The 57,152-nt window shown below is 39.8% G+C and carries 63 protein-coding genes, 2 tRNA genes, 1 pseudogene, 1 riboswitch and 2 other annotated features (1 of these 69 only partly in view); of the genes and pseudogenes, 39 read left to right on the top strand and 27 right to left on the bottom strand.

The window, feature by feature from the left end; translation table 11 throughout:
* The coding region annotated (locus tag ABRT01_RS03690) for an RNA-guided endonuclease InsQ/TnpB family protein (protein WP_367746347.1) crosses the window boundary (this coding region is incomplete at its 5' end): on the top strand, positions 1-478 show 478 of its 1,045 nt. 567 nt of the annotated region lie to the left of the window's left edge.
* A gap of 382 nt (positions 479-860) precedes the next feature.
* Here the strand turns inward: ABRT01_RS03690 and ABRT01_RS03685 are convergent.
* Positions 861-1,460: a short chain dehydrogenase gene (locus ABRT01_RS03685; RefSeq protein WP_269411115.1), complete on the bottom strand. Its 600-nt coding sequence runs from the start codon at positions 1,458-1,460 to the stop codon at positions 861-863.
* A 150-nt stretch (positions 1,461-1,610) separates the two neighbouring features.
* Positions 1,611-1,953, bottom strand: a pseudogene (locus tag ABRT01_RS03680) (thioredoxin family protein).
* Between the two features lie 188 nt (positions 1,954-2,141).
* Here ABRT01_RS03680 and helD point away from each other — a divergent pair.
* Both helD and ABRT01_RS03670 read left to right on the top strand, forming a co-directional pair.
* Positions 2,142-4,451, top strand: coding sequence for an RNA polymerase recycling motor HelD (helD, locus tag ABRT01_RS03675; protein ID WP_269411117.1), 2,310 nt, complete (start codon positions 2,142-2,144; stop codon positions 4,449-4,451).
* A gap of 161 nt (positions 4,452-4,612) precedes the next feature.
* Positions 4,613-4,822 (top strand): hypothetical protein, encoded by a 210-nt coding sequence (locus tag ABRT01_RS03670; RefSeq protein WP_269411118.1) that lies wholly within the window; start codon positions 4,613-4,615, stop codon positions 4,820-4,822.
* An 81-nt stretch (positions 4,823-4,903) separates the two neighbouring features.
* On the opposite strand, the gene ABRT01_RS03665 is transcribed toward ABRT01_RS03670, so the two are convergent.
* The 3 genes from ABRT01_RS03665 to ABRT01_RS03655 all read right to left on the bottom strand — a co-directional run bounded on the left by ABRT01_RS03665 (position 4,904) and on the right by ABRT01_RS03655 (position 6,952).
* Positions 4,904-4,996 (bottom strand) — tRNA-Ser (locus ABRT01_RS03665).
* Positions 4,997-5,223: 227 nt separating this feature from the next.
* Complete coding sequence (locus ABRT01_RS03660) at positions 5,224-6,399, bottom strand: tyrosine-type recombinase/integrase (protein ID WP_367746346.1); 1,176 nt, start codon at positions 6,397-6,399, stop codon at positions 5,224-5,226.
* A gap of 1 nt (position 6,400) precedes the next feature.
* A complete protein-coding gene (locus tag ABRT01_RS03655; protein WP_367746345.1) occupies positions 6,401-6,952 on the bottom strand; it encodes a helix-turn-helix domain-containing protein in 552 nt (183 codons plus the stop codon).
* Positions 6,953-7,102: 150 nt separating this feature from the next.
* Here ABRT01_RS03655 and ABRT01_RS03650 point away from each other — a divergent pair, with 150 nt between their 5' ends.
* The 18 genes from ABRT01_RS03650 (at position 7,103) to ABRT01_RS03565 (ending at position 19,256) form a co-directional block, all read left to right on the top strand.
* The gene (locus tag ABRT01_RS03650) at positions 7,103-7,318 is read left to right on the top strand and encodes a helix-turn-helix transcriptional regulator (RefSeq protein WP_367746344.1); all 216 of its coding nucleotides are present in this window, start codon (positions 7,103-7,105) and stop codon (positions 7,316-7,318) included.
* On the top strand, positions 7,315-7,512 hold the full coding sequence (locus tag ABRT01_RS03645) for a hypothetical protein (RefSeq protein ID WP_367746343.1): 198 nt from the start codon (positions 7,315-7,317) through the stop codon (positions 7,510-7,512). The genes ABRT01_RS03650 and ABRT01_RS03645 overlap by 4 nt, the downstream gene beginning before the upstream one ends.
* A gap of 2 nt (positions 7,513-7,514) precedes the next feature.
* Entirely contained in the window at positions 7,515-7,808 is a 294-nt protein-coding gene (locus ABRT01_RS03640) for a hypothetical protein (protein WP_367746342.1), read from the top strand.
* Between the two features lie 90 nt (positions 7,809-7,898).
* Positions 7,899-8,147 (top strand): helix-turn-helix domain-containing protein, encoded by a 249-nt coding sequence (locus ABRT01_RS03635; RefSeq protein WP_367746341.1) that lies wholly within the window; start codon positions 7,899-7,901, stop codon positions 8,145-8,147.
* A 133-nt stretch (positions 8,148-8,280) separates the two neighbouring features.
* Positions 8,281-10,671 (top strand): DUF927 domain-containing protein, encoded by a 2,391-nt coding sequence (locus ABRT01_RS03630; RefSeq protein WP_367746340.1) that lies wholly within the window; start codon positions 8,281-8,283, stop codon positions 10,669-10,671.
* Between the two features lie 338 nt (positions 10,672-11,009).
* On the top strand, positions 11,010-11,210 hold the full coding sequence (locus tag ABRT01_RS03625) for a hypothetical protein (RefSeq protein WP_367746339.1): 201 nt from the start codon (positions 11,010-11,012) through the stop codon (positions 11,208-11,210).
* 14 nt (positions 11,211-11,224) lie between these two features.
* Positions 11,225-11,398 (top strand): hypothetical protein, encoded by a 174-nt coding sequence (locus tag ABRT01_RS03620; protein ID WP_367746338.1) that lies wholly within the window; start codon positions 11,225-11,227, stop codon positions 11,396-11,398.
* A gap of 437 nt (positions 11,399-11,835) precedes the next feature.
* Positions 11,836-11,982 (top strand): hypothetical protein, encoded by a 147-nt coding sequence (locus ABRT01_RS03615; protein WP_367746337.1) that lies wholly within the window; start codon positions 11,836-11,838, stop codon positions 11,980-11,982.
* Between the two features lie 12 nt (positions 11,983-11,994).
* Entirely contained in the window at positions 11,995-12,375 is a 381-nt protein-coding gene (locus ABRT01_RS03610) for a hypothetical protein (protein WP_367746336.1), read from the top strand.
* A 204-nt stretch (positions 12,376-12,579) separates the two neighbouring features.
* Positions 12,580-13,755: a phage portal protein gene (locus tag ABRT01_RS03605; protein ID WP_483308147.1), complete on the top strand. Its 1,176-nt coding sequence runs from the start codon at positions 12,580-12,582 to the stop codon at positions 13,753-13,755.
* A complete protein-coding gene (locus ABRT01_RS03600) occupies positions 13,706-14,278 on the top strand; it encodes an HK97 family phage prohead protease (RefSeq protein ID WP_367746334.1) in 573 nt (190 codons plus the stop codon). The genes ABRT01_RS03605 and ABRT01_RS03600 overlap by 50 nt, the downstream gene beginning before the upstream one ends.
* Positions 14,278-15,513, top strand: coding sequence for a phage major capsid protein (locus ABRT01_RS03595; protein WP_367746333.1), 1,236 nt, complete (start codon positions 14,278-14,280; stop codon positions 15,511-15,513). The genes ABRT01_RS03600 and ABRT01_RS03595 overlap by 1 nt, the downstream gene beginning before the upstream one ends.
* Positions 15,514-15,622: 109 nt before the next feature.
* Positions 15,623-15,898: a head-tail connector protein gene (locus tag ABRT01_RS03590; protein ID WP_367746332.1), complete on the top strand. Its 276-nt coding sequence runs from the start codon at positions 15,623-15,625 to the stop codon at positions 15,896-15,898.
* Complete coding sequence (locus ABRT01_RS03585) at positions 15,898-16,191, top strand: HNH endonuclease (protein ID WP_367746331.1); 294 nt, start codon at positions 15,898-15,900, stop codon at positions 16,189-16,191. Before ABRT01_RS03590 ends, ABRT01_RS03585 begins: the two co-directional genes overlap by 1 nt.
* A 130-nt stretch (positions 16,192-16,321) precedes the next feature.
* Positions 16,322-16,660, top strand: coding sequence for a hypothetical protein (locus ABRT01_RS03580; RefSeq protein WP_367746330.1), 339 nt, complete (start codon positions 16,322-16,324; stop codon positions 16,658-16,660).
* A gap of 287 nt (positions 16,661-16,947) precedes the next feature.
* The gene (locus tag ABRT01_RS03575) at positions 16,948-18,588 is read left to right on the top strand and encodes a terminase large subunit (protein WP_367746329.1); all 1,641 of its coding nucleotides are present in this window, start codon (positions 16,948-16,950) and stop codon (positions 18,586-18,588) included.
* A 94-nt stretch (positions 18,589-18,682) separates the two neighbouring features.
* Positions 18,683-19,021 (top strand): phage head closure protein, encoded by a 339-nt coding sequence (locus ABRT01_RS03570; RefSeq protein WP_367746328.1) that lies wholly within the window; start codon positions 18,683-18,685, stop codon positions 19,019-19,021.
* Positions 19,022-19,034: 13 nt separating this feature from the next.
* Positions 19,035-19,256: a hypothetical protein gene (locus ABRT01_RS03565; protein ID WP_367746327.1), complete on the top strand. Its 222-nt coding sequence runs from the start codon at positions 19,035-19,037 to the stop codon at positions 19,254-19,256.
* 688 nt (positions 19,257-19,944) lie between these two features.
* On the opposite strand, the gene ABRT01_RS03560 is transcribed toward ABRT01_RS03565, so the two are convergent.
* The 3 genes from ABRT01_RS03560 to ABRT01_RS03550 all read right to left on the bottom strand — a co-directional run bounded on the left by ABRT01_RS03560 (position 19,945) and on the right by ABRT01_RS03550 (position 22,139).
* A tRNA-Thr gene (locus ABRT01_RS03560) sits at positions 19,945-20,017 on the bottom strand.
* A gap of 327 nt (positions 20,018-20,344) precedes the next feature.
* On the bottom strand, positions 20,345-21,304 hold the full coding sequence (gene lipA, locus ABRT01_RS03555) for a lipoyl synthase (RefSeq protein WP_269411119.1): 960 nt from the start codon (positions 21,302-21,304) through the stop codon (positions 20,345-20,347).
* Positions 21,297-22,139, bottom strand: coding sequence for a lipoate--protein ligase family protein (locus ABRT01_RS03550; protein ID WP_269411120.1), 843 nt, complete (start codon positions 22,137-22,139; stop codon positions 21,297-21,299). The genes lipA and ABRT01_RS03550 overlap by 8 nt, the downstream gene beginning before the upstream one ends.
* 99 nt (positions 22,140-22,238) lie before the next feature.
* A riboswitch (TPP riboswitch) is annotated at positions 22,239-22,345 on the bottom strand.
* 726 nt (positions 22,346-23,071) lie between these two features.
* Here ABRT01_RS03550 and ABRT01_RS03545 point away from each other — a divergent pair.
* The 3 genes from ABRT01_RS03545 to ABRT01_RS03530 all read left to right on the top strand — a co-directional run bounded on the left by ABRT01_RS03545 (position 23,072) and on the right by ABRT01_RS03530 (position 25,192).
* Positions 23,072-23,368, top strand: a complete 297-nt coding sequence (locus ABRT01_RS03545; protein ID WP_367746326.1) for an RNase A-like domain-containing protein — start codon at positions 23,072-23,074, stop codon at positions 23,366-23,368.
* A gap of 104 nt (positions 23,369-23,472) precedes the next feature.
* Entirely contained in the window at positions 23,473-23,727 is a 255-nt protein-coding gene (locus tag ABRT01_RS03540; protein ID WP_269411121.1) for a contact-dependent growth inhibition system immunity protein, read from the top strand.
* Positions 23,728-24,586: 859 nt separating this feature from the next.
* Positions 24,587-25,192, top strand: a complete 606-nt coding sequence (locus ABRT01_RS03530; protein ID WP_269411122.1) for an NUDIX hydrolase — start codon at positions 24,587-24,589, stop codon at positions 25,190-25,192.
* Positions 25,193-25,558: 366 nt separating this feature from the next.
* Here ABRT01_RS03530 and ABRT01_RS03525 read toward each other — a convergent pair whose 3' ends face one another.
* Positions 25,559-26,434, bottom strand: coding sequence for a LysR family transcriptional regulator (locus tag ABRT01_RS03525; RefSeq protein WP_269411123.1), 876 nt, complete (start codon positions 26,432-26,434; stop codon positions 25,559-25,561).
* 203 nt (positions 26,435-26,637) lie between these two features.
* Between ABRT01_RS03525 and ABRT01_RS03520 the strand changes: the two genes are divergently transcribed.
* Both ABRT01_RS03520 and ABRT01_RS03515 read left to right on the top strand, forming a co-directional pair.
* Complete coding sequence (locus ABRT01_RS03520) at positions 26,638-27,822, top strand: MFS transporter (RefSeq protein WP_269411124.1); 1,185 nt, start codon at positions 26,638-26,640, stop codon at positions 27,820-27,822.
* 60 nt (positions 27,823-27,882) lie between these two features.
* Positions 27,883-28,062 (top strand): hypothetical protein, encoded by a 180-nt coding sequence (locus ABRT01_RS03515; protein WP_269411125.1) that lies wholly within the window; start codon positions 27,883-27,885, stop codon positions 28,060-28,062.
* A 506-nt stretch (positions 28,063-28,568) separates the two neighbouring features.
* Here the strand turns inward: ABRT01_RS03515 and ABRT01_RS03510 are convergent.
* The 4 genes from ABRT01_RS03510 to ABRT01_RS03495 all read right to left on the bottom strand — a co-directional run bounded on the left by ABRT01_RS03510 (position 28,569) and on the right by ABRT01_RS03495 (position 30,956).
* Positions 28,569-29,603, bottom strand: coding sequence for a YdcF family protein (locus tag ABRT01_RS03510; RefSeq protein WP_269411126.1), 1,035 nt, complete (start codon positions 29,601-29,603; stop codon positions 28,569-28,571).
* A 67-nt stretch (positions 29,604-29,670) separates the two neighbouring features.
* Positions 29,671-30,255 (bottom strand): TetR/AcrR family transcriptional regulator, encoded by a 585-nt coding sequence (locus ABRT01_RS03505; protein WP_269411127.1) that lies wholly within the window; start codon positions 30,253-30,255, stop codon positions 29,671-29,673.
* A 31-nt stretch (positions 30,256-30,286) separates the two neighbouring features.
* Positions 30,287-30,601, bottom strand: a complete 315-nt coding sequence (locus tag ABRT01_RS03500; RefSeq protein WP_269411128.1) for a DMT family transporter — start codon at positions 30,599-30,601, stop codon at positions 30,287-30,289.
* Between the two features lies 1 nt (position 30,602).
* Positions 30,603-30,956 (bottom strand): DMT family transporter, encoded by a 354-nt coding sequence (locus ABRT01_RS03495; RefSeq protein ID WP_269411129.1) that lies wholly within the window; start codon positions 30,954-30,956, stop codon positions 30,603-30,605.
* 299 nt (positions 30,957-31,255) lie between these two features.
* On the opposite strand from ABRT01_RS03495, the gene ABRT01_RS03490 reads away from it, so the two are divergent.
* Positions 31,256-32,032, top strand: a complete 777-nt coding sequence (locus ABRT01_RS03490) for an ABC transporter ATP-binding protein (protein ID WP_269411130.1) — start codon at positions 31,256-31,258, stop codon at positions 32,030-32,032.
* A 109-nt stretch (positions 32,033-32,141) separates the two neighbouring features.
* Here ABRT01_RS03490 and ABRT01_RS03485 read toward each other — a convergent pair whose 3' ends face one another.
* Complete coding sequence (locus ABRT01_RS03485; RefSeq protein WP_269411131.1) at positions 32,142-32,705, bottom strand: YusW family protein; 564 nt, start codon at positions 32,703-32,705, stop codon at positions 32,142-32,144.
* A 145-nt stretch (positions 32,706-32,850) separates the two neighbouring features.
* Between ABRT01_RS03485 and ABRT01_RS03480 the strand changes: the two genes are divergently transcribed.
* From ABRT01_RS03480 to ABRT01_RS03470, 3 genes are all read left to right on the top strand, one after another.
* Entirely contained in the window at positions 32,851-33,990 is a 1,140-nt protein-coding gene (locus ABRT01_RS03480; protein ID WP_269411132.1) for a YibE/F family protein, read from the top strand.
* Positions 33,987-34,751, top strand: coding sequence for a YibE/F family protein (locus ABRT01_RS03475; protein WP_269411133.1), 765 nt, complete (start codon positions 33,987-33,989; stop codon positions 34,749-34,751). Before ABRT01_RS03480 ends, ABRT01_RS03475 begins: the two co-directional genes overlap by 4 nt.
* An 83-nt stretch (positions 34,752-34,834) precedes the next feature.
* Positions 34,835-35,032, top strand: a complete 198-nt coding sequence (locus ABRT01_RS03470; RefSeq protein ID WP_367746324.1) for an SHOCT domain-containing protein — start codon at positions 34,835-34,837, stop codon at positions 35,030-35,032.
* Positions 35,033-35,099: 67 nt separating this feature from the next.
* Here the strand turns inward: ABRT01_RS03470 and ABRT01_RS03465 are convergent, their stop codons facing one another.
* The gene (locus ABRT01_RS03465; protein WP_269411135.1) at positions 35,100-36,233 is read right to left on the bottom strand and encodes a hypothetical protein; all 1,134 of its coding nucleotides are present in this window, start codon (positions 36,231-36,233) and stop codon (positions 35,100-35,102) included.
* An 86-nt stretch (positions 36,234-36,319) separates the two neighbouring features.
* Here ABRT01_RS03465 and ABRT01_RS03460 point away from each other — a divergent pair, with 86 nt between their 5' ends.
* On the top strand, positions 36,320-36,871 hold the full coding sequence (locus tag ABRT01_RS03460; RefSeq protein ID WP_269411136.1) for a hypothetical protein: 552 nt from the start codon (positions 36,320-36,322) through the stop codon (positions 36,869-36,871).
* A 104-nt stretch (positions 36,872-36,975) separates the two neighbouring features.
* On the opposite strand, the gene trpA is transcribed toward ABRT01_RS03460, so the two are convergent.
* Genes trpA through trpE form a run of 7 tightly spaced genes read right to left on the bottom strand, consistent with a single transcriptional unit; the run spans position 36,976 to position 43,360 of the window.
* Positions 36,976-37,776, bottom strand: a complete 801-nt coding sequence (trpA, locus tag ABRT01_RS03455) for a tryptophan synthase subunit alpha (protein ID WP_269411137.1) — start codon at positions 37,774-37,776, stop codon at positions 36,976-36,978.
* Positions 37,776-38,975, bottom strand: a complete 1,200-nt coding sequence (gene trpB, locus ABRT01_RS03450) for a tryptophan synthase subunit beta (protein ID WP_269411138.1) — start codon at positions 38,973-38,975, stop codon at positions 37,776-37,778. The genes trpA and trpB overlap by 1 nt, the downstream gene beginning before the upstream one ends.
* Positions 38,950-39,585 (bottom strand): phosphoribosylanthranilate isomerase, encoded by a 636-nt coding sequence (locus ABRT01_RS03445; protein ID WP_269411139.1) that lies wholly within the window; start codon positions 39,583-39,585, stop codon positions 38,950-38,952. The genes trpB and ABRT01_RS03445 overlap by 26 nt, the downstream gene beginning before the upstream one ends.
* A complete protein-coding gene (gene trpC, locus ABRT01_RS03440) occupies positions 39,575-40,372 on the bottom strand; it encodes an indole-3-glycerol phosphate synthase TrpC (protein ID WP_269411140.1) in 798 nt (265 codons plus the stop codon). The genes ABRT01_RS03445 and trpC overlap by 11 nt, the downstream gene beginning before the upstream one ends.
* 1 nt (position 40,373) lies before the next feature.
* Positions 40,374-41,399 (bottom strand): anthranilate phosphoribosyltransferase, encoded by a 1,026-nt coding sequence (gene trpD / locus ABRT01_RS03435; protein WP_269411141.1) that lies wholly within the window; start codon positions 41,397-41,399, stop codon positions 40,374-40,376.
* Entirely contained in the window at positions 41,383-41,979 is a 597-nt protein-coding gene (locus ABRT01_RS03430) for an anthranilate synthase component II (protein ID WP_269411142.1), read from the bottom strand. Before ABRT01_RS03430 ends, trpD begins: the two co-directional genes overlap by 17 nt.
* A complete protein-coding gene (trpE, locus tag ABRT01_RS03425; protein WP_269412437.1) occupies positions 41,963-43,360 on the bottom strand; it encodes an anthranilate synthase component I in 1,398 nt (465 codons plus the stop codon). Before trpE ends, ABRT01_RS03430 begins: the two co-directional genes overlap by 17 nt.
* Before the next feature lie 72 nt (positions 43,361-43,432).
* Positions 43,433-43,767: a binding site (T-box leader), on the bottom strand.
* A 50-nt stretch (positions 43,768-43,817) separates the two neighbouring features.
* Positions 43,818-44,107, bottom strand: a binding site (T-box leader).
* Between the two features lie 404 nt (positions 44,108-44,511).
* On the opposite strand from trpE, the gene ddlA reads away from it, so the two are divergent.
* Positions 44,512-45,618, top strand: coding sequence for a D-alanine--D-alanine ligase (gene ddlA / locus ABRT01_RS03420; RefSeq protein ID WP_269411143.1), 1,107 nt, complete (start codon positions 44,512-44,514; stop codon positions 45,616-45,618).
* 223 nt (positions 45,619-45,841) lie between these two features.
* Here ddlA and ABRT01_RS03415 read toward each other — a convergent pair whose 3' ends face one another.
* Complete coding sequence (locus tag ABRT01_RS03415) at positions 45,842-46,909, bottom strand: serine hydrolase (protein ID WP_269411144.1); 1,068 nt, start codon at positions 46,907-46,909, stop codon at positions 45,842-45,844.
* Between the two features lie 369 nt (positions 46,910-47,278).
* Positions 47,279-47,839 (bottom strand): nitroreductase family protein, encoded by a 561-nt coding sequence (locus ABRT01_RS03410; protein ID WP_269411145.1) that lies wholly within the window; start codon positions 47,837-47,839, stop codon positions 47,279-47,281.
* A 46-nt stretch (positions 47,840-47,885) separates the two neighbouring features.
* On the opposite strand from ABRT01_RS03410, the gene ABRT01_RS03405 reads away from it, so the two are divergent.
* Positions 47,886-48,344: a hypothetical protein gene (locus tag ABRT01_RS03405; protein WP_269411146.1), complete on the top strand. Its 459-nt coding sequence runs from the start codon at positions 47,886-47,888 to the stop codon at positions 48,342-48,344.
* 122 nt (positions 48,345-48,466) lie between these two features.
* Positions 48,467-48,997 carry an HD domain-containing protein gene (locus tag ABRT01_RS03400; protein WP_269411147.1) on the top strand — a complete coding sequence of 177 codons (531 nt, stop codon included), beginning with the start codon at positions 48,467-48,469 and terminating at the stop codon, positions 48,995-48,997.
* 126 nt (positions 48,998-49,123) lie between these two features.
* Here ABRT01_RS03400 and ABRT01_RS03395 read toward each other — a convergent pair whose 3' ends face one another.
* Complete coding sequence (locus ABRT01_RS03395; RefSeq protein WP_269411148.1) at positions 49,124-50,110, bottom strand: M15 family metallopeptidase; 987 nt, start codon at positions 50,108-50,110, stop codon at positions 49,124-49,126.
* A 284-nt stretch (positions 50,111-50,394) separates the two neighbouring features.
* Here ABRT01_RS03395 and ABRT01_RS03390 point away from each other — a divergent pair, with 284 nt between their 5' ends.
* Together ABRT01_RS03390 and ABRT01_RS03385 are read left to right on the top strand one after the other, a co-directional pair.
* Entirely contained in the window at positions 50,395-50,895 is a 501-nt protein-coding gene (locus ABRT01_RS03390) for a transposase zinc-binding domain-containing protein (RefSeq protein WP_269411149.1), read from the top strand.
* A gap of 36 nt (positions 50,896-50,931) precedes the next feature.
* Positions 50,932-52,479: a mechanosensitive ion channel gene (locus ABRT01_RS03385; protein ID WP_367746319.1), complete on the top strand. Its 1,548-nt coding sequence runs from the start codon at positions 50,932-50,934 to the stop codon at positions 52,477-52,479.
* Between the two features lie 225 nt (positions 52,480-52,704).
* Here ABRT01_RS03385 and pepT read toward each other — a convergent pair whose 3' ends face one another.
* Positions 52,705-53,931: a peptidase T gene (gene pepT / locus ABRT01_RS03380; protein WP_269411151.1), complete on the bottom strand. Its 1,227-nt coding sequence runs from the start codon at positions 53,929-53,931 to the stop codon at positions 52,705-52,707.
* 232 nt (positions 53,932-54,163) lie between these two features.
* On the opposite strand from pepT, the gene ABRT01_RS03375 reads away from it, so the two are divergent.
* The 3 genes from ABRT01_RS03375 to ABRT01_RS03365 all read left to right on the top strand — a co-directional run bounded on the left by ABRT01_RS03375 (position 54,164) and on the right by ABRT01_RS03365 (position 56,419).
* Entirely contained in the window at positions 54,164-55,006 is an 843-nt protein-coding gene (locus ABRT01_RS03375; protein WP_269411152.1) for a sulfurtransferase, read from the top strand.
* 2 nt (positions 55,007-55,008) lie between these two features.
* Positions 55,009-55,581: a DNA-3-methyladenine glycosylase I gene (locus tag ABRT01_RS03370; RefSeq protein ID WP_269411153.1), complete on the top strand. Its 573-nt coding sequence runs from the start codon at positions 55,009-55,011 to the stop codon at positions 55,579-55,581.
* Between the two features lie 325 nt (positions 55,582-55,906).
* Complete coding sequence (locus ABRT01_RS03365; protein ID WP_269411154.1) at positions 55,907-56,419, top strand: GNAT family N-acetyltransferase; 513 nt, start codon at positions 55,907-55,909, stop codon at positions 56,417-56,419.
* Between the two features lie 127 nt (positions 56,420-56,546).
* Here ABRT01_RS03365 and ABRT01_RS03360 read toward each other — a convergent pair whose 3' ends face one another.
* Positions 56,547-57,131, bottom strand: a complete 585-nt coding sequence (locus tag ABRT01_RS03360; RefSeq protein WP_269412438.1) for a GNAT family N-acetyltransferase — start codon at positions 57,129-57,131, stop codon at positions 56,547-56,549.
* Positions 57,132-57,152: the final 21 nt, after the last annotated feature.

Here is a 57,152-nt window from a genome sequence, read left to right as displayed (position 1 = left end):
TCGAGAACAAATGAAGACGCTGTTATTTAGCTATGCGCATTATTTTTCCAAGCGTTACGATGCGATCTACATTGGTGATTATACTCCGACTCCCGATGTGGCAAAGTACGGGACGATGAGAAGGGCCATGTTAAATCAAACACCAGTTGGACAGTTTCGCCGTATATTAAACTGGGTGCAAGCGAAAAGTGGCAAGCATTATCAAAAGATTGATGAACGGGATACAACCAAAACCTGTTGTGTCTGTAGTCATCAGGAGAAAAAGGACCCTTCCATTCGCAGCTTTACATGTGTAAACTGCGGTACAACGCTTTCGAGAGATATCAACAGTGCAGTTAATATCGGAAAGAAAGCCAAAAAGCGATTGCCTCGCGCAGGCTACATAGGTGTGGAATCCCCTATGTATACAGTGTGGTGGGATTTTAAACAGGCAAAGATTGCTTGTGGTTTGACCCCATCTGCTGGCCTCGGGAAGTAAATCCGAGGGTTGAAACAAACATTTTTCTTGGTAACAGAGAAGAGGTCTTTGGTTAATTTTAGGCTTAATTTCGGTTAGGTTTAAATAGACAAAGGAGTGCGGACAGTTGCAACGAAGGTTAACGATGATATCAAGAATCTCGAATTGTTTATTATCATTAACGACTTTTCACTTGATGGGGAAGCGGAGGACGATTGATTACGGTAACACATCTTAGCTATCATTTTATGGTTGGAAAAAAAGACAGACAACATATCCGGACTCTTGGAAATCTTCTATAGCTAAAAAAGATAACAGCAAAAATCCTGGCTTAGGTATATACTGGCCAGGATTTTTACTGTACTTAAATTTAGTTGCGTGCTGACAATTTCGAGTTGTAAACTTAATACACCTCGTAATTTTGCCCTGTCTGTGCCCCGAGTACACTCTTTTTATATGCTAGTGCAACACGTTGGGCAGGAACTGGGTCAAACCCTTGGAAGAGACTCTCCAACCGATCCCAGGATTCCTGAACGGCATTAGGGCTGACACTATTAATCCGGATTCCCCGCGGCATTTCGATGGCGGCCGATTTAACGAATGCCTTGACACCACCGTTGGCCATCGCCGCAGAAGCCCCCTGACGAATCGGGTCATCCATCATAATACCGGTTGTTAGTGTAAAGCTCCCATTATCGTTTACATGGTCTAATCCCAGAAGCACCAAATTGATTTGCCCCTTTAGCTTGCTTTCAATTCCCTTTTCATTCAATTCCGGAGTCAGTTCTGAAACAGAGGCAAAATTGGCACCACCAGAGGCATTAATAACCGCATCCACCCGTCCGACTGTTTCATACATGTTGCGGATGCTGGCTTCCGAGGTGATATCAACCTGTACATCGGCACCATTTCTTCCCGCCCGAATGAGGTCATGATCTTTTTCTAACGTTTCTACAACCTTTTTTCCAATGGTGCCACTAGCACCGACGATAAGTATTTTCATTGGTCTACTCCTCCTGTTCATCGTGCTGGTACTTACTAATGATAACATGCTTGAAAAAATAATGTGAAATCACTCAACATAAAGGCATCTGTAAATAAATTTATGTGCAATCACCTGACTTATGATTCTTATCAACAAGCAATGGCTGAATCATTCAGATGATCCAGCCATATGTTGATATATTTTATTTATTTTTTCCTCTAACAAATCCAGCGGAACGATTCGGGCCTCACGGATATATTCTTTTCCATCGATAAAAAATAATAGGATGGGCACGGTAAAAACGGAAAATGCTCCAGCTATTTCCGGTACCTGATCAGCGTTGATATGACCTAACGCCACTTCAGGGTAATTTTTCATTAATACTTGTACTTGTGGGAACAGACCGTGACATACAACTGCAGTCGGGGCGTGATATAAACAGGAAGGAGAGTTGATGGTTTCGGATAAAGTCATTTATTGCGGAAAGCGAGGTTAGTTCTGTAAATTCCATCGTAAAAACCTCCATAAAAAAACGCCGCGTATAAATTGCAAAACATCCTTGCAAGCTAAGCGCTAACGTTGTATCATTAAAATATTACTGATGTTTTAATTTCAATCCACACAGTTTACACACACTAATTTTACTACATTTAAATCAAAATGTCAATATATAAGTCTTAACTCAAATGGGGGAGTTCGATGAGTGAAGAAAACGAAAATCGGGAAGCGGAACAACACCGGGTGAACCAAGTAATTGAGGAAATTCACCAACGACAGAAAAAGTTATATGCGAAGTCATCCGGGTTAAAGGAAAGTGTTATCGATCTGCGGCAAAACTTCTGGGAGGATGTGACCGTAAATCTGGATGAACCTGATGATGTTATCGAAACACAGGCAAGTATCAAACAACAAGCAGAACTATTATCCGAACGCGAACGATTCCATGGAAAAATAGGTGAGGAATTAAAAACGTTAAAACGACTAAAAAACAATCCCTATTTTGGCCGGATTGATTTTCGAGCGGATGGGGAAACCACAAGTGAGCCGATTTATATCGGGATTGCCTCATTGATGGATCAGCTTGACGAGGAATTTCTGGTATATGATTGGCGCGCCCCAATTTCCAGCCTTTATTACGATTACTCCCCTGGAAAAGCTGCATATCAAACCATGAGCGGTACCATTTCAGGCGAGATGACGCTAAAAAGGCAATTTATTATCCGTAACGGCGTCATTAAAGGGATGTTTGATACAGGTGTTACCATTGGCGATAAACTGTTGCAACAAGCGCTTGGTAATAATGCCAGTACGACAATGAAAAGTATCGTGTCCACAATTCAAAAGGAGCAAAATAAAATCATCCGTGACGAACGGCATCGTTATCTTGTGGTTCAGGGCGTGGCTGGCAGCGGCAAAACATCCGCTGCATTACAACGAATTGCATTTTTAATGTATAGACATCGCGAGACATTACATGCTGATAATGTTGTCTTATTTTCACCAAACCCGTTGTTTAGTAGTTATGTAGCCAATGTCCTGCCTGAACTCGGAGAAGCGAATGTGCGACAAACGACTTTTTATGAATATTTGGTAGACAAAATCGGAAGTAAGCTAACCGTTGAGTCACCATTTCAACATATGGAATATAAATTAACGGGAGCACAGGATGAAGATTATCAAACAAAAATGGCATGTATTGATTATAAATCAGGTATCACGTTTAAACAGCATTTGGATGCGTTTATAACAAGTTTAGCGGAAGAAGGATTAATTTTTAAAAATATATCATTTCGTAAACAGGTATTTGTTACCAAAGAACAAATCCAAGACTATTTTTATTCCCTTCATCCGGCTATTGCCATTCCAAATAAATTAGAGCTTGTTGCCAAATGGTTGCTAAGTGAAATACAGAAGCAACAGCGTAAGGAAAAAAACAAGGATTGGGTCATGGAGCAGGTTGAGTTATTGGATAAAGAGGAATATTTGCAGGCCCATTACCATATGCAAAAGCAGGATCAGGATGAGTTATATGCGGATGAAACGGAAGAAGACTTTTTGCGGGAAAGAGTGGTAAAAAAAGCCTTTTCCGGATTGAAAAAACGCGTAAAGCAATTCCAGTTCGTGCATGTTCTGGCAACCTATCGGAAATTTTTTACCGATTGGTCGCCGGCAGTTGCTCCAAGCCATTGGCAGGAAATAAAGGAACAGACTATTGCCGCCCTTTCTAAAGGGTACTTGGCATGGGAGGAGGCAACTGCATATGCATATTTTAAAGGGTGTCTGTTAGGTGACAGTGCCGATCGATCAGTCCGTCATTTATTGATTGATGAAGCGCAGGATTATTCGCCATTTCAGTTTGCCTACATCAAGCACCAATTCCCTTATACAAGGATGACGCTGCTAGGAGACGTGAATCAGGCAATCTACACGCATACTATTCAGGGAAGCCCGCTTGCACCAGCCCAAGCGGATGAAAGTTATGAACGAATTGTCTTGACTAAGAGCTATCGATCCACCAAACAAATTGTGGACTTTACAACCCAGTTTGCTCCCGAGGGTGAAATGATCGAGCCATTTAACAGGGAGGGCAGGAAACCGCTGTTGGTTACTTACCAGGGAAATGCCGCTGATCCGCTGGTTAAAACAATACAGAAATTGAAAGAGAATGGTCATGAAACGATTGCACTTATTTGTAAAACGCAGCAAGGTTGTGACGAACTGTTTGAACAGTTACATGGCAGATGGGCTGTAACGCGGATCAATGAAGAAACCCGCTCGTTTCAAAAGGGCATTTTACTATTGCCGGTGTACTTAGCGAAAGGAATTGAATTTGATGCAGTGATTATTCCGGAAGCATCGGCCAAAACGTATACGACAGAAGCAGATCGGACGTTATTTTACACGGCTTGTACAAGAGCAATGCATGAACTGGTGATGCTAACGGATAGTACGCGCAATCCATTTATATTGGAAGCACAAGAAGATAAATATGAGGTGTTAAACGCGTAGATAAGGGAGTCCCTTCAACATCGTGTTGGAGGGATTTCCGTTCTATATCGGAAAACTATTTTTTTCGATGATTCATGTTTGTACTTATAGTAAAATATAGATAGGATAGAAGGAATTCTTTGATCCCCCTTTGATAGATAAGGGCAAAAGGAGTGATACCCATGAATGGCGGGAACTGGTATGATTGGATAACACCAACTAATCCGTTTGTGGCAGTGCTGTTAAGTATGCTGCTGATTTTAGGAGTTGCAATTATTGCCTGGTTTGAGGATAAGAAAAACTTTAAAACCCCTTTGTTAATATTAATTACAGGATTTATCTTTGCGATTATTGGCGTACTTTTTCTGCATTCGATTGGGTTTTATAAATAGGTTTGGGATTTAATCAAACGAGATCAAGAAGAGAAATTGTAGAAAAGGTGTGAAAAGATTATTTGATTATGTATCAATTAATGGCGGAGAAGGTGGGATTCGAACCCACGCGACGCGAAAACGTCCTAACGCATTTCGAGTGCGTCCCCTTCAGCCGGGCTTGGGTACTTCTCCGGATGGTGCTGGTGAAAGGATTCGAACCTTCGACCCCGTCATTACGAGTGAATGACAGTTGTAATTATATAACAGATTATTTTACTTGTCCATTGATTTAATGGGCTTTTTTTATGAAAACATTATTTTCATTTGATGGATTTGATACATTTTTACATGTTTACACTGAATTTTGCCCCAAAATTTGCCCCAATTTACCCCAATAAAAAACACCATCGCAGTGGTGTCTAAGCGTTACTTTTACCGAATCGTTTTTCTAATTTATCAGCAGAATTTTTATCAGCTTCTTGCAAAGCATGCGAGTATAAATCCATCGTAATTTTTATTCCGCTATGTCCAAGCCGGGCAGATATATTTTTAGGGTGTTCCCCCTGATTAATTAATAACGTGGCCGCAGTGTGCCTTAGAGAGTGGAATGGGATCTTTTTGAAGTCTGTCCGATTTAAAAACCTATTCCACCATCTGGACACACTACCGGGATAGAAAGGTTTGCCAAACGTGAGTATCCCTTTTTCGTTTAATTCACTGGTAGAGAATACAAAGTCACCATATTTGCTATTCCATAATTCAGCCGATTGTAGCCGCTCTTTTTTCCATTTGTGGTGGTATTCCTTTAATTCATTCATGAGATATTGCGGCATTACTACTGTTCTTGTTTCTCCATTTTTAGGTGTTTTCATTTCATAGCCTTTATTCTTTGTGTAGGTGAGCGAGTATTCCACATAGATAGTGTTATTATCAAAGTTGATATTTTCCCACAGCATCCCTAATATCTCACCACGTCTGAATCCGCCCATGATGGCGAGCTTGACCATTAAGGCATAATGGATTAATTCATTATCAAGTAAGGAGAATAATTGATCTACTTCCGTATCAGTATATACGTCACTTTTTTTGTTTTTTACTTTTGGTTTAGTAACATGCGCCACCGGATTAGTCTTTAGTATCCGCAATTCATCACAAGCATAATTAAAGATGGAGCGTAAAATAGCATAGTGTTTGTATATGGTAGCTGAGGATAACCCGAGATCAGATTCCAGCATGCTCAGGTATCGTTTTATGTGTATCGGTTGGAAATCCTCAAGTTGTTTATTCGCAAATACAGGCAGTATGTGAGCGTTTAATATGTAGTTGTACGATTCATATGTCATGGATGAGAAATGCTTGCTTGCATGTAATTTGCGCCAATCATCCACAAATGCACCAAACGTTACTTTTGTGGGCTCAATATATTCCCCTTCATTTATTTCATGCTCAAAAGCAGTTAGCAGCTGTTTAGCTTCCGTTTTATTCTTTGCAGTAACTGTTTTACGTTTTCTTATATACTTACCATCCGCACCTAGCCCTAGGTTTACGCTTAACCGCCATTTACCTTTGCCCCTGTTTTCTACACTTCCGGCCATGTTAGTCACCTTCCTTATTCATATTCGGGAACTGAAAGTCTTTTTTCGTAAGTGCATCAATTGATTTAGAATAATCCCCTTTTTTATTCTCTATTTTATGAAGGAGATATGTCTCAATCATTTTTGCGATTAATTCTCGATCATAATCAGACAAGATGACAGTTTTAAACATTTTTTTATTTAAGTCATCGGTTAAGTGAAAATATAGGTCGTTTATCGGAAAATTATATCTTCCGTAAGCAATGGCGCCATGCTTATCTTCTTGTCTGAAACCGTTTAATGATGGGGAATTTGGTATTAAGTCAAGAAATGATTTTACAGGTACCGGGTTTTCTTTGGTACCATACCCTGCCTTTATCATAAGCTCCTCGTATGGGACTTCTAAAACCTCAGCTATCTTGATAAAAAAATCATAAGAGGGAGATTTCTTTTTCCCGTTTTCCACCATTGAAATATAGGCATCTGAATAGCCTATTTCCCCGGCCAATGCTTTAAGAGTGAAGCCTTTTTGCTTTCTTTCTTGTTTTATAAACTTGCCTAATTCATTGGGCATTTGAACAGCCCCCTTCCGTATTATTATTTAAGCTAAGGTTACCACAAAACTTAACCGTAGTAAATTTTTTCTTTAAACCCCTTGCGCTATATAGCCAACCATGGTATATTAATTATAGTTAATTAACCATTATTAATGGGGGGTGAGAAAATGAATCGCATAAAAGAAATTAGATTACAAAAAAAGATGAAGCAAAAGGATATTGCTTTGTCTACTGGATTAAGTATGCCAGCCATTTCCCTTTATGAAAACGGAAAGAGCACACCATCCATGAATAGCGCGTTTAAAATTTCGCAAGCATTAGGTGTCACTATTGATGAATTGTTTGGAAGTGAAGTTTTCGAAAAACAGGAGGTAACACAATGAAACAAGCAATTCAACAACTAAAAGAAAGCATGAACAACAGCCTAGACCTTTACCGTGGCATATCGCCAAGGGAAGATATTAAGCCAGAAATCAGGGCATATGTGAAGGCTATCAATGAACTGGAAAAATATTATTATGGGGAATCTCGGACAAGCCTGGATGTTGTTTTATCAGATTATGAAGGAGGATTTTAATAATGAACAGTAAAGATTTGGTACACCAATTGGACAGTGAAGTAGGAGCGTTATTGCTCAGATCAACCGTTATGTCGGATATTAGCGAGGAATTAAATCATTTGCAGATTGATATGGATGAAACGAAACCGGAACTTGCAATTTACTATTATTACGAATGGCAACGGAAGGTAAGGATGCTGTCTCAATTAATGCACTATGCTTCACAGGATTTGGAAATGAGTTACGAAAACATACACAGCATAAAGGAAGATTTATTCCACAGATTCGTGAAGGAGGTAAGCCATGAACAGTAAAACAATAGATCGTATTCTATTAGGAATGTTTGTTGCTTCACAGGTTTTTCTGTACTGGACTTTAATTAATTCTTGAAGGGAGATATTGAAATGTTTGATGTAAAACAAGCTATTGCAGATCGTTATAAGAATAATAAGCCAGAACTTGCTCCAATTGAGCGCAGGACGTTAACGGTTAAAGAAACAGCAACATACTTGGGATTGAGCGCCGATATGTTGTATAAATTAGTTCGTGAAAAAAAGATTCCCAACGTCAAGATCGGAAGCCGCATCATGTTCAAAATTGAAAGTATCGAGCAGTGGCTAGCCGACCTTGAAAGGGAATCATGCAATTACTGATAGATGTCGTGGTGCAGGGTTGCAGCCCATATGCACCATGGCTTAACAAAACCTATTAGTAATAGTATAGCACAAATGAAAGTTTTTATACAGGTGTCTTGGGGGCGAAATAGGGAAGATTAGGGGTGATTTTTTGCAGGCAGTAGCTACTGTAAGCTATACAGAAAAAGTTAACAGTTTGATGCCAGGGGCAACGATTATCAAATTAATTGGATACACGAATGGCAATAGAGATTATAATACAGCGAAAAGATCAGCAGGAAAATGGAAAAATGCTACATCATTAAATGATGAACAAATAAATAGATGGACTTCTGCCGGTGGATGGATAGGAGCGACTATACCGGATGGTAGGTATTTATACGATATTGACAACAGTGTTGAAGGTGAACTCGTAAAGGACTTACTGGAAAACGAAAACGTAAATCACCATGCTATAAAAACACCAAACGGGTATCAATATATTTTCAAAGATGGTGAAGGGCTTACCCAATTTCAAGGGTATATAAATCGGTTAGGGATAAAATCAGATTCCCGAAAAGCAGGATCGGGATATATTGTTTTTCCGACCGATAACACCGAAGGACGGTATGTTATTACTCAAAGCATGGCAGAACTGGACAAACCGCCGCACTATCTCAATAAAGTATGGAATGCACAGAAAACACCTTCATTTACTATGGGTTATCCATATGAAGAAACAGGATCAAGAAACGGTGACTTTTACGATTTGGCAAGGCGTTTATTCAAATGTGGTGTCCACTATGACGATGTATCGGACAGTTTAAGGGTTGCTTATGAAAACCTTGTTTATAACAAAGATGACTTTACACTTATTGAAATCAAACGTTCCATTGATTCGGCGTACCAAAAAGCCAATGAAGGCGGGGACAATGATTTTCAATTGAATGTGAATGAAAATCAAATAACAATGCCACAACCATTCTTTGTGAAATACGGTTCACTTTATTATTTGAAACCTGCAAAAAAGGATGGAGACCCAGATGAGGAAATATATATTTCCCGTCATGTGCCAATACTTGAAAAGAAATTTTACAATATTGAACGCCCACAAGTGTTCTTTGAAATAAGTTGGAAACAGGGGAATAAACAAGTCAGTGAAGTCGTTCCTGCTTCTACCGTAGCCGATGCAACAAAACTAATCGAATTGAGCAATAGCGGTCTGTCGGTTCATACAGGGAATAGAGCCAATCTTATTAAATATCTTGACCTTTATCAACTATATAACGATATTGAACAGCATCATGCTGTTGAGCGTTTGGGGAAAGTGAAAGGTAAATTTATTCACCCAGTACTTACAAAAGATATTGAAATCATGGCCGCCGACCATGGAGAAAAGCAATTACGAGAAGCATTTGAGGTAAAGGGTACTGCCGAATCATGGAATAGAGAAATATTTGAGCGAATTAAAGACCAACCAAAAGCCGTGTTCATGGTGCTGTCCAGTTTTGCCAGTGTGATTATCAATGATCTAGGTGTTAAACCTTTTATTGTTGAATCTAGTGGCGGTACTTCACAAGGAAAAACAACTGGGCTGGAAATAGCTTCCACAGTTCACGGAAACAAGAATCTTGTCAATGAATGGAATGCTACCCCAGTAGCTATTGAGCGCAAGGCAGCATATTTGAACAGCTTTCCTCTATTCATGGATGATACCCGGAAGGCTAAAAAATACACACTGTCAAGTATCGTTTACCAGTTTAGTGGCGGACGCTCAAAAGGACGTGGAAGTGTGACAGGAAGCCAAAGAGAATATACATGGCAGAATATTTTATTAAGCACTGGTGAGGTTTCTCTCAATGATTATGCGGAAAATCATGGTGGTGCGGCAGCAAGGGTTATTCCTTTAGGGGATGAACCGTTAAAACGAGATTATGAAATGATAGTGGATTTACAACAGGCCATACTGGATAACTATGGTGCGGTTGGTATTGAGTTTCTAAAAGTTTGGGAAGCCCACAAAGATGATCTTATCCCGGAATTTAACCGAGTAAAGAAATTGTACGTTAAAAAGTCCGGTCAAAATAACGTGTTAAATAGATTAGCAGAATTTTATGCAACTATTCATTTTACAGGTGAGGTAGTCAAGGATTATCTGGGGTTAGATGTTAGATTGAACGATATTGTTAAATTATTTGATGAAATCAAAGAGGAAAATAAAGATGTGGACAAGCCTATGGTGTTTTTGGAGCAGATTCTTACAGATTTGGATAGTAGAAGGGAGAATATTTCTAATAACTTCCGTGCGCAAGACCCACTAAAAGCGATCTATAAAAATAATCAGCTATACCTTTTGCCTGCTTATACATCCGAATTTTTGGGAGTTGAAGAAAGGCAAACTAGAAAAGCATGGTTAAAGCGTGGAATAACTATTGCTACTGAACAAAATGGAATAACAGTCGATTATGTAACAGTTAGGCATGATGGGAAAAGAAGTCGGGCAATTCCATTGAACATGGAGTATGTCACAGAACTAGGGTTCGACTTTGAAGAAGCGAGTTAGTGTCACAAGTGTGCACAAGTTAAAATCACTTTGTCACAAACTTGTGCACACATAGAAACCTTATGTGCCAAGGGATAGGGTGCTACTGTCTACAAATGTCACAAGTGTCACAAGCAAAAAAGAGCGTCTATATATTTGTGGTTACGTATTGATGGTTAGCCCGATAAAAATATATAGCTATGGTGCTTAAAAAAACGTGTGACATTTGTGTACAGTCAGCCAAAAAGGTTGGGGCACAAGGGATTGATAGACATTGAACTTGTGACACTTCTTGTGACACCTTGTGTACAAAAAGGGAAAACTTGTGACACCCCAGCCCAGAGGATGGTGAAAAAATAATGATTTTACAAATATTATCCAGTAATGGCGAAATGTACAAAGATGTGCTTTGCATGGATTATGAATATGACCAATTCATTATTTCATTGGAACTATCCCGGATACCGTTCAAAGTAAAATCAGATAGTACGGTGGAAGGTATGCAGCATGTGGTTATGAGTGTAGAAGATGTTTCAACCGTAAACGATTATTTTTATTAGGAGGATGACAAACAATGAACAATTTCAAAATTGAAGTCAAAAAATATCCGAATCACGTTCAAGCAACAAAAGGCGTTAATGAATTCATCCAAGAATGCAATAACAATGGTGTGAAGATATTAGACATCACTTCTCATTACAATTCTTATGATACCGATGAAAGTTTTGCGGATGACGTAACGGCGTAGACAAAAAAGACAAATTGAAATGTAGTTTTATTGAATTTGTCTTGCTCTCAAACCTTGTTGTGACAGGGGTTTTGAGGGTTATAAGACAAAAAAGACACAAAAGACACATAAAAAACAGTACCTATATATTTATGATTGTTATGTTTGTTCAGCTTGAAAAAATATATATAGCTACCCTCTTTAAAAATTTGTCTTTTTTGTCTTTTGTGTCTAACGGGCTTGTGAAAGCTGTCATATCAACGTTTCCAAGAAAATATACTTGTGTCTTTCTTGTCTTGTATTTGTCTTTTTTGTCTACAAAAAAGGGCTAGTCCCGGCTAACTCGGCGACTTGTTTGATTGAATTGTGGGGTTTTTCTCGGTTTTCTTCAACTGAAGAAAACTGAGAAGTCTTGTCATATCGGCGTTTGTTGCTTAATGTATAAGGATGTCCTCTGCATGGATGAAGAATATAACGAATTTGTTATTTCACTGGAACTGTGCCGGATTCCATTCAAGGTAGAGTCAGACAAAGTGATTGAAGGTATGCAGATAGTAGCAATAAGTGTGGATGACGTTTCAACCGTAAATGATTATTTTTATTAAGGAGCCGATAACATGAGTAACGGATTAAATTTCCTAACATATGAACAGGTAAATCAGTATGTAGACAGCAAAAAGTGGTGGAAAATAGTTGGGTTCGATTCTTTTTCCAATAAGGTGATGATGGAAATAGAAAATAAATATTATATGAATGGCAACAATCAGGACTTTCAACTATGTTTGATTTCTCCACCCGGTGCTTTTATGGGTTTAGCATTTGCCCACAAGCGACACATGAGCCTTAATCAATTAAATAGGCTACTAAGAAGCCTGGGAATGCCCAAAAATGCTGAAATTCCTAGTCCGAACCATGACATATTATTCCCATGTCGAAGGGGTGATGTGGAAACTGCAAAAAAAGCAGCGATGATGTTGGATAAGGAATTAAGTAGTTAAAAAGGGAACAGGCATTCCAAAAGTGCCTGTAATCCCTATCAAACCAACATTTTATATATTGCTACCCCCTACCCCTATATGGTATAATAGAGGTAACTAAAGAGATCGGAAAACTAATATTTAGGCGGTGAACATGTGGGATTAATAGACAAGGTTAAAAGCTATTTACGAAAGCCAATTGAAGAAAAATTAGAGCAGGCGGAAATGCTGTCGTCCGGCAGTCCAGTATTTTCCCCATTTTCGGGGAATGCCTATGAATCAGATGTATATCGTGCAGCTGTGGATGCAATTGCCCGGAATGCCGGAAAATTGAAGTCGAAACACATCATTTATTCCAAGAAAAACAGCGAACGGATGCAGGGAGACCAACATTTAAACCGTATCCTACAAGTAAGGCCAAACGCATACATGACGGCATATGACTTGATTTATAAGCTGGTAACCCATTATTACCTGTACAATAATGCATTTGCTTTTTTGCAAAAGGATGACCGGGGGAATCTGCAAGCAATATATCCGTTATCGCCTACCAACATGGAATATCTAACAGACCCCTCAGGTACGATGTATTGCCGTTTCTTGTTTGGCAATGGACAGCATGTGACGTTCCCTTTATCTGAGGTGTTTGTTGCCCGGCGATTCTATAATTCTAACGATCTATTAGGCGATACGAATACGGCGATCATGCCGACATTAGACCTGGCACATACACAACAGGAAGGTATGGAACACGCGATTAAGTCGAATGCAACCATCCGGGGCATATTGAAAACAAATCAAATAATTGCATCAGATAAACTAAAAGAGGAAAAGGAAGCATTTGTGAATGATTATTTGACAGCTTCTAATCATGGCGGGATTGCGGCGATTGACCAAAAATACGATTATGTTCCACTAGAGTCGACCCCGGTAACGATTGATGATAAACAAATGGATGCCGTCAAGAAAAAGATTTACGAATATCTGGGGATTAGTGAATCAATCGTAAACAGCACCTATACGGAAGATGAATGGGCAGCATTTTATGAAAGTGTGGTCGAACCATTGGCCTTACAATTCAGTCTGGAACTAACGGACAAGCTATTTACCGAACGTGAGCAGGCATTCGGGAACTCTATCATTTTTGAATCGAACCGTTTGCAGTTTGCTTCCAATAAATCCAAAACGGATATGTTAAAGGAACTTATCCCCTTGGGATTACTAACGACTAACCAGGCACTGGAAATATTGAATCTTCCGCCTGTGGAGGATGGAAATAAACGATTGCAGTCACTGAATTTTGTGAATCAGGATAAAGCAGACCAATACCAAAATGTGGGAGGTAAAACCAATGAAAGAAACCCGGCACGTGGAGATCAGGGCACAACAAACGGAAAATAATGAAATGGTGATTACTGGTGTCCCTGTGGTATTCGATACACCAACAACCATCAATGACCCGATGGGAAGCTATACCGAAGTTATTCAGCGTAGCGCATTAAATGGGGTGGATTTAACTGACACCCGGTTACTTTATAATCATGATTTGTCTAAAGTGCCTTTAGCAAAAGCACCAAAGACAATGCAGTTGTCAGTGGATGATGGTGGCCTGCAAATGCGGGCGGTATTACCGGACACTGAGGAAGGCCGCTCTGTTTATACGGCAGTAAAACGGGGCGATTTAAACGGCATGAGTTTTTCTTTCACATGTGATAAGGCAGGCAGCCATTACGATGTGGAGAAACGAACCAGAACGATCTCCAAGATCAATAAACTTTACGAGTGCAGTATCGTTCCATTTCCTGCATATCAGCAAACCTCGGTAGAGGCACGCAACCAGATGCAGGAAGCTGAGCAACAGGAACAGGCTCGGAAACAAGCCAAGATTACATTAAATAAAATTTTAGCTAGGAGTGTTAAGTAATGGAATTTAAGACAGTACAGGATGCTTTCAATCATTACCGTAATGCTAGTTTAGAAGATATTGAAAAACGTGCAGCAGAAATCAAGGGAACCATTGACAACGACCCAGATGCGGATGTGACAGCTATTAATGTGGAAATTGAGGGATTAAACGAAGCCAAGAAAAATATTCAGGACAAACAAAAGAATGGAGATGGTGAGATGGATCAACGTAGTTTTAACCCTATTACTGGGATGTCGTTCAAAAATGAACAAGTACCAACTGATAATATTTTTGAGTCAGCCGAATATCGTTCTGCATTCTTTAAAACGATGTTGGGGCAAGACCTATCTGAAGTAGAGCAACGTACCTTTAACACGGCCATGAACGAACAACGTGCCAGTGGTTTCAATACAACGGGCAACAGTTCGGCGGTATTGCCAACGCAGACGCTAAACGAAGTCATTTCCAAGGCTCGTAAAGAAGGCGGTCTGTTATCCGTAGTACGGAACTTTAACCTGCCAAGTAATATCAGCGTACCTATAGGAAAACCAACCGAAAAAGCTGCTTGGCATACTGAGGGCACTAAGGTAGATGCTGAGCAGGTACAGACCGCACGTATTAAATTTGAATCCCATGAGGTCATGAAGGTATTCTCCATGAGTATCTCAGCAAAACAAATGACGATACAAGCGTTTGAAAGCTATCTTGTAGACGAACTCACCAGCACGGTACTAGAAGCCATTGAGGACGCTATTGTAAACGGTGATGGTGATGGCAAGGGTAAAGGATTGCTCGAAGGTATCGAATGGACAGACGACAACACTGTTGACTTTGATGGCTCTTATAATAATTTCACAGATGCCATGGCTAAGTTGAAACGTGGTTATGCAGGCAATGCTCGATTCGTTATGAACAACGCAACATTGTACGGCAAAGTATATGGCCTTACCGATAAGAACGGACGACCACTTTTCATTGATGATGCAAAGAACGAAAGCATTGGTCGGATTCTTGGCAAGCAGGTTGTGGTAGATGACCATATGCCGGACGACACCATTGTGTTGGGTGATTTCAATTATTATGGTGTGAACATGCCGCAGGGTGTAGTACTAGAAACTTCTCGGGAATCTAACTTCCGTAGTGGTTTGATAGACTATCGGGCGGTTGCTATTGCAGACTGTAAGCCATTAGTCGATGAAGCATTTGTGAAACTGTCCGGTGCAGATAATGGCGGTGATGATACACCCTCATAAACCCCAAGCGATTGGGGAAGCCACAATAGGCAAAAACTTTGAAGTAAGTTAAACCAGTTAGGAGGGCATCAGATAGCTGGTGTCCTCTTTCTTAATAAGAGGTGATTATATGATACTGGATATAGAAGAAGCACGGGATGCATTAAGGTTGGACGGTGAGGACAACGACATGATTATACAATCGCTATTGAAATCCATTCCTTCATATCTGGAAGCAACGACAGGCAGGACTTGGGAAGATGAACCAGTGCATCCGTTAGCGCAAACAGTTGCCAAGTTCTTATTACAATTATGGTATGACCCACAAGGGCAGGACAGTGATCAGTTGAAGCGAACAATAGACAACTTGCTTGTGGCTCTGACAGCATTAGGCAGGGGAATGTAATGGCACACGATTATGCTAAAGCGTTTTACACAAGTGATAGATGGATTAAATGCCGAACGGGTTATATGAAGTCTAAACACTATATATGCGAACGTTGTGGGGATGTAGCGAGTATCTGTCACCATAAGACGTATATCACACCGGAAAATATACATGACCCGAATGTTACGCTTAACTGGGATAACCTAGAATCATTATGCCAAACGTGCCATACGCAGGAACACCGTAGTCACGGTATTGTAGCAGAAGGATTGGCATTTGATGCAAATGGAAATCTGATACAGAAAAAATAGCCCCCCCATATCAAATTTAATTTTCTGACAATGGGAACCGAGGCAGGGAGTTTTCTATCCCCCTCCATCAATTTTTATATAAGGCGTGGGATTACTAAAAGTAAGTAACTAATAAAAAGTAGGTGATAATATGACAACTTCTAAAAATATTTCAACCGATATGAAGAAAGTTAAACGATTATTAAAGGAGATACCGGAAGATAGGCAGCCAATTGCTCAGGGACTGTACAATGAACTGGTATTCATGCAAAATACTATGTCTACCCTAAAACAGCGAGTCGAAGATGAAGGCGCGGTGTCCATGTTTAAACAGGGTAAGCAGGAATTTTTGAGGGAACACCCTGCATTAACAGCCTATAATAAGACCATACAGCGATATGGACAGATTTATAAGCAATTGCTGGATTTACTGCCTAAGTCCGATGAAAAGCAGCAGACAGACCCACTAATGGACTTTATTAAGGAGTAGCGCGCGCGAGAGGAAAAGAAACGGGTTGGCTCATATTTGAGCTAACCGAAAGTAGATAAGGTGGTAATACGCGCGCGAGAGGAAAGGTTTATTTAAGCTTTCTTCAGTTGGGGAAAGATGATGTGATTTCAAAACACCCCATCCAGTAGCAATACGCGTTTGCGAGGTGAAAACCGACAACGTTGTCGTATTTGTTCCTAGTTCGTTTGGTGAGGTGAAAGTAAACAACATTCAGGAAAATTTTCCTGAAAGTCGTGGTAGCAATACGCACGAAAGGAGGTAAACCAATGAACTATATACTGGAATACTGGAACGCAATTAAAAATAATGATGTGGTTGTCTCCAATCGGGTGTATAGGCAATATGAACGACTGGTAAACGAAATCAACAACCCAGATCAATATATCTTTGATGAATCTAAGGCAAACAAACCTATCACCTTCATAGAGACGTTTTGCAAGCATTCAAAAGGTGAATGGGCGGGTAAGCCTGTTACCCTAGAACTGTTTCAAAAGGCGTATATCAGTGCGCTGTTTGGCTTTGTGGACAAGGAAACAGGCCTAAGACGATACCGCGAAAGTATGTTTTATGTGGCCAGAAAAAATGGGAAGTCTACCATGCTGGCTAGTATTGCATTATATATGCTCATTGCTGATGGGGAATCAGGGGCAGAAGTGTATTCAATAGCCAGTAAACGGGATCAAGCAAAAATCTTATTCGATGAAGCCCACAATATGATAAGCCAGTCACCGCATTTGTCTAAGCATGTTCGCAAACGTAAAACAGACCTGTATTTTGATGCAACCATGTCAAAATTTATGCCGTTAGGTAAGAACTCAAACACACTGGATGGGTTGAATGCAAATCTGGTTGTGATAGACGAACTGCACAGTATTGCAGACCGTAATCTATATGAAGTTACAAAACAGTCACAGTCAGCCCGGCAACAGCCTATTTTGATTATGATTACCACAGCCGGAACTGTCCGGGGCAATATATTTGATGATATGTACGAATATGCCTGTAACGTGGTAGACGGAAATTTCCAGGATGACAGTTTTCTTCCGATTCTTTATGAACTAGATGAAAAAGCAGAATGGACAGACCCGGATAAATGGCAGAAAGCCAACCCTGCATTAGGTACGATTAAAAAAGCCGATGATCTTCAGCGTAAAGTTGACAAGGCTAAGGTAAGCCCGAATGATATTGGCGGTGTATTAACAAAAGACTTTAACATCAGGGATACCGTAAATAGTGCATGGCTTACCTTTGATGCAATCAACAATGAAGAAACATTCAATATAGAGGACTTCCGTAATGCTTATGCGATAGGTGGGGCGGATTTGAGTATTACCACAGATTTATCATGCGCCACCCTATTATTTGTCGATAAAGACACCGAGAAACGATATATTCATCAGATGTACTGGTTGCCACGTGATTCATTTGAACAACGCGTCAGGGTGGACAAGATACCTTATGATAAATGGTACGAGCAAGGCCTGTTACGCTTATGCAATGGCAACAGCATCAATTACGGTGATATTACGGCATGGTTCCTTGAAATGATAGAAACGTACAGCATCACCCCGTTGTGGATATATTATGATTCGTATAGCGCTAAGTATTGGGTTGAAGAAATGGAACAATATGGATTCAAAATGATCCGATGCATCCAAGGCGCAAGAACTCTTTCATTGCCTATGCAGCAGATGGGGCAGGATTTGAAGGCTAAAATGATTAATTATAACAATCATCCTATTTTAAAATGGTGCTTGACTAATACCGGGGTTGAAACAGACCGTAACGGAAACATTGTTCCTGTTAAGAATCAGGCAGCTAAAATGAGGATTGATGGCATGGCTAGTATGTTGGACGCTTATGTGGGTTTGTATGACCATTATGATGAGTTTTTAAGGGCGCAATGATGGGGTCATTAGTAATGAGGTCACAAGGGGGTTTTTTCAAACTACACCCTTTATATTTTCCCCAAAAATGGGGACATCCAAAGGAGGTGAACCAATGGCCTACAACAACCAAAAGCATTATATCAAGGATAAAAAAATAGACATATTAGTCAATAACTATATTGGCCCGGAACCAAACGGGGAAGATTGGCGACCAATTGAAGGCGGTAAAAATATATGGGCTTATTACCGTCAGGCATCAGCAGATGAATACGACCGGGCAGGACTAGCTGGGTATAAGGTAGAAGCTATTTTCCGCATTAATTGGAGGAATAATATTAGTGTGGATCATCGTATTCTCTTTCGTGGGGATAATTACGAAATCACACGGATAGATGACTTTGAGGGTTATAAGAAAGAATTAACGATATATGCGAATCACATTAAACCATAAGGGAGGCGATTAAATGAAAAAATATAACGTATTATTTACTTTTGTAGATGGAAGCAAGGAGAACGTGCAGATGGAATCATATTCCGCTAAAGTAGCAACTAATCAAGTAATTGACAGGGATTGGTTTATGGTAGAAGATAATGGTCACATTCGAACTGTGAACATGAAAAATGTTTTAAAAATAGAAGTCAATGAAGATGGTGAGGAATTTTACTTGGATCAGATTGATTTTTAAAATGAGAGTGTCCTCAAAATTGAGGGCATCTTTTTTATGCAAAATAAAACCGCCCATTATAGGACGGTGAACCAGCGAATAACTGGTTATTTTAATCAATTTAGGATGATTGATCACATTTACCAATGCTGACGTATTTATTGCCAAACAATACGCAACAGTTGCCCAGTAAGACAACAATGTATTTTACTTCCAAGTGGCTAGCACACCTAGAAGGTAGCTACAACTGTATTATACCACAACATTACAAAAAAACATAGCCTTATTAAAAATTGAAGCCACTATCCTTCTTGTGTTGGGTTTTTGGGAAGTAGGTAATATGTTTAGTCGTGAATGGCTTATAATCGCTGTGTGGGGCTGTTAATGGGTTTTATGGTTGAGTGCTCATTTTTGAGCAGTGAGGGGATATATTCAGCCGGGCGCAGATTGACTTGTGATTATTGGTTTCTCTTTTTTGGGTAACCAAGTGATTACATCTAGCTGGGCCCAAATTGATACCCCTTTTGGAGATCGGTCGAAATACTCACCTACAAAACCTGTGAAAATCCATCCTATAAAACTGAACCACCATTCATTTGCCCCAATTTTGCCCCCGAAATCCTGTACTAATGAAATCTACACTAAACTGTACCAATAATAAAAACGCCATAACCCTTATCTATCAAGGATTACAGCGTTTCTGTACTAATGCTGGTGAAAGGATTCGAACCTTCGACCCCGTCATTACGAGTGACGTGCACTACCAGCTGTGCTACACCAGCATCTAAAGTATGACTTTTTTTGTAAAGCACATAGAGTATCATAATACATTTTAATCATTTCTTCAACTATTTTGCGGTGATTTTTTAAAGTTAGAGAGCAGAATTCGGTTAATTTTCGGCGTGCGAGTCATGACTTAAAGTGGGAACAATTGCGAACCGCCGATAAAAGTGCTGAAACCGTCGATAATTTACCCGAAATCGCCGTAAAACTGGTTGAAACCGCCGTTAAATAGCCGGCTATGAATAACCAAATCATTGTAAACGATAAAACCCCAGCAGATATATATAATGAGCCGGGGTTTTCATTTGGGAAATCATGATCACACTTTAATTGTTAAACATCTCCAAAGAAAAATCTACTTTCTTATTCTCCTGCTCCTCATAGCCTTTCATATAATTGATCCTGCGCTGGGCTGAAGCTTGGCTGACCTGCTCATCGGCATGGTAGGAAGATCGTACAAGCGGGCCTGATTCACAATGACGGAATCCTTTTTTTAAGGCAATTTCTTTTAGTTCCGCAAATTCATCCGGGTGGTAGTAACGTTCAACCCTTAAGTGTTTTTTTGTTGGTTGCAAATATTGACCGATTGTCATGATGTCTACGTTGTGTGCCAATAAGTCATCCATCGCTTGTAAAATTTCTTCTTTTTCTTCGCCTAGACCGACCATAATACTTGATTTGGTTGGTGTATTTGGTGCTATTTCTTTTACCCGTTCCAGCAATTGTAAGGAACGGTCGTATTTTGCAATTGCCCGTACGCGTTTAGTTAATCTGCGTACTGTTTCAATGTTATGGTTAAAAATGTCTGGTTCACTATCCATTAAAGTATGCAGGCTTTCGTAGTCACCTTTCATGTCCGATGGTAACACTTCAATCGTGCAGCCAGGGTTTTCACGGCGGATGGCTCTTACCGTTTCCGCAAATACCGCAGCGCCCCCATCATTTAGGTCATCGCGAGCGACTGCTGTCACAACAACATGTTTTAAGCCCATAATCGATACGGATTCCGCAACACGAGTAGGTTCTCCCCAATCCAGTTCGTTTGGTAATCCAGTTTTAACTGCACAAAAACGGCAGCCGCGGGTACAAGTGTCACCAAGAATCATAAAAGTTGCCGTTTTTCGTTCACTCCAGCATTCGTGGATGTTCGGACAGCGTGCTTCTTCGCAAACGGTATTTAATCGTTTATCACGCATGAGTTTCTTTAATCCACGGTAAGATTGGTTCGTATTGATTTTTGTTTTCAGCCATTCCGGTTTTCTTATGTATTCCTCCTGTTTAGCCATTAAGTACACGCTCCTTTGAATGATGTTTGAAATTCCAATCATGATTGCTGTATTTATCAGCAGCTAGCTGGTAGACTTCCTCCCATTGCTGATTGGTTAATTCAAATGGAGATAGTTTGATATCTACTCCAGTTTCAAAACCTTGTTTAAACGCGTCTTTCATAGTGCTCATGGATATGGATCGGTTTGTTTCTTGACGGATGGTTGTTGCTTTTGTATCAAATGCTGCTCTTTTTCTTTCTCGTATTTCCTCACTTGGAAAACGGAATAGATCGAAAAGTATCGTTTTGTTCATGGAATGTGGAATCGATCCATGCTGCAGCAATACTCCTTTTTGCCGGGTTTGTGCATTGCCGGATATTTTCTTCCCACCCGCCAGCAACTCGTATAACGCCGGTCTTTCAAAACACACTGCAGAACGGTTTTGAATGGAATGTCTTTGTTTGGCATAATCGACTGTGATTCCTAAATTGGCATACCCGTCAAAGATACCCTTGGATAGAACATAGTAAGCTTCCGTGATAGATGCTGGGATAAATGATTTGTTCTCCGCAATAACAAGACTGTAGGTTAACTCATCATCGTGCAGTACCGCACTACCACCGGTTAACCGGCGAACCACTGGTATCCTATACTGTTGCAATGCTGATGGATCAATCGTTTTATGAACATCCTGAAAATAGCCAACAGATAAACTTGGTTTTGCCCATTGATAGAAACGTAAAATGGGCGGGATTTTTCCTTCACTGTGCCAAATAAGCAACAATTCATCTAATGCCATATTTGTTGCAGCATCGTGTACTCCGGTGTCTAAAAATCCCCATGAATCTTGCAATCGAATCTCCTCCGTGTTTTTGGTGCTCCCTAAAAAGCAAACGATAAAACAAAAACTGCCCAAATGAGATGGCAGTCTGTTTGTATATAACATGTACCCATGCTACATTGACCACTTCCCCACGCCAGTATTACCCAGATCGGGTGCCAAGGGTTAGAACAAAAAAAGTTCTTCTCAGCCTTTGAAATGCTCCCCTAGTGAACTTGTTATATTGTTTCGATAAGTCCATGGTAAATGGAAAATGTTACATTGTAAAGCGGATTTGAAATTTTTGCTGTTTCGATAACTTTCATGCGATATAATGGGAAGTAAAAGCAATGCTAGAAGGAGAACGGTATGCTGAAAACAGGTAATGTAAAAGAATTAGTAAGTAAAGAAGAATGGTTGCCTACATTCCGCTTGTATAGCAATTGCGGACGCATTTAGATGAAGAAATGTACATGGATTATTTGGCAAGTATATGAGAAAGTGGAAGAAGGGAGAGGTTGGAGCCGGTTTTGCTAGGGTAGAAGAATTGATCACACGATGTTCAGGCCGAAATTTACCACGTGTTTCTTGGCGTGGCTGAATCGCTGATAGAAAGCTCAAAACCGCTGATAGGAATCCTGAAACCGCTGATAGAACGCCCGAAACCGCTTATAGGCAGCTCGGAACCGCTGATAGGGAGCCCGAAATCGCTGATATATTATCGGACTCATGATAAAAATGACAAGTTCCGTGTTGTTTCGTGGCTGTTTTTGGTAATCCTTACTGTCTCGGGCTGCTGAAAAAGTGTGATCATAGGTCTGTCGCAAATTAGATATAACGCATGAGAACATAACTGCATCGTTTTGTCGGCAGGTGGGTAGAAGGTTAAGGATACCAGGAAGGTTGATAAAAATGTAGATAGTGTAAAACCGGGGGATAAAAGTAACCTTGCACCTGGTGGTGGATTGGCTGCACATGAAATAAAAGGTGGACATTTGATTGAAAGACATGTTGGAAAAACGGATAAAGAGCTATTAGAGAGGATAAATAAAAATCCGAAAATTACTGGTTCATCTACCTTTAAAGATAGGGCTACGGCTGAGAAAATTGTTAATAATGTTTTGAACGATACAAACAATAAAGAAGTTATTCAATCTTGGCTAGATAATCCAAAAAGCAAGTCAACTTTAGTATTGACCTATCAGGGAACAGAGGTGATAGGAAGGGAGATAAAAAAGGCTCCGATTCGGTTAAAAATATGACAAATGCTAGAATTGTTTTGAAAAAGGATGGCGAAGGGAATTTTGTTCTAACTGGTTATCCAAATTAAGCAAATCAATACTAATTGAAAGGGGTGTGTTGTTTTATGTTACTCCCTAATAAACAGGAAGAGCCAGTTTTTCAATTTTTGGCTGGAACTTTTCATCAGGACATTGAATCTCCAGAACAAGCCTTGGAGGAATTGTTGGTGGATGAAACCAAAGAGTATTTAGAATATGCGATTGTTTTTTTGTCGGATTTTATAAACAGTAATTACTCAAATTTCGAAAAGAATGAATACATTCAGTGTTGTGCGGATGGTATATATTTTCCGGATCTTGGTTTAGAACCACTTCAGTAGCTAAACCAAGTAGTCCAACAAATAAAAGAAGTTGTGAAATTGTAAGATGGGGATGGTTCAGTCCGAGATGAAATATTATTTTTTTTCGTTTTTAATAACATTGGAATCATCCAGATTCGAATACAACAGCGGCTGATTAAATGAAGGCGAGTTGTTTATTATTGGAAAGCCAGTCAGTAAATAATTATGATGAGTACAGACCTTTAGCTTTTTGAGTTTTTAAGAAGCAAGAAGAGGAGAAAAGAGATTCACATAAGGTAAAACTAAATGATATAAGAATCGTAGTAGGAGACATACTCTACATTTTTATCATTCACGGTTTTTATTCGATGATATAGTATCAGGAGAATGGAAATGAGACAGAAACTTATCGAAAGGCCAAACAAATAATTTTATCTCATGATGATATTGCTGATTTCGTCGGAGGATGTACAACTGAATTAATAAGTAAGGCTGGAGATATGTTAGGATTAAAGTTTGCTAGTTTGTGTACGGATTACTTGCAGACTTTTGGAGCGGGGAATTTTGGATCACAAGAGGTTTACGGAATTATTAATGATGATTTTCTTTGGTAACTTTTTATTAGATCTAATAAAGCTAGAATCTGTATGCTGGACCTTTTTGGGAAGAGCATATCCCCCTATGAATTATTAGATATTGTAAATGAAGAGAACAGCATTGAATCATATACATTTGTTTCTCGAAAAGAACACGGTTTTCCTTACCTTGTCAATCCCCCCCCCCAATCAAATGTTTGTTCAATAATGAAATTTAATAAAATACTAGATATTATAAAATATGAGGAGGAATTATTATTTCACAGTCAGAAGAGGCAAGGAATATCGATGACAACACCTGGTTGGAATGGGTTAAACAGATTCAAGCAATTGCTCAGACAGGCTTAGCATACACTCGTGATGTTTATGATCAAGAGCGTTACGAACAATTACGTGAGCTTAGTATCGAAATAATGAGCAATTATACTAAAGTAGATAAAGAGACAATAAGGTTGGACTTTGCCAATGATACTGGATATGCAACGCCCAAAGTAGATATTCGCGGGGTCGTTTTTAACGAACAAAATGAGATATTATTGGTAAAGGAAAAGTCGGATGCACAATGGTCTTTACCCGGTGGCTGGGGTGATATTGGCTATTCACCATCAGAGGTTGCAGTAAAAGAAATAAAAGAAGAATCTGGTTATGCGGTAAAAGCATCAAGATTGCTCGCTGTATTGGATAAAAGTAAGCATAATCACCCACCAGATCCCCATTATGTGTATAAGATTTTCATTGAATGTAAAATTGTTTCAGGAAAATCAGAAGCTGGTGTGGAAACTAGCGATGTAGGTTTTTTTGATATAAGTAATTTACCCGCCTTATCGATTAAAAGGAATACAAAAGAACAGATAGAATTAATGTTTGAATTTAATAATGATCCAAATAAAAATATTGTTTTTGATTGATTTAAATAGGGTTATGGCTTTTTGTTAATAATTTGGCTGATAAAAACAATACACCAACCGTCAGCGTAGTTGTGGGTGTGTTTCTTGAAAACAAGTAAATTAGATGGTGAATGTTAAGTTAGTGTTGTAATTGTAGCACTCACTTATTTTTCAGGATATTGATTAGACATATAAACACCTATCTTCACTTAAAAGATAGGTGTTTATATCACTTGCTTCCGGATTATTAAACTATCTCGTGTGGCTCCAACAATTCTTTTGTTATGGTTTCAAGATTATTAATTTTAACCTGGGTGAAGGGTTTTTGTATTAGTCTTCCGGTAATTTTAAATAGCAACCCGCTTTTTTCTATATCGTAAACTTATGCTAGGAACTTAACATGGATTGTAGTTTTAAACCCAGTTTAGAATTCTTAGTGGCCAATGAAATAGATCTTTTTTTTCCAAAATTGGTGATTGGTAGACCGAATACCTGTTGATGCCCGATATTTTTAGCCATCAATTTGGGAGTAATCGTTATCCCCATTCCGGCAGATACGGCACCAAAAATAAAATCGCCAAACGCGACTTCACTAACAATGTTAGGCTTGTGACCCAAAAGTTCCATTTGTTCAATAATATGTTTACGGGTGTCACAAGGAGCTTGATGGACTATAAGAGGTTCTTTACACAATTCGGAAAGTTCAACAGTGTTTCGGGATCGAAAAGGATGATCTAACGGGAACACTGCATAATAGGGCTCTATAAACAATTCATAATTACATAATGAGTCTTTGATGGATAGTGTATCTACAAGGATTGCATCAAGTCTTCCCTCCTGTAATGACTGTACCAGTTCTTCAGAAGTGTTTTGAATCATTAATTTTATCGATTGATCCGAAAGTCGCCCCTTGATCCTTGGAGGTAGATAATAGGTCGCTAGACTGGGAAGACTGCCTATAACTATGGGGGCTGTCCGATGAAATTGTCTTAATTCTTGGCGAACCGCAGTTATTTCAGCAATAACAGGTAAAATTCGGGTGTATAAATGCTCGCCCGCTTCTGTCAGTTCAATCCCAGTAGTAGTCCTATGAAATAATTTCACATTAAAATAACTTTCCAGATTATTGATATGTTTGCTTAATGCCGGTTGGGAAATGTTACTTGTACTGGCAGCTTTTGTTAAACTCTTTTTTTTGGCAGCTTCAACAAAACTTTGTAACCACGCGATTTGCATCAAATTCACTCCTTTTTGATATAACAATCTGTTATGCCCCTAAAAAATAATGATAGTTCCGTTTACCGTTTCTGTTTGGTAATCTTACAAATGTATTAGCTTATTCAATCATAACATATCGTTCTTATGATAGTTGCTCAGAACAATCTTCCAATTTCCTGGTGACGTCTTGAATTACATTGGCTGAACATCAAATAATCGATATGTTGTAAAAAAAGGAGGGTTAAATTATGAGAAAGGCTCTTTTTCTCACGCTAGGCATGTTCACTCTAGGGTTTGATGCCTATGTGGTGGCTGGATTGTTACCTGATATTGGAACAACGTTTAAAATAAGTGATTCGCAAACAGGACAGGCAGTGACTGTCTTCACGCTTTGCTATGCTATTGCAGCCCCAATTTTTGCAACTTTATTAGCTGGGAAACCAGCGCGTAGGATTTTAGTGTTGGCACTTGCGATATTCTCAGTAGGTAACGGAGCTAGCGCACTAGCCCCTAATTTCCCTTTCTTGTTAATAGCACGTGCAGTTGCAGGTGTTGGGGCAGGATTATACTCGCCGTTAGCCGCCGCAGCCGCCGCATCACTTGTTTCCGAACAAAAACGGGGTCGCGCTTTAGGTATGACTTTAGGCGGCATGAGCATGGGGACTGTTGTGGGTGTTCCACTTGGGTTGATAATTGCTAAGCATTTAGGCTGGCATGGAACATTAGGGTTAATTACTGCTTTAGGCTTTATCCCCATGTTTGGAATTGCCATTTGGTTTCCAAACTTTTCGGCATCGGTTCCACCATCCCTGCGTAAACGTTTTGCAATGATGGCCAATGGGCGCGTTGCTGCAACCGTTGGTATCACTTTTCTAACGAGCATAGCAAGCTTAGGTCTCTATACGTATATGGCGCCAATGCTGCAGGACTTGGCAGGAGTTCATAATGTCACACCTTATTTGTGGGCATGGGGAGTCGGAGGTGTGGTTGGAAGCTTATTTATTGGTAGCCTTATTGACCGAACAGGTCGACCTGGACTACTTATGGGCGGAATATTGATCCTATTAGCATTATCCTTGTTTTTCCTGCCATTAGTTATAGGTATTCCTGTATTGGTATTCTTACCTTTTGTTGTTTGGGGGGCAACGGGATGGGCGTCACAGGCACCCCAACAGCATAGGTTACTTCGTTTACAGCCTGATCATGGCCCAGCTGCAGTCGCCTTAAACAGTTCCGCTAATTATTTGGGGAGTTCAGTGGGATCTGCACTTGGGGGGATTATTATGGTAGCCGGCTTAACACCTTCCCAACTCCCTTTGGTCACTGGCTGTGTTGTAATAATAGCTTTACTTGGGCAATTAGGCGTTTTGGTGTTAAAAAACGAGCAAAAAGTTTTGAATCAATGTAAAAGAAATGAAAATTATTGGAGGTAAAATTATGTATACAGATTTTTCTTGAAACTGATATCAATTTAATAGAAGGGATAAAGGAAAATGAATTACATAAAGGAACTCAATGCATTTTATCATCATATCGTATTTGAACCGCTCTCTGGTGCAGCGGTTTCCCTATGGCATACTCTGATGCATTTTAACAATCGTTACGGCTGGAGAGCGCAATTTTCTGTGCCTGCCACGATGCTTGAGCTTGCATCTGGTGTAAAAGGAAGTTGAAGTTCGTTTAAGCGGGCAAGAGACGAATTGAAGCAGAAGGGTTTCATTCGTGTAACTTCACGCGGTGGGAATTAGGCTGCTGTTTATCAAATGATTTCGCGGATTTAGGATCATGATACTAATGGAGCCTTGGCAGGTGATAAGCAGCCGGTCAATCAGGCGAGTTTGCTGCATGAGGATGGGCAGGATACGGATGTTGTAGTCAGCGAAAACACAAATTGGCAATCGAAGCGACAAAGGAATTGGAAAATCAGATGCCGCACCAGTTCGTGATGAAAATTTTAAGCAAGATAAGATAACGCAATATGTAATAGAGGGACGAGATGACACGGTGACCTGCAATGTGAATAACAGGCTAGCACTACAGTTCAAAATGAGAACCACATTCCGGATCACACAGCGACCTACAAGATGAATGACAACCTGAATGACAGTCCGGCCCCATTAATTAAACAAAAAGATAAACAAAACTCCAGGGTTTGCTCTTTTGTTGCCTTTAGTATTGGTTAATAAAATAGAACTAATAAAAGGGTTAAAAGGATAGAAATACCCAAAATGGTCCCCACTACAACGGTATGACGTTTACGTTGCATGACAATGATGGCGATATATTCTCGAATCATTGCATTTGACCAGTAGTAGAATGCAGTTTTCGAACCGATTCCCTGGCTCTTTAGGCCTGCCATTTTTGCATATAAGCTGGCCCTGAATAGATGGAAATTGTTTGTAGTAAAGATGCTGTTATAGTTGCCACCTTTTATTGAATCCATTATTTGTTTTGAGTAAAGCATATTCTGGAATGTGTTAACTGACCGAGTTTCTGTCAATGTATGATCAGAAGGAAGTCCTTTTTCAACAGCATACTTTTGCATGGCTTCCGCTTCAGGCAGGTTTTCATCCGGCCCTTGCCCGCCAGAAAAAAGTACAATAGGTGCGAAAGTGACAGCCGCTTGTTTCCAATAAAAATCAATCGCCTTATTAATTCGACTGGCCAGGAGCGGCGGCACTTTATCGTTAATTAAACCACTGCCAAGCACGATGATAAAGTCTTGGTTATATTTTGGCTTGTTAAATTGATACAAAAAATAAGCAGTTAAAAAGTTGGCTAAGTGTAAAAAGAAATAAACGATTATTAAGTAAGCCCCGCCGTATAAAGGTTCCAAATAATCAGGTAAAAAACGCTCCGGATTCACGATGCGAAATAAAAATAATACCAGAAGAAAGATACCTAAAATGAATGTCAAACTGTTGGCAAAACGGCGGCTTTCCCTTTTCATCAGGATTCGGCCATTTAGAAATAATCCTATACCCAGAGCGAATAACCCAAATGTCAGGATAAAGAGTAGAAATACAAATGGAATAAGAGCGATTAGCACAAAAATCTTACTACCTGAGCTGATCCCAAAATAACTACAAAAAATAAGAAATGAACAAAAAAACAGGTTAAATAGAAAACCGTTTATCATTCGTCTGGGATCTGTTAAATAAAATGCCAGGAAAATAATGAATAAAATTAGAGAAATAATACCAAGAATAACCATTTTACCCCTCGATTTTTTAGTCTAGTCCATAATAAATCATCCCAAATCTCTCTACTTTGCGGATGATTCACGAAGCGCGAATACCCTTCCAAAATACAGACCAAATCGTATTTAATCTACGTTCATATTCCTCATAAGGGGAGCTCATCATATAGAAAAGCATACCGTCTAATATGGTTGTAAAAGAAATAACAATAGTCTCCTCGTCGATAAGCTCATTCTCTTTGTTGTTCTTTAAGATAGAAAAAACAAGATCTTGAATCGTTTCCTCTACTTTCTTATTCTTGGCTGTTATAAGTTCTTTAAAATTTTCCGGCGGGTAAATCCAATACCTTTTGAGAAAAGAACCTTTATCGTTCATATAATAGTATTTATTCAATTCAACTAAAACGTGATATAGTTTTTTCTCTATTGGAAAATTTACTATAACGTAGGATTGTTGTTCGATAAACTCTAAGTAATCTTCAATAACAAAACTTACAATTTGTTCAAAGAGATCTTGCTTACTTTCAAAATAAGCATAAATCGAAGGGGTTTTAATGTTTACATTTTTAGCTATATCTTTAAGTGCTGTTTCCTCGTAGCCATACGAGGAAAACAGCTTTAAACCTTGTTCCAGTATTCTTCTTTTCGTTTTTTCACCTTTTTTCAACTCACTTTTCACCTCATTTTGTCCGCGTTCATCAGGATATTAATTTTAAGCTTACTATACTAAAAATGATTCCTGCAACTAAAATAAGTTTCTTCGCACTCTTCGGTTCCTTAAACAAAAACATCCCAAGTAAAACACTTCCTGATGCACCCACTCCAGTCCATATACCATAACCGATACTAATAGGGATTTCGATTAATGAGACGGAAAGAAAGAAAAAACTTAAACACAAAGATAAGATAAAAAAGATGGTTGGCTTTAATTTTGTAAATCCTTCCGTTAACTTTAGATTAATAATACCGCCAACTTCAAATAATCCAGCTAATATTAAAAATAACCAATACATATTAGACACTCCCCCTTGCATTTTTCTCTTCTTTTGGTTCATCCGAAATTAATTTTAGTCCGATAATACAGCTAATTAGCAGGACAACTAACACAATCTTGGTTGGACTCACGGGATCTCCTAAAAATGTCATGCCCACCAAAGCTGTACCAAAAGCACCCAGACCTGTGAATACTGCATAAGCCGTCGAAACGGGCAGTACCTTTAGTGTTTTAGCGAAAAACCACCAGCTAAGAACTAATAATATAACTGTCGGAATAACAATTTCTATTCTTGTAAATCCTTCTGAAAAGCCTAGACCAAGTGCCCAGCCAACTTCAAGAATTCCGCCAATAATTAAGTAAACCCATGCCATGATAACCTCTCCTTTTTAAAGTAATTAATCTAACTAATGATTGTTAGATTTTTATATAAAAGTATAACAATCTTTAAGCAACACCTTTCAATAAAATCTAACTAACATACATTAGATTTTATGATAATTAAGCTCATTTTGCAAGAGTAAAATTTTATTTTCGTTTGCTGTTATTTTTAAGGTTTATTTTGCCATGGTATTTTGGCAACCTGCAATAGTTAAAATTATTTGTCTTTAACTTATTCTAAATGTAGTATATTAGGTATTCAACATGATACAGGAAGAAGGGAAGAGAGACAGTGAACGGAATAGTAGAAATGCAAAATGTTTCATGGAAACGGCAAGGGGAAACGATTTTATCAGATATCAATTGGCAAGTCACGAAGGGGGAGCACTGGGCCGTATTGGGTCTAAATGGTTCTGGTAAAACAACGCTGTTAAACATGATTAATGGATATATTTGGCCAACAACAGGGAAGGTTTCCGTGCTGGAGCAGCCGTTCGGACAAACGGACATTAGAGAACTCCGTAAATCAATTGGCTGGGTTAGTTCCTCGCTTCAAGAACGCATCAAAGGAACCGAGCTGGCAGAGAACATTGTTGTTAGTGGAAAATATGCTTCGATTGGACTATATGACACCCCGACTGGGGCTGATTTTGAAAGAGGATACCAGCTTATGGAGCAAATTGGCTGCAGTCATTTAATTGGACGCACCTATCAAACCTGTTCCCAGGGAGAAAGGCAAAAGATTCTAATCGCACGAGGACTAATGGCATCGCCGGAGCTATTAATTTTAGACGAACCTACCAACGGACTGGATTTTATTTCACGTGAAGAGCTAATGGCTTCCATTAATCATCTGGCAAGCCAGGCAGATGCACCAACGATTTTGTTTGTCACCCATCATATAGAAGAAATATTGCCTGTATTCACTCATACTTTATTGTTGAAACAGGGAACCGTTTATGCAAAAGGGGATAGAGACGATATGTTATCAAAGGAGCGTTTGTCGGCGTTTTTTGATATTCCTGTGCAGGTTGACTGGCGGGAAGAACGGGCGTGGATGACAAGATAGAGTGTTTTTGTGGTAGAATGAAAGTAACAAAGTTAGAATTTAGGAATATGATAAAGGATTGTGACGTGATCAAAATAAAAGAAGAAGGCCTTCCGAAAAGACCTTCTTCCTATTTTTTATCCTCAAATTCAACCTTCGTATTATCCTCAAACGTCAACTCAATTTCAAACTTTGTATAGTCCGATGGCAAATCAAAGGCTTTTAGTGTTTGATCAATTGCATCTTGCTTGTTCGTGTCCCGGTCAATTGTGAGCTTTTTGAGGTTGGGATAGATTTTATCAAACGCTTCTTTTCCTTTAGTATCGATATTATTTATTTTATCATCTTCAATTTCTGCTTCAATTTCTCCAGTATTTCTGTCTTGTTCAATCTCCGCCTCATATTCTTGTTGTCCATAACTAACTTCCAATTCAAAATCTGTATAGTCCAGTTGTTTCATCTTGTCTTTCATGTCGGCAGTTGAATCATCTTGATCATTGTTGTTGTTATCGTCCATTTCACCCGTGTCGGCATGATCATCGTTATTTGCCTGATCTTGCCCTTGATCCTGATTCTGATCATTTTCTGTTGTATCATTATTGTCTGTTGCTGCATTATTGTTGTCATTCTGTCCGCATGCCGCCAGAACAAATGATAATAAAAGGACAGCAAATAGTTGTATGAATCGTCTCATTTTTAATTCCTCCTTATTATGTAGATATTACCACTTTTAGTATAGTCTAAACTGCATGACTCATGCATGTATGGTCTGCTGAAAATATTTGGCCTTTGTACATATTTGTTATACACTAAACCTATCCAATAGTTGAAGGGTTGCTTTGAATGTGATGATCAACAAATTGAAAAACATGACATATAAACAAATTCTGTTTTATATCATTTTGACTATCTGCTTTGTTGCATCGCTTGTTTTCGTATATCACAATTATGCATTTTATGATCGTCCAATTGCTAAAGTCACCCAAACAAAGCTGGTCGATACAACTGAAGTGACAGATGAACATCATAATCAAGACAAGCTATTCACACAGCATATCATTGCCGAATTAAAAAATGGCAAGGAAAAAGGGCAAGACGTCCTTTTAACGAATAAATATTCATTATCTGGAGCTTATGACCAGGAATATCATGTTGGAAATGAATTATTCGTTTCGATTAATAAACATGATAAAGACAATAGCCATCTTACGGGAAGCATAAAAGACGTCAAACGCGATAAATTTGCCGTTACCGTAGCATGGATATTTATTTTTTTCCTGCTAATCGTTGGTAAAAAGCGCGGGCTGTTTGCTGTGATTAGTTTAGCGGTCAATGCCGCTTTGTTAACCTATGCACTGGATGTATATGTGAATTCAGCAAATACGAGTTTGTTATGGATTTGCGGGATAAGTGCTGTCTTTTTTACGGTCATTTCGCTATTGCTTGTTAGCGGTTTTAATGAAAAAACCTATGCAGCTATCATGGCAACTTTATTGGGGACGTTTATTTCCCTGCTCATATCCTATCTCGTGTTATGGGTGACTTCCGAAAATGGACTTCGGTATGAAGAGATGCAATTTCTGACTCGCCCTTATCGATTGGTGTTCATGGCCGGATTATTACTTGGGTCGTTGGGCGGCGTCATGGATGTGGCCATTACCATGTCTGCTTCCATCTTTGGGCTGTATGAAACGGACCACCATATATCCGATAAAGCGTTAAAAACTTCAGGACGGGAGATTGGCAAGGACATTATGGGGCCGATCACGAATATCTTATTTTTTGTCTATATTAGCGGCTCGATTCCTATGCTGATTTTGTATTTGAATAACGGTTCTCCAATGACGTTCTCCTTTTCCATGAACCTCTCCCTGGAATTGGCCCGCGCCTTAGCTGGTGGGATTGGCATCGTAATCACCATTCCAATCGCACTATATACGGCTATTTTTTTCGTTAAGCGAAAGAGGGCGAGATCATGAATACATTAGTGTGGATGGCCGGGATTTTATTGATATTGATGGTCATTGTCGGAGGAAAAAAAGGTATTCGGTCGTTTACAGCATTATTCCTGAATTTTGGCGTGTTGATTCTGACCATACTGATTATGACGATTCCAAATCTGAACCCGATTATCCTGACGTTTATTGCCTGTACAGTGATTAGTTGCATCAGTCTTTTTTATATTAACGAGGTGAACCAGACAACAAAAACAGCGTTCATTGCGACGATGATAACCATTGTTATTTTGCTTTTGTTTATTGTTATCGTGACAAAAAAGGCGATGATTCAGGGATTTGGTGAAGAAGAGACAGAGGAAATCAGTGTATTTTCCCTCTATATTGGCGTGGATTTTGCCAAAGTTGGTGCATCGGTTATTATCATGAGTACCATCGGCGCAATTACCGAAATTGCCATTTCCATCGCCTCTTCCATGAGAGAGATAAGTCATCACAATCCACGTATCAGCAGGAAAAAGTTATTCTCGTCTGGATTGGGGATTGGGAGAGATATCCTGGGAACAGATACGAATACATTATTTTTTGCCTTCTTTGGAAATTATTTGGGACTGCTGATCTGGTTTAAAGATTTATCCTATTCATTTGGAGAAATCACCAATTCAAAGGTGTTTAATGCAGAAATGATCAATATCCTTTGTGCTGGAATTGGTATAGCGTTGATTATTCCGGTTACCGCCTGGATTACAGCATATCATTTGGTGAAGGAAAAGCAGGATGTTTAGCTGTGGAGTGAAGAATAAACTTAAATTGATTTAGGGATTAAACATGGCATAGTTGGTTATATAAGTAGTAAGAGGTGATCATGATGTATATCCTTAGTGCATTTTCTATAAGGCTGGTCATATCCATTATCATTGCCATTGTGCTATTGTGGATTATTTTTCGCTTTAGGGCTGGTAAGAATGGGGAGGGAAGTTCACTGGAAATCATGAAAGAGCGTTTGGAAAAAGGTGAAATCACACAGGAAGAATTTGAGCGGGCTAAGAAGAAGCAGGGGAAATAAAGAATAAACTCCCATTTTTTCAAAGAATTCAATCAAAACAAAAGAGCTAAAGCTTAAGCGCGTAACTTTAGCTCCTTTTTGCTTTGACAATTAAAAAAGGGATCCAGGCAATCGCAGCAAACAGCATAGAGGCCCCTAAAATCATGGATGTGATTTCTTCAGCCGCCCCTCCCCGGTGTTGGAAAATTAATGCGATAACCAATGCAATAATGAAGTCCTCAATCAGAAATCGTATCATGTGGTACCAGCGTAAATAAGGTTTTAAAGATACAAAATACAAACAAGAAGTAATAAATATCAATAGAAGCGCTAAAAAACTGTCGTCTGCAATGATTTCCTTTTCTGTCAATATCACTAATACATAGCTTCCAATAATCAGAAATGCATAGGATTTTAGTGCAGCTGAACTCCACGCTTTGAATGGCAATTTTTGTTTTTGGTCAGACGTGTCTGCTACATCTGTTTTCACGTCAGGGCTGCCTGGTTCCGCTGCATCATCTGTTTTTGAATCAGGCGGTTCCGTGTTTTTTAACAGCTCCGTCTCAATGATAAGTTCAGAGACAACAATAGGTTTTTCCATTGGATAAGGGTTGTGCACCTCTGTCCGTTGAAAACGGGGCTGCTGATTCTTATCTTCTGTTTCCACGAGCAATGTCGAAAGGTAAAGTGGGATACGTTTTGTCCGTAACGTTTCCGCCCATGTTTTAACAGCAGTAGTTTCCTCCAATGGAATGGTAACCGATGCTTCTTCAAATTCATCCTCATAAACAATTATAAGGGCAGGATTCGGGTATTCACGATCTATCGGATGCAGCTGATCGTCCTTTAACACATAGCCAGTTAATACAGCCTGTTTCATGGCAGGGTAACTAATATTGCCCTCCCTTTTTGTACCACCCATTGTATCCCAGATTTTATAAGCAACACCCTCGTATCCAAGTGTATAGCTGCTAAGGTGGTGATTCAGCCAAGCCATTTCCCGTATACTGCCAATGGCCACTCTTAACATCTTAATACCTGGAATAATCAACAATAATAGCAATAGTAGCCAGAGTTTACGGTAGATTGCTAGTAAAACAGGCGGTCCAATGATTAGGCAAACAGCAATAAGTATAAGCACAACAAAAAAATAAAATAATTTGAGCCATGCGCCCGGTTCAAGCGGTTTTTCCTGTTGTTGATCGATTATGTATGTATCCATCACCTTGCTCACCTCCATAAAAAATTAATGCTTGTTGGAAGCAAATTCCCTGTTAGAATATAAGTATATCAAAAATGGGAGGAGACATGAGCAGTATTATGGAATTTTACCCGGAAATGTTTCTGTCCAAATGGCATTTGCTCGTTGTTTTTATCATTGTTATAACTATTATTGGGGTAAAAATCGGTGGCTATGACAAAGAAATAATGAAACGTTACATATGGAAATCATTGATCTTTTCTTATATTGCAGTTACTGTTATCGTAACGTTTTTTACCTATGATACCAAACACATGGATAGTCAAATGATAGCCTGGATGGATGATGCGCATGAAGAAGGTAAGGGGGAAGATCCAGGGTTATTAGAGCTTGACAAGGATCTTGTTGTATATGTGGGTTCCTTCGGGGATGAAGAAGAGGATAAGACGGTAAAAGTTTATGCCGGAAATTATCGGGATGATAAATCTTTTCATGGCAGCGTGACTGTATTTATATTTGGTGAAACTGGTGATGTATTAAAAGAGGAAAGTTATGAAGATATTACGTTGGAGGCAGGGGATAAAGTGGAAATTGACACTTTTGAAGTGGAGGATGAGAAGAAACCGGATAAATTCAATTATTTGTTTCAGGAGGAGTAGTGCGGATTGTCGGTAAGTTTGGAATAGCTATCCCATTTTCGGAGGATTACCGTAAAATAAAAGGGACGACAGCTGGTATCGTCCCTTTAATAGTAAAACTCACTTTAATAGGTGGTAACGGAACCATCCTTTTGATTGCTCATTGTGATCAGCTTCCTAATCTCCTCACGCTCACCCTTGTCAAACAAATCAACAATTTTACTTCCGACCACAACGCCATCACATGCTGACCCTAAGTCATGTGCTTGTTCTGGTGTGGATACCCCGAAACCTGCCAGGACAGGGGCTTTGGACATTTTCTTTAACTGTTGCAGATAGTCTTTAACATTGGCTTGGTGTGTTGCTCTTGCTCCGGTCGTACCGGTTACGGAAACTGCGTATAAGAATCCCTCTGTCCGCTCGGCAATTTGTTGCAGGCGTTCTATTGTGCTGGTTAATGCAGCAAGACGAATCAGGGCAATGCCGTTTGCTTGTAAATCATCTGTAACAATGGCTTCTTCTTCAAGTGGCAAATCGGGAATAATCACGCCATCAACACCGGCCTTTGCACAATCAGCTGCGAACTTCTCGATGCCATAGATGAAAATTGGATTTAAATAGACCATAAAAATGATTGGCATGGTACATGTACCTTTAAAGCTTTTTACAGTTTCCAACACATTGGCGAGCGTAGTCCCATTATTTAATGCACGTATCCCGGCGTCCTGAATTGTTGGGCCATCTGCTACTGGATCGGAAAAAGGGATTCCTAGTTCCACAGCACTCGCTCCACAATCTTGTAAAAATTGCAGGCGTTCTTCCAAACAATCCAACCCACCGTCACCAGCCATGATATAGGGAACAAACAGTTTTTCGTTGGCGGCCAATTTTTCTTGAAATACTTCCTCTATATGTTGTTTACCCATTATGCTTCACCTTCCAATGCAGCTTTTACTTGTTCCACGTCTTTATCTCCGCGCCCTGATAGACAAATAACCAGTGATTGCTCTGGATCCATTTCTTTTGCTAGTTTCATAGCATAGGCAACTGCATGCGCGCTTTCCAATGCCGGAATAATGCCTTCAACCTTTGATAAATACTGAAATGCTTCCAGTGCTTCTGCATCGGTTATCGATGTGTAAGTTACCCTTGATGTATCGTGAAGGTGACTATGTTCCGGTCCAACACCAGGGTAATCCAATCCGGCTGAAATAGAAAATGCCTCCTGAATTTGTCCGTGTTCGTCCTGTAATAAATGGCTCATCGTTCCGTGCAGGATACCGACATTTCCACTGGTAAGAGTAGCCGCGTGCTGATCGGTATCCAGTCCCGCACCGCCCGCTTCGACACCATAAAGCTTAACAGATGCATCCTCGACAAATGGATAAAACATGCCCATTGCATTACTGCCGCCCCCAACACAGGCAACGACTGCATCTGGCAGACCGCCCGCTTGTTCCGCGAATTGTTGTTTCGTTTCGCTGCCAATCACCGCTTGAAAGTCACGAACGATTTTGGGAAAAGGGTGTGGTCCGGTGACAGATCCGAGAATATAATGGGTGTCCTCCACATGGCTAACCCAGTAACGCAATGCCTCATTGACCGCATCTTTCAAAGTACCACTGCCCTGGGGGACGCTTTTTACTTCCGCGCCGAGCAATTCCATCCGGAACACATTCAGTTTTTGCCGGCTAATATCCTTTTCTCCCATGAACACGACACATTCTAGGCCAAGCAGTGCACAAACCGTAGCAGTGGCAACTCCATGTTGGCCAGCGCCTGTTTCTGCAACAACTTTTTGTTTTCCCATTCGCTTGGTTAGCAGTGCCTGACCGATTGTATTATTAATTTTATGGGCGCCGGTATGGTTTAAATCTTCCCGTTTCAAATAAATCTTTGGTCCGCCAAGCTGTTTGGATATATTTTCCGCATAATATAGCGGTGTTTCCCGGCCGGAATATTGCTTTAGATAGTAATTTAATTCCTTGATAAATTCTGGGTCTTTTAATGCTTCTTCATGTGCCTCTTCCAGTTCAAATAGTGCGGGCATTAGTAATTCCGGTACAAATTGGCCGCCAAATTTTCCGTAGCGTCCTTTTTCATCTGGCATGGTATATGTTGCCATGTTCCTCATCCTTTCCTTTTGCGTTTGTGATGAATTGCCTGATCTTTTCTGTATCTTTTTTGCCGTCTGTTTCTACACCGCTGGATACATCGACACCGGCTGGCTGGGCGGTCTGGATGGCTTCTTGAATATTATCCGCTTGGAGTCCGCCGGCTAAAATCATCTTGTCGTGATCCAAATCTATTTTTTGCAATAACCCCCAGTCAAATGTGGTGCCATTCCCGCCGCGGTTAGGACCAATCGGGCTATCGAGTAAATAATATGCGCATGGGTAGGTAGTGATGGTCTCCAAGTTCTCCGGTTTCACGGAAAAAGCTTTGATGACCGGATATCCCAATTGTTTGGCATATTCCGGTGGTTCATCTCCATGTAATTGAATAAAATCAAGTCCGACTTGTTCCGCGATTTCCTTAACTGTTGCCAATGATTCATTGACAAACACGCCAACTTTTTTCACGGATGAAGGAATCGCTGAAGCAATTACTTGAGCCTTGGTTGGGGTGATTTGTCGTTTACTTGGAGCAAACACAAAACCAATAAAATCGGTTCCTGCTTCTACTGCGACGTTTGCTGCTTCTTGGGTGGTGATGCCGCAAATTTTAACGCGCATTTTCAGCAATCCTCTTTGTTGGTATTTTGATATCCCGGAATGTTTTTGCCAAGTTGCTGGAACGTATCAAGGTTTCGCCAACCAAAACTGCCTTTACACCAGCTTTTCCTAATCGTACGACATCATCATTTGTTTTGATGCCACTCTCGCCGATGAGAAGTGTTCCAGGTTTATTGACCATGGGAGCAAGGTTTTCCGTTACTTGTAAATCCACATCAAAGGTTTTCAGGTTACGATTATTAATGCCAATGATATCTGCATCCATTTCCAGAGCTTTATTCATTTCCGCCTCGTTGTGAACTTCAACGAGGACATCCAACGCTTGATGTTTTGCATAGGTATATAATTGCTGTAACGTTTCCTGATCCAGTGCCGCGACAATGAGTAAAATAATAGAGGCACCGGCTGTTTTTGCCTGATCAATCTGAATCGGATCGATGATGAAATCTTTACACAGTAATGGGATATTTACCGCTTCTCGGACGGCAATCAGGTCTTCCATCGAGCCTTTAAAAAAGGGGTTATCAGTCAACACGGAAATGGCTCCAGCACCATATGCCTCATATTGTTTTGCTTGCTCGACAGGATCCACTTGCAAATCAATTGCTCCCTTGGAAGGAGAAGCACGTTTGATTTCAGCAATCACGTTCATATACTCCGATGCGGAAAAAGTTTGTTTAATCGACGGGATATCTTTCTTTGAACTTTTCGCAAAAGGGTCAGTTTGTGCCTTTAACTGGGCAACCTCTCTTTCCTTTTGCTGTAATATATCAGCTAAAATCGTCATCTTATATCGCCTCACTTGGAATCTTTTTACTATAATCTATTAAATTCTCCAGTTTTTCCATAGCTGCCCCGGATAGGATGCTTTCTTTTGCCAGGGCAACTCCTTCTCTGATGGTACGAGCAGCGCCGTTTGCATATAAGCCTAGTCCGGCATTAAGCAGAACCGTATCAAGATGGACGCCAGGAACTCCTTTTAATACATTTAATAAAATTTCGGCATTTTGTTTGGCATCGCCACCACGGATATCCTCGATTGGATAAACAGGTAAATCAACTTCTGATGGATGAAGCGTAAAGGTTGTAATTTCCCCATTATCAAGCAAGGTAATATGGTTATCCCCGGCAAGTGATGCTTCATCCATATATTCTGCACCGTTAATTACAACCGCACGACGGCGACCAAGTTTACCCAGCGTTTCTCCCATCATTGGCAGCACATCCCGTCGATTAATTCCGAGTAACTGGGTGTTTAAATCTACCGGATTGGTTAGTGGTCCAATTAAATTAAAAATCGTTGGTATTCGTAAATTCTTTCTTACCTTCATGAATTGTTTGATCTTTGGATGAACATATGGTGCATATAAAAAGGCGATTTTGTTTTCATGCAATATTTCTTCCACCTGAGTTTTGGATAATTGTAAGGAAATCCCCAGATACTCCAGGACATCTGCACTTCCAGTTTTGCTGGAAATGCTTCGGTTCCCATGTTTAGCGACTGTGACCCCTGCACCAGCAATTACGAACGCAGCAGTGGTACTGATGTTAAAACTATTGGATCCATCCCCGCCAGTTCCACAGTTATCCATGGCATTGGCAATGTTGCTTGTTGTTTGCAACGAATTTTCACGAATGATCTGCGCCAGACCGGCAATTTCATCGGCTGTTTCGCCTTTTGCCCGTAATCCAAGCAGGAATGCACCAATTTCACTGTCTGAAACGGTACCCGTGAAGCATAGGGTGGTTGCTGCTTTTACCTCGTCAAATGTCAGATCTTGTTTATTGGCCAGCTTTTCAAGATATTGTTTCATAGTGGATCACTCCAATCTCATCCAAAAAGTTTCGAATGATTTTCTTTCCAGTATTCGTTCCAATGGACTCCGGGTGAAACTGGACGCCGTACACTGCGTATTGCCGATGTTTGATAGCCATGATTTCATGGTCATCCAGCGACGTTGCGGTAATTTCCAGTTCTGCCGGGGTTGTCGATGGGTCAATGATTTGTGAATGATATCGCATGACCTTCAGCGGCTGGGTTAAATAACTGAATAAACCTGATCCATTATGGGTGATTCGAGATGTTTTTCCGTGCTTGATCACTTTCGCCGGCTTGATGGTTGCGCCAAGTGCAGCACCAATGACCTGATGGCCTAAACAAACGCCCAAGATTGGGATGCGTTGGTAAAAAGTTTGCACGATCTCGATACATCGACCAGCTTCACGTGGCAGCCCCGGTCCCGGTGAAATGACAATGGCTTCCGGTTGTAATGCTGCAATCTCGGCTAAGCTGATGGCATCATTTCGCACCACCTTTACCGTGATATGTTCCTCGGAAAAATATTGATACAGGTTATAAGTGAATGAATCGTAATTATCAATGAGCAGGATCATATTGGGTCACCTCCATTAAGGCTTTTGCTTTGCGTAATGTTTCTTCATATTCCTTCTCCGGATCCGAATCATAAACAATTCCGGCTCCAGCTTGTAAGTAAGCTTTCTGATCTTTAATGATCAATGAACGTATGGCCAGGGCAATGTTTAAATCATGATTGAAACTGATATAACCAATCCCGCCTGCATATGGCCCGCGCTTGGTATTTTCCAATTCATTAATGATCTGCATGGCACGAATTTTCGGAGCTCCGGAAACAGTACCTGCTGGGAGGGCGGATCGTAAAGCATCAATACCAGAAACGCCTTGCTTTAGTCGTCCGTGCACCTCCGAAACAAAGTGCATGACATGCTGATATTTTTCAATGGTCATGTACGTTGGCGTTGTGATGCTGCCAATCTCACAAACCCGGCCAAGATCATTTCTGCTTAAATCCACCAGCATCCGATGTTCCGCAAGCTCCTTCTCATCTGATAAAAGTTCTGCTTCGAGGGATGCTTCCTCTTCAGCGGTTTGCCCACGTCCACGGGTTCCCGCGATTGGGTTGGCGACTACGTGACGGCCACTAGTTTGAATCAGACTTTCCGGTGATGCGCCTAAAACAAAGTAATCAGCAAAGTCAATGTAAAACATATAAGGTGACGCGTTGGCTTTTCTTAATTTCCGATAGAACGATAGCGGATTATCGGCAAAGTCAGCCTGCATGCGCTGAGATAAAACGACTTGGAAAATATCGCCTTGTTGGATCAGCTGCTTTGCTGTTTCGACCTTCTCCATAAACGCTTCCTTGGTAATCTCCGGTAGAAAGGCGACCGGATCCATGTCGTCTGATGTCGGGATATCCGCCGTGCTTGTTAGTGCCTGCTGTAACTTTTCCAACCGATCATCCAGCATGGCTTCAGATTGCTGGTCCCGGTTAATGGCTACTAAATAGACCATTTCGCTTGCATGTTCATATACGATAATGTCCTGATAAAGCATGAGATGCACATCCGGCATTTCCCGATCATCCGGTAGTGGCTCTCCGATATCCTCCACCTGGCGAATCGCATCATAGCCGATATAACCAATCGCACCGCCATAAAAGGGGAAGGGGAGATCCAGTTCTATTTTTGGTAAGTGGTTCTGCACGTACTGTAAAGACTCCTCTTCATATTTCATTTGTGCTCCTTTGTCATGATCGATAACGGTAGTGCTATTTTCGTGACCGATAATTTCCTGATATGGGTTGGCGCCAATAAACGAAAATTTTCCTTTCTGTTCATGCTCAAAAGAACTTTCCAGCAGAAATTTTTTCTCGCCGGTTAAGCGGCTAAAGATTGTGATCGGTGTTAACGTATCAGCATTTTGTTTGATTATTTTATAGGGAAGGGTAGTCATTGCCAAAAACTCCTTTTCGTGTTCATATAAGCGAAATAAAAAAGTCCTCTATAAAGACAGATTAAAGTCTTTATAGAGGACGATTGCGACCGCGGTGCCACCTCTGTTGAAAACCGGTTAATCCGGATTTCATCTTTGTTCGGATACGGGATGAACAGTTGAAGTATTTGCCAAATGGAAGTAAAAACATTCACGACTTCTCTTCTCTAACCACTTATTTGTGGCATCTAACATCTGTTATCCGATATCCTATCCGTGTAACGGCGGAGCACCGTGTTTCCCTACTGCTTCGTTCGGGAAACCTCTCATAAGGCCATTCAGCTTTATCCACGTACCGGAATCACACCACCACCGGCTCTCTTTAACGCTTGTACGTAAAGCTTACTCTTCTTATTCGACGATTTGTATATAGTATTTTATTTAATATTTTTGGGTATACAAAAAAGCCCCTCCATCCCAAAAGGACGAGGAACCCGTGGTACCACCTTTATTAGCTGAAAAACAGCTCACTTTGGTAATATCAAGTTTAAGGGATGTTCAAAATTCGGTAAACCCTTTTTTTGAACACACATCAAACCTTAATATTTGTCTCTTGTAACGATGAGACATTCGCCAAAGCCTACTGCATTTATGGTTCGGTTTGGAAGTTCAGAAGTCCATTCGTCTAACCAACACCACTGGTTTACACCAACCACCAGCTCTCTGGGCGTGTTTAGAAAGATTACTACTCTTCGTCATCACTGTTCATCATTTGAATTGTTGAAATTAATGATAGGGGAGTCGGAGAGAAATGTCAAGGGGGATTTTGAAATAATTTTTGAAAAGTATTGACGATCAAAATAGCCGGAACATAAACGAGGGGGAAAATATAGACTGATCATTTTCAAATAAGGTTCGGTTATTTATAATATAGTTGGTGCCATTACGTTGATAAGCAATCGGATGATATTCATCTGCGGCGTAACCTTGGAACATTAAACATATTGCAACATACCTCTTCACCTATTGTTCATTAGATATACACCCAAAACTTAAGCAGGCATATCCAAGGTAATTTTCATTAAAAATCTCATTCGGCTGTCGCAAACAGGCTATAATATGCTATTTTATATAGTATACGACTTTTAAAAAAAGAAGGAGTTCAGTCCATAATGACAAAGAAAAAAGTGGGAATTATTTTTGGTGGGAAGTCTGCCGAACATGAGGTGTCCTTACAGTCAGCGAAAAATATTGTAGATGCCATTGATAAAGATAAATATGATGTCGTGTTGCTTGGGATTGATAAACAGGGAAAATGGCATTTGAATGATCAATCTTCTTACTTATTAAACGCAGAAAATCCAAAGCTTATTCAGCTGAATAAATCAAACGAAAATGTAGCCATTGTTCCAGGAGAAGATGGAAAGCAGCTGATTCATGCAACCAATGCAGCGAACCTGGAACAGTTAGATGTGGTATTTCCAATTGTCCACGGAACGCTAGGCGAGGACGGTAGTTTACAAGGCATGTTACGCATTGCTAATCTGCCATTTGTTGGAGCCAGTGTACTAGGTTCCTCCATCTGTATGGATAAAGAGATCGCCAAACGCCTTTTAGAAGCCGCCGGGATTAACGTGGCCAAGGGATTTGCATTCAAAAAATCTAAGAAAGATAAAATTGTTTATGAAGATATTGTTGCGCAATTAGGAACACCCATGTTTATCAAACCGGCTAATCAAGGCTCATCGGTTGGTGTCAGCAAGGTGTCCAATAAAGAGGAATTTGAAGCTGGAATCGCAGCTGCATTTCAGTACGATCATAAGGTAATCATTGAAGAAGGGCTTGTTGGCCGGGAAGTCGAGTGCTCAGTACTTGGAAACAGCGATCCGATTGCCTCCTTGCCTGGTGAAATCCTGCCACGCACGGAATTTTATTCATATGAATCCAAATATATTGATGAAACAGGAGCAGAATTGGCAATCCCGGCCTCGCTATCCGATGAGATGGTGGCAAAAGTACAACAAACTGCCATTAAAGCATTTGAGGCCCTTCAGTGTGAGGGACTTGCACGTGTTGACTTTTTCTTAACTGAACAAGGTGAGGTTTACGTCAATGAAGTGAATACCTTGCCAGGATTTACTCGCATTAGTATGTATCCGAAGTTGTGGGAAGTAAGCGGGATCTCTTATCCAGAATTAATAGACCGGTTGATTCAATTGGCGATTGAACGTCATGAAAATGATAAGATGTTGAAGAGTGCGGTTTGGGATGAAGAATAGATAAGTTTGAAGATATAAATGTCTAGCAAATGTGGGTGTTTGCTAGACATTTTTACTATGTTACGCAAATTATAGTGTCCATACCACTTATTATACTTTATGAGATCAGTCTTGTTCTGTCAAAGATAGTTTATCGTAAAAAGAAAGTTTCTATGCAAATTACAACATGAATAAAACTGAATTGGCTCCTATTTTATACTGTATTTTTCTAGGAAGACATCCGTTAGTTTGCCATTTCCCTTACCTTTTTTCTAAACTCTGCATCTGTGGCAACACTTATAACAAAATCATTGAATATATTTCTTATCCAGTATAGTTCTCCACCTGTATCATCCTTGATAAATAAGGAAAAAGACAGCGTTGTATTTTGAGATTCCTTGTACAGTGCAGAAGTTAAAACAAATAAAGTAGATCCACCTTTATACCAAAGATAGTCATCATAGTTACTCTTTATGCTTTTGCCTATTAATATTTCACTAAATATCTCTTTTTCCTCTTCGGTTAAGAGTTCATTTCCCAACTTATACATTAGGTCGGCATATTGTTTTGTAGTTGATGACGCCATCTTATTCGTAATTAGAAGCTGCATTTTCTGATCTAGCATTTTAGTCGCTTTTTTTTCAAGATAACCACTTTCATCTGCTTTCATTTTCTCGAATAATTCACTTGATAAATTCTGATACGATTGCTTATTCATCGCTGCTATCTTGTTTATAGCTAGTTTACGTTTATCGGATAAATACCCTGGTATTAAGACAGATGGAGTTAAATAAGTTATTTTATCGTGATTTAACTGAAGTGCCTCGATACTTTTATTAATAACGTCTACTCCTATTTTATCTATTAAAAAGTCCGTACAGGCATTAGAACTAAATTGCATCATCCCTTTTGCTACCTCCAACAAAGATACTTCAGTAGGAGAATTTATGGACTTTTTCCAATTGGAATGGGCTCCTCCATCTGTATCTTTAATATAGAGTTTTTCAAGTTCACTTAACCTTACTTTGTCAACGACTGAAAACTTATTATTCATCGCGCATTTAACAAAATTAAACGCTATTATTATTTTCAATGTACTTGCTAATGGAATTTTTTTATTTGGATTTATAGCCAAAGTATCTTGTCCATTTTCTTTCAGGGTTATAGATAGTATTTCCTTATGATTTTTAAGGTAATTTAATAAGTCGTACTTATTTTTCTTTAGATTGTGCCTGCTTACTACGAATCCAAAAGTGATAAAGACAATGATAAGTATTAATAATATTGTTAGAGTATGTATAATAATTTTCATTTTTCATCAACCTCTAGGATATTAATATCTTATAAACAAATATTTTCTCAAGTATTTCAAGGGACTGCCATTTATTTAGGTCTATACAGCTGTATTTGGGAAAATTTCCTTTTAGTGAAATACAAAAAATGGGGGTTTTGCATACTAATGCAAATAAAAGCATAAGAAACCGCATGAGCACTAAACTCTAAGGATTATAAACCCAGTTAACTTTAAAGGATGTGTTCATGCGGCAGTATTTCAGATGGAAATTTTAAAACTGGGAATCACCATCTCAACGTATATGTTACATTTTTTGGTATCTGATAAGTAGTCAATACCTCTTCAGTGGAACTAAAAATTGATGTGTATGCAAACTATGCATCAAACTTAGCCCTCAAACATCGAAAACTTCTCCACAACCGAAATCCGATCCTTCTTAATCGGCTCTTTATCGAAATAGCCAAGATGCAGCAGCCCGACAATTTTCTCATCATCACCAACATTTAGAATCTCTTTCATTTTTGGGTCATAGATATGCGGATTTGTTTTCCATACCACACCAAGCTGTTGTTCCCAGGCCAGCAGCCAGAAATTTTCAATCATGCATGCAGTCGCACCAAAGTTTTCATCATATTGCTTTTGGCTTTCTGGTACTTGCATAATAACCGCAAGCAAGGCATTTGGCTCGTTCAAATATTCTTCGCGATTTGCCTGACGTTCTTCCGGATACGTTGCAGCAACTTGTTTAGCGAAACTTGATTTATGCTCCTGATCAATGAAAATAAAGCGCCATGGCTGCCGCAGTTGATGTGTTGGCGCCCAAATAGCGTCTTCCAGCAATTCCAGTACAGTTTCTTTGGTAACAGGTTTATCATTATAGCCTTTTTTAACAGCGCGTCGTTCACGGATCACTTCCGCAATGGATGATCGTTCTTTTGTTTCTGCCACCAAAAATCTCTCCTTTAATTTATCTGCTTGGATTTTTAATTGATAATTGTTATCAGTCAAAGTGTACCCGAAAAAGGAATTTAAATCAACGCACTTACTTTTTGCTGGGTATCCACGTGTTGAACAATGGGGAGTGCTGGAGCAAGATCCTGTTGTCGATGCGTCCATGACAGTGCTGGAATATGTGCAAACAGCAAGTGAAGAACGTTATCAGTTAAAACGGGAATTGGAGCAAATCCAATCACAGTTGACCCATCCAACAACCGATTTAATGGAAAAGTACAATGATGTTTATAACCAGTTTTTAGCGGTCGATGGCTATCAGTTGGAAGCGGAGGCTGAAAAATGCTTACAGGATGTCAAATTGGATAGGTTAACATGGGCTTATTCCTTAGACAAGCTTCTTCATAGGAATAAGCCATTACAATCCAATATAAGGAATATAAAGCATCCGGTACGTCCAATCAAAAGCATTCAATCTCATTCAAAAAGCACGAATGGATAAATCCCATATGTTTCACTGGAACAAATTCAGGTTCATTTTTGATTGCAATATAGCTCGTTGCGTGCTATTGTATTAAACAATATATTTTTGTAGCTACCATCTTTTAGAAAGGAGACGTTAATATGCAGCGAATTACATTGGAACAAATTTTCACGCACCCGATTGCGCAAAAGTATTTGAAACGCTCAGGTGTTGCCCATGCTGTTGCGGTTGCAGAACATGCATACCATTTTGCCAATAAGTACGGTGTTGATCCGGATTTAGCAACCAAAGCCGCGTTGCTGCATGATGTGGGACACTACACATGGTATAGCAATGGGGAATGGGATTATGAATTATACCGGGAAAATGATATTCATGCGATTAAGGGAGCGAGTCGTGCGCATAAATTGTTGATTCGAATTGGCGAAGATCGGCATGCTGCGAAGGAAATTGCAATTGCGATTTTACTCCATACTGATTCTTATTTACCTGAAGGCAACCTTGAATTAAAACCATTGCAGTATGTTGTTGCGTGTGCGGATGAAGCCGATGAAGAGTATGGCGGTAACCACCATTACCGGAAAATGGATGATAGAGAAGCGGTCGAGCGGTTACGGATATTAGATCGTCAAATAGATCAGCAACGAAAAAGTTTGTCTCACATTATTTGAACAGCTAATTACCTTTTAAACAGGCATTAGCTGTTCTGTTTATATAGATGGAATTGATTCGTTAAAGAAAATCCTGCACCAGGAACGATGCAGGTTCTGTTTCAAACATATGTGAAAGGGCAGGGATTACACCGCGCCGAGATATTCTTCAAGGGTGATATGTTTTTCATAGATCACCTTGGCAGCATCTTTTCCCACATAACGAATATGCCACGGTTCATATTGATATTCGGTAATGTCCACTTTGTCTTTTGGATAGCGGATAATAAACCCGTACTTGTGCGCGTTATCCTTTAACCATTTACCCTCATTGGTATCCGCGAAGTCCTCCACTATATCGTAATTGATGTCGGGACTGGTAACATCCATGGTAAGCCCTGTTTGGTGTTCACTCTCCCCAGGTCGTGCACTGTATTTATTGGCAGCGGCTTTACCATCTTTTGCAACGTAGGCATCGAATACGGATTTTTGCCGATCATGGGAACGATAGCCAGATTGCCCGAATAAATTGACCCCTGCCGCATCACCAGTCGCAAACAATTCCTCCAATGCGTCAGCTGCTTCTTTACGCATATATTTTTTAGGGATATCCTCTGTAAATGGAAAGCGAACATCTGGAATAACCAAATCGTCCGGTTCATAATCTGCGGGTAACGCATGGTGTTTATTGACAAGTACCAGCGTATCTTTCGGGTTAGAAACAGTAATGGTCTTGTTACTATCAGCATTGACAGCATCTTGGGAAAGACCTTTACCAGGGTTTATCGTAAATGATCCATCCAGTGCCCGTTCAAGCCACTGTTTGGTATCTGCATCATAAATCCCCGTTGCCGCCAGTTTCACCTGTTGCGATTGAAAGTCTTTCAAGGCCATTGTCGTATCATCATCAAATGTATCACTTTCAGGCAAGGAATAACCCAGTTCTGACAATACCTGTTTTAATTCGGTTACTTTTTTTCCACTTGCACCATTTCTTAGTTCAGGATCAGGCAATACAAATTTTGTTTCATCCGCATTACTACTTTCTTTGCTAGTTGACTCATCGTTTGCACATGCCGTCAACATAAAAATCCCCACAATCATCATAACAGCGGGCAACAACCTTTTAAACATACATTAAATCTCCCCTCAACCGGGACAGAGGGACGGTTCCTTTGTCCCAGTTGTAATTTCGACTTTATCTATTATAGCACCATGATAATGGGACGTAAAAAGAAATTTTTCCAGTGGTAAAGGCAATTTGAATACTGAAAATTACAGACAATATTACATCATTAGGCAGGATATTGGAGAGTACAAGGATGCACTTTTTTATTGGCTAGAAAATTATAAATTTTCTCGGTTGTGGATAATTTTTATGTTAAAATTTAATTGTTCTTACTTTGAGGAGTAGAAAGATGAGAAAAGGAACCGGGATTATTAAAGAAATTCTTAAAGATCATTTTGCAGGCTTCTGGGAACTCCATTCGAATCGTTTTCCTGAGTCGTATCGTGACCATATCAAAGAGACTGTTGAGAAGACTATTCGTTGCAGTACACGTGATTTAGGTTATGCCCGATATGAATGTTTAGGATGTGAAGGAAATCCTTTACCGAAATTCGTTTGTTTTACCTGTAAAAGCAGATTGTGTCATAGTTGCGGAAAAAAGTATACCGATGACTGGTCGGATAAACAACAAGAAATGATCTTTAATGTTACACATCGTCATATGGTTTTTACTATTCCTCAAGAAATAAGAAATGTATTCTATAATAACCGAAAAAAATTAAATGAGTTAAGTAACCAAGTGGCTGAAGTTTTTAAATATCACAATAAGAAGAAAAGTATCAAAAATGAAGATTTTAGGTGGGGGAGGATGTCAATAAAAATAGGTTTAGCTCTTTTTGATGACGGGTAGCAGTAACTATAACCGTATAGAAAGGGGCATAAATCAATGGAAAACTTTATGAACGATTATTTTACAACGAATTTTTGGACAGGAGTTCAAAATGTAGTTATAGCACTTATTGTATTTCTTGTCGTATGGCTCATAGCTAAATTGGTAAGTAATACAGTAAAGAAGGCTTTAAAGAAAACAAAATGGGATGATAAATTATTTAATCGGTTCCGGTTAAAAGGGGAGCCTGTGAAGTCAGAAAGGTTTATCGCAAAAGCAGTTTATTACATACTGCTGATTGTTGCCTTTATCTTATTCTTCAATATCCTGAATCTGACGATGATTGCTAATCCATTATCGGATTTGATCTCCACATTCTTAGATTTTATTCCGGCAGTTGTGAAGGCAGTGTTGATTTTACTATTGGCTTGGGTCATTGCAACCATTGTCCAATGGCTGATTGTTGAAGGAAGCAAGAAACTGCGCATTCAGCGTCTATTTTCTAAAATAGGGATTGCGGACTCCGAGGAAGGTATTAGAAAAACCACCGAAACAATCGGAAAGTTTGCGTTCTACCTTATTTTACTCCTATTTATTCCTGGTGTACTGCAGGCTTTAAATATTCAGGGAGTTGCCGAACCGTTTAGCGGTCTGTTGGCGTCTATTTTAAACTTTATCCCTAAACTTGCTGCAGCGGTACTTATTTTTGCTGTAGGCTGGTTCGTTGGCAAAATTGTCCGCAGTGTGGTAACCAAATTATTAGATGCGGCAGGTACAGAAAAATGGATTCAAAAATTAAAGCTGTCCAATTTATTTGAAGGGACATCTTTTGCAAAATTTGTCGGAAACATTGTTTTTATCCTTATTCTAATTCCGATTACGATCTCCGCTTTAGAACAATTGGAATTAGCAGGGATTACGGAACCGGCAATTGGCATGCTGCATAGTGTCGTGCAGATGATTCCGAATATCTTGATTGCGATTGGTTTAATTTTGGTTGGAATCTGGTTAGGTAAGCTGATTGGCGAATTTGTCAGCAGTTATCTTGCTAGATTAGGATTTAATCGTTTTATTTCCACTGTCAGCAATAATAAAGTGGTGGATCAGGAGAAATGGACACCATCGTATATTGCTGGCTATATTGTACAGATTTTAATTATATTCTTCTTAACCGTGCAGGCGCTATATCTTATCCAGCTGGATTTCCTAGTAGGAATCGCAACCGCGATTACTGCTTATCTGCCAAATGTGCTGGCAGCAGTGCTTATTTTGGGTATTGCCTTATTACTTGGTTCGATGGTGCAAAAAGTATTGCTGCATCTGTTAAATGGACCGGCAACTGGTGTGCTTGCAGGCTTTGCCAAGTATAGTATTTTGATTCTGGCAGCATTTATGGCAGTATCTCAATTAGGAATTGCATCAACTATCGTAAATAGTGCGTTTATCTTACTTCTTGCTGCATTAGCATTGGCGTTTGGGCTTGCCTTTGGTTTGGGAGGAAAAGATTTTGCAGCAAAATATCTGCAGAAATTTGATAAAACAATTGATAATACTTCCATTAATCAAGAGCAGCAAAATAATACGGACAATAATGATAACCTGTAACAACAGGGAGAATGGCGTGTATACCTTCAATGGTATATGCGCTTTTTGTTCCTCATTTCGACAAACGAAAATATTATTCTTGTTATTTCCCGGGAAATATCGACAAGTTTTTCGATAGCATTTCCTTCATAACGTAAAAAGTTGAAGCGTTTCTTTTTTAAATAAGCACAGTAAAGAGCGTGGCATATTACCACGCTCAATAGCTTTGTATAAGATTGTCTTTCTTTAACCTCTCTCTTCAAACAACCGGCAAATTTCTACAATAACTTTTGTCGCTTTTTCCATTGTTTCGACGGACACGTATTCATATTTCCCGTGAAAGTTCTCACCGCCAGCAAATAGGTTCGGTGTAGGAAGTCCCTTGTACGAAAGTTGCGATCCGTCAGTGCCACCGCGGATAGGCTGGACGATTGGTTTAATATCCAGATTTTCCATGGCCTGATAAGCAACATCGACAATTTCCTTGACCGGTTTTATTTTTTCACCCATATTATAGTATTGATCTTTCATCTGTAGTTCGAGACTGTTTTCACCATATTTATCTTTCATGGCTTGCACGTTTGCTTTCATTGTTTCCTTTCGCCTGGCAAAGTTATCCTTGTCAAAGTCCCGGATAATAAAGGTGGCCTGGGTATTTTCCACATTTCCACTGACTGAGATTAAATGGAAAAACCCTTCATACTTTTCGGTGTGTTCCGGTGTTTCACTTTCTGGGAACTTACAAATAAACTCGGCTGCCATGCGTCCTGCATTCACCATTTTATCTTTAGCTGTTCCGGGGTGAACACTATTTCCTTTAAAGTTTATTTTAGCAGCGGCAGCATTAAAGCTTTCATATTGCAATTCACCAAGCGGACCGCCATCAACCGTATAGGCAAAATCAGCGTTGAAGCGATCTACATCAAATTTATGTGGTCCCCGGCCAATCTCTTCGTCAGGAGTAAACGCAACACGGATTTGTCCATGTTTAATTTCCGGATGGTTAATCAAATATGCCATAGCGGTCATGATTTCCGTCACACCTGCTTTGTCATCCGCTCCTAGCAATGTTGTCCCATCAGTTGTAATCAGTGTTTGTCCTTTGTAGCCAGAAAGCTCAGGGAAATCTTTCGTGGATAACACGACATCTTCATTCAATTGAATATCATTGCCATCAAAGTTTTCGATGATTTGTGGATTGACATTTTTCCCTGTAAAGTCGGTTGCGGTATCGACGTGGGCAAGGAAGCCGATCGTTGGTACATCCTTTTCGGAATTGGCGGGAAGGGTTGCCATCACATAGCCGTTCTCATCCATTGTTACATCGGCCATGCCAATCTGCCGCAGTTCATCGACAAGCATATTAGCCAGATCCAGTTGGCCGGTGGTCGATGGTGTTGTTTCATTTTCTTCATTTGATTGTGTATCAACTTTGACGTATGTAGTGAATCGTTTGATCAGTTCATCCTTCATACAGATCATCTCCTTTTTCCTTAACATAAGCATATCACAACAAATTGAATTTTTCCCAGCATTATATTATGAAGGAAATCGTTTGATGTTTGTTGAATTACTTTAAGAAGCAGGGAGGTAGAAGGTATGAAAAAACATTCCATACATATTGACGGAGTCTTCAAAGATGAATATGTTATGGGAAAATTGTTATGATAGAATGAACAAAAGATAACTATGGGAGGGATTGCAAATGGCTGTTTTAGTAACACCGGATTGGCTCGAGAATCGGGTGAAGCAGCATCCGGAACAGACGGCAGTAGTTGATGTCCGTTTTTCGCTGACAGATTCTGAAGCGGGGGAAAAAGCCTATCAAGAAAGTCATATTCCAGAAGCTGTTTACCTTGATTTGAACAAAGATTTAGCAGGTCCAGTGCAGGAACACGGGGGAAATCATCCATTACCAGATATGAATGATTTTGCTGAGAAATTGGGTGAGGTTGGTATTGATCAGGATACAACAGTGGTGATTTATGATCAGGATAATGATATGTTTGCCTCAAGATTATGGTGGCTGCTGTATTTCGCTGGCCATGATAATGCCCATATTCTGGATGGTGGCTTAACTAGATGGGTGAAAGAAGGGCATGTTGTGACAAATAAGGTTCCGGTCCCGACTGTAAAACAATTTAAGCCGTCTGTCCGTTCTAATGAGATTGTGCATATGGAAGAGGTAAAAGAGAAAGTCAACCATGGATCCGCTGTATTATTGGATTCGCGCGCAGAAGATCGCTACTTGGGTAAAACCGAACCACTGTATGCAAAAGCGGGACATATTCCAGGTGCCAAAAATTACTTTTGGAAAGATGTGCTTGGAGAAGATGGACAATGGAAAAGCAAGGAAGCACTTCAAACCCATTTTGCAAAACTAGGGAAAAAGGATGAAATCATTGTATCATGCGGGTCTGGTGTTTCCGCTTGCCCAAATGTGTTAGCGCTGAAAATGGCTGGCTATGAAAATGTGAAATTGTATCCCGGAAGCTTTAGTGATTGGATATCATACCCGGAAAATAAAGTAGAAACAAAGGCGGAATAAGGATGAAAGATGCAAGCATGAAATCTCGCTGTGACTGGGTAACGTCCGACCCAATTTATATCGATTACCATGACCATGAATGGGGCCAGCCAACATATGATGATCAGAAACTGTTTGAAATGTTGTGTTTGGAAGGGGCACAGGCAGGACTTAGCTGGATTACTATTCTAAAACGCCGGGAAAATTATCGGGCTGCCTTTGACCAGTTTGATCCGAAGCAGGTAAGTGCATATGATGAGAATAAAGTCAATGAGCTGTTGCAAGATGAAGGGATTATCCGGAATGAACGAAAAATACGCTCCGTCATTACCAATGCACAAGCCTTTCTCCGGATAGCGGATGAATTTGGCTCGTTTCGTTCGTATATTTGGCAGTTTGTCGGCGGCCAGCCGATCAATAATCACTGGGAGACACATGCCGATGTTCCGGCTACAACGAAGGAATCAGAACAAATGAGTAAGGACATGAAAAAAAGAGGATTCAAGTTTGTTGGCCCAACGATTTGCTATGCGTTTATGCAGGCGACTGGAATGGTGAATGATCATACGAAGAATTGTTTTTTGTATCACGCGTAATTGTTCGGGTGCCAGGAACGGACACCATTCAGAATTGCTTGCATGTCTGGCACCCAGTCCGGATAAGTGAGAAAGGCAGTGAGACGGGAACATAAAGGTTAATACTAATTGGAAGCTAGTTTGGTAATTTGTCTTAGGGAAAGTTATGTTTTGTAAAGGAGAATATAAGCCAAAATCCACTTTTACTAATTTTTCATAAATTTTGTTTTGCCGGATGTCAAACACCCAAAATTCACCCTTGAAAATCAAGCTTGTCTTCTAGTACAATAACAAATTGTGTACATGAACGAATATAGTTTATACAGGCTAAGGAGAAGGTGTAGAATTGGTTTACTCAGTTTTTTTGGAAAAGGAAAAAGACAAAGCGGAAATTAAAGAAGAACTAGATACATTGGAAATCCAATTAGCGCGGATGCAAAATAATATGAAACAAATCGCGAAAAAGTCAGAAGTAATTAGTATTGACCACGCTAGGGATGAACAATTGGTGATTATTTATGCGGATAAAAAAGCGGATACTTTTCAGTTGATGCTGCACGATTGTCAGTCTCCATTTCGTGGTAACTGGCATTCTGCAATCCAGGCGGAATTTAAAGGCGAGGATACCCTGCATATTGCGGATATCAAAGGGGAGCAAAATAAAGGGTATGGATCCGTACTTATGGATCATTTGAAAGAACTGGCCCGTGATAAGAATATCCAATATATAACAGGTGATATTGTTGCCCGTGATTTTGACCATGTTGATCGTTTAACGTATTTCTATAGTAAGCATGATTTTGATGTTGAGGTTGATCATGAGGAGCAAAGTGGCAGAATTGTTTGGAATGATGGATGAGAGAGGGTGTGAATGTTGGAACAGTTTCTCCCTTTTCGACACCTTTCTCCTTTGATTCAAACTTAATTTTTACATTTTTCGCAAATACTATTAAGCGGCCCGATGACGGAAGGTCGCATGCCGTTTGTTATAGAAACTGACCACAAGGCAAATCAAGATTAATAGTCGTATGACGCAAGCTCGGTTCATAAGCCTTAGCTTTTTCTGACAACAGACGCATTAGAACAACAACGTCCAAGGATTGGCTGGATAAAGCATCTTCATCCCGACTTCCAATCAGTGCCACATCCGACACCACAGACCAAGCGCCGGCACGATTATAGAAAATAGCTAAAGATGGTTCACACGTGAATATGCCAAAGTCTATGTCACTTTGTTTTTCAATCCATTGAGTAGCGGCGGAGACTGTACGTAAACCTAGCCCTTGGCCACGGTACGCGGGATCAGTAGCCACACTGCTAAGACCAGCAATATTGAATGTTTGTCCATCGTGCCTGATAGTTTTGCGCACCACGCCTGCATAGCTGATCAACTTTCCGTCTATATAGGAATAAAATGAGCGTGCATGAAGTTCTTTATCGTGCGCTTTCGGAATCGTTGCCCCTGGCATTGGACAAGCGTCCGGCCAGACCCTATGCAGCATAACAGCAATCTCTCGTTGTAATGCATAAGGTGCTTGATTATAATTGATCGATTGCACAATAGTTGTCATGGTATTCCCTCGCCTTTTCAC

This window comes from Lentibacillus sp. L22 (assembly GCF_040812445.1).
Classification (GTDB): domain Bacteria; phylum Bacillota; class Bacilli; order Bacillales; family Amphibacillaceae; genus Lentibacillus_C; species Lentibacillus_C daqui.
The sequence above is the reverse complement of the archived record's forward strand: the minus strand, read 5'-3'. Positions and strand labels throughout refer to the sequence as shown.

Bases quoted from the DNA above. Each gene is read 5' to 3' on its own strand.
- ABRT01_RS03685 (WP_269411115.1), bottom strand. From the start codon at position 1,460: ATGAAAATACTTATCGTCGGTGCTAGTGGCACCATTGGAAAAAAGGTT.
- helD (WP_269411117.1), top strand. From the start codon at position 2,142: ATGAGTGAAGAAAACGAAAATCGGGAAGCGGAACAACACCGGGTGAAC.
- ABRT01_RS03670 (WP_269411118.1), top strand. From the start codon at position 4,613: ATGAATGGCGGGAACTGGTATGATTGGATAACACCAACTAATCCGTTT.
- ABRT01_RS03660 (WP_367746346.1), bottom strand. From the start codon at position 6,399: ATGGCCGGAAGTGTAGAAAACAGGGGCAAAGGTAAATGGCGGTTAAGC.
- ABRT01_RS03655 (WP_367746345.1), bottom strand. From the start codon at position 6,952: ATGCCCAATGAATTAGGCAAGTTTATAAAACAAGAAAGAAAGCAAAAA.
- ABRT01_RS03650 (WP_367746344.1), top strand. From the start codon at position 7,103: ATGAATCGCATAAAAGAAATTAGATTACAAAAAAAGATGAAGCAAAAG.
- ABRT01_RS03645 (WP_367746343.1), top strand. From the start codon at position 7,315: ATGAAACAAGCAATTCAACAACTAAAAGAAAGCATGAACAACAGCCTA.
- ABRT01_RS03640 (WP_367746342.1), top strand. From the start codon at position 7,515: ATGAACAGTAAAGATTTGGTACACCAATTGGACAGTGAAGTAGGAGCG.
- ABRT01_RS03635 (WP_367746341.1), top strand. From the start codon at position 7,899: ATGTTTGATGTAAAACAAGCTATTGCAGATCGTTATAAGAATAATAAG.
- ABRT01_RS03625 (WP_367746339.1), top strand. From the start codon at position 11,010: ATGATTTTACAAATATTATCCAGTAATGGCGAAATGTACAAAGATGTG.
- ABRT01_RS03620 (WP_367746338.1), top strand. From the start codon at position 11,225: ATGAACAATTTCAAAATTGAAGTCAAAAAATATCCGAATCACGTTCAA.
- ABRT01_RS03615 (WP_367746337.1), top strand. From the start codon at position 11,836: ATGGATGAAGAATATAACGAATTTGTTATTTCACTGGAACTGTGCCGG.
- ABRT01_RS03610 (WP_367746336.1), top strand. From the start codon at position 11,995: ATGAGTAACGGATTAAATTTCCTAACATATGAACAGGTAAATCAGTAT.
- ABRT01_RS03605 (WP_483308147.1), top strand. From the start codon at position 12,580: ATGCTGTCGTCCGGCAGTCCAGTATTTTCCCCATTTTCGGGGAATGCC.
- ABRT01_RS03600 (WP_367746334.1), top strand. From the start codon at position 13,706: ATGAAAGAAACCCGGCACGTGGAGATCAGGGCACAACAAACGGAAAAT.
- ABRT01_RS03595 (WP_367746333.1), top strand. From the start codon at position 14,278: ATGGAATTTAAGACAGTACAGGATGCTTTCAATCATTACCGTAATGCT.
- ABRT01_RS03590 (WP_367746332.1), top strand. From the start codon at position 15,623: ATGATACTGGATATAGAAGAAGCACGGGATGCATTAAGGTTGGACGGT.
- ABRT01_RS03585 (WP_367746331.1), top strand. From the start codon at position 15,898: ATGGCACACGATTATGCTAAAGCGTTTTACACAAGTGATAGATGGATT.
- ABRT01_RS03580 (WP_367746330.1), top strand. From the start codon at position 16,322: ATGACAACTTCTAAAAATATTTCAACCGATATGAAGAAAGTTAAACGA.
- ABRT01_RS03575 (WP_367746329.1), top strand. From the start codon at position 16,948: ATGAACTATATACTGGAATACTGGAACGCAATTAAAAATAATGATGTG.
- ABRT01_RS03570 (WP_367746328.1), top strand. From the start codon at position 18,683: ATGGCCTACAACAACCAAAAGCATTATATCAAGGATAAAAAAATAGAC.
- ABRT01_RS03565 (WP_367746327.1), top strand. From the start codon at position 19,035: ATGAAAAAATATAACGTATTATTTACTTTTGTAGATGGAAGCAAGGAG.
- lipA (WP_269411119.1), bottom strand. From the start codon at position 21,304: ATGGCTAAACAGGAGGAATACATAAGAAAACCGGAATGGCTGAAAACA.
- ABRT01_RS03540 (WP_269411121.1), top strand. From the start codon at position 23,473: ATGTTACTCCCTAATAAACAGGAAGAGCCAGTTTTTCAATTTTTGGCT.
- ABRT01_RS03520 (WP_269411124.1), top strand. From the start codon at position 26,638: ATGAGAAAGGCTCTTTTTCTCACGCTAGGCATGTTCACTCTAGGGTTT.
- ABRT01_RS03515 (WP_269411125.1), top strand. From the start codon at position 27,883: ATGAATTACATAAAGGAACTCAATGCATTTTATCATCATATCGTATTT.
- ABRT01_RS03510 (WP_269411126.1), bottom strand. From the start codon at position 29,603: ATGGTTATTCTTGGTATTATTTCTCTAATTTTATTCATTATTTTCCTG.
- ABRT01_RS03500 (WP_269411128.1), bottom strand. From the start codon at position 30,601: ATGTATTGGTTATTTTTAATATTAGCTGGATTATTTGAAGTTGGCGGT.
- ABRT01_RS03495 (WP_269411129.1), bottom strand. From the start codon at position 30,956: ATGGCATGGGTTTACTTAATTATTGGCGGAATTCTTGAAGTTGGCTGG.
- ABRT01_RS03485 (WP_269411131.1), bottom strand. From the start codon at position 32,705: ATGAGACGATTCATACAACTATTTGCTGTCCTTTTATTATCATTTGTT.
- ABRT01_RS03475 (WP_269411133.1), top strand. From the start codon at position 33,987: ATGAATACATTAGTGTGGATGGCCGGGATTTTATTGATATTGATGGTC.
- ABRT01_RS03470 (WP_367746324.1), top strand. From the start codon at position 34,835: ATGTATATCCTTAGTGCATTTTCTATAAGGCTGGTCATATCCATTATC.
- ABRT01_RS03465 (WP_269411135.1), bottom strand. From the start codon at position 36,233: ATGGATACATACATAATCGATCAACAACAGGAAAAACCGCTTGAACCG.
- ABRT01_RS03460 (WP_269411136.1), top strand. From the start codon at position 36,320: ATGAGCAGTATTATGGAATTTTACCCGGAAATGTTTCTGTCCAAATGG.
- trpA (WP_269411137.1), bottom strand. From the start codon at position 37,776: ATGGGTAAACAACATATAGAGGAAGTATTTCAAGAAAAATTGGCCGCC.
- trpB (WP_269411138.1), bottom strand. From the start codon at position 38,975: ATGGCAACATATACCATGCCAGATGAAAAAGGACGCTACGGAAAATTT.
- ABRT01_RS03445 (WP_269411139.1), bottom strand. From the start codon at position 39,585: ATGCGCGTTAAAATTTGCGGCATCACCACCCAAGAAGCAGCAAACGTC.
- trpC (WP_269411140.1), bottom strand. From the start codon at position 40,372: ATGACGATTTTAGCTGATATATTACAGCAAAAGGAAAGAGAGGTTGCC.
- trpD (WP_269411141.1), bottom strand. From the start codon at position 41,399: ATGAAACAATATCTTGAAAAGCTGGCCAATAAACAAGATCTGACATTT.
- ABRT01_RS03430 (WP_269411142.1), bottom strand. From the start codon at position 41,979: ATGATCCTGCTCATTGATAATTACGATTCATTCACTTATAACCTGTAT.
- trpE (WP_269412437.1), bottom strand. From the start codon at position 43,360: ATGACTACCCTTCCCTATAAAATAATCAAACAAAATGCTGATACGTTA.
- ddlA (WP_269411143.1), top strand. From the start codon at position 44,512: ATGACAAAGAAAAAAGTGGGAATTATTTTTGGTGGGAAGTCTGCCGAA.
- ABRT01_RS03415 (WP_269411144.1), bottom strand. From the start codon at position 46,909: ATGAAAATTATTATACATACTCTAACAATATTATTAATACTTATCATT.
- ABRT01_RS03400 (WP_269411147.1), top strand. From the start codon at position 48,467: ATGCAGCGAATTACATTGGAACAAATTTTCACGCACCCGATTGCGCAA.
- ABRT01_RS03395 (WP_269411148.1), bottom strand. From the start codon at position 50,110: ATGTTTAAAAGGTTGTTGCCCGCTGTTATGATGATTGTGGGGATTTTT.
- ABRT01_RS03390 (WP_269411149.1), top strand. From the start codon at position 50,395: ATGAGAAAAGGAACCGGGATTATTAAAGAAATTCTTAAAGATCATTTT.
- ABRT01_RS03385 (WP_367746319.1), top strand. From the start codon at position 50,932: ATGGAAAACTTTATGAACGATTATTTTACAACGAATTTTTGGACAGGA.
- pepT (WP_269411151.1), bottom strand. From the start codon at position 53,931: ATGAAGGATGAACTGATCAAACGATTCACTACATACGTCAAAGTTGAT.
- ABRT01_RS03375 (WP_269411152.1), top strand. From the start codon at position 54,164: ATGGCTGTTTTAGTAACACCGGATTGGCTCGAGAATCGGGTGAAGCAG.
- ABRT01_RS03370 (WP_269411153.1), top strand. From the start codon at position 55,009: ATGAAAGATGCAAGCATGAAATCTCGCTGTGACTGGGTAACGTCCGAC.
- ABRT01_RS03360 (WP_269412438.1), bottom strand. From the start codon at position 57,131: ATGACAACTATTGTGCAATCGATCAATTATAATCAAGCACCTTATGCA.